Origin of the sequence: Burkholderia sp. IMCC1007 (assembly GCF_027257875.1) — a bacterium.
Taxonomy (GTDB): domain Bacteria; phylum Pseudomonadota; class Gammaproteobacteria; order Burkholderiales; family Burkholderiaceae; genus Burkholderia.
Genome location: NZ_JAPVQY010000003.1, coordinates 170358 through 227590 on the forward strand (window position 1 = coordinate 170358; position 57233 = coordinate 227590).

Here is a 57233-nt window from a genome sequence, read left to right on the forward strand (position 1 = left end):
CGCTGAAGCTGTCCGACGTGCTCGAGCAGAACGCCGGCGCCGATTCGCCGTACATCGCGGTGTTCATTCCCGGTGGCCACGGCGTGCTCGCCGGCATTCCGCACAGCAAGGACGTCAAGCGAACCCTCAAGTGGGCGCTCGACAACGATCGGTACATCGTCACGCTGTGTCACGGCCCCGCGTGCCTGTTGTCCGCGGCGATCGACGAGGCGCCGCAGGACTACCCGTTCAAGGACTACGAGATGTGCGTGTTTCCCGACGCGCTCGACACCGGTCCGAACCTCGACATCGGCTACATGCCGGGCCCGCTGCCGTGGCTCGTGGCCGATCGCCTGGAGAAACTCGGCGCCAAGGTGCTGAACAAGGACATGACCGGCCGCTGCCATCAGGACCGCAAGCTGATCACGGGCGATAGCCCGCTCGCGTCCAACGGTGTCGGCAAGCTTGCCGCCGCCGCGTTGCTGAAGGAAGTGGGGAACTGATGCCACATGCGCCGCGCGCCGGGGCGACGCTCTGCCCCGGCGCGCGGCGGGCCGCCCGACCGCGCGCGCCCGGTTCTCGCGCGGCCACCCGCTCTGGTAAAACACGCCGGCCAGCACGCCGAGACGCGACGCGAGGACGTAGTTCTCGCCATCCTCGATCAGCGCCGAACGCACGTCGCGGAACAGCTTCTCGATCGGAAACTCGCGCGTGGTGCCGTTGCCGCCGAACAGCTGAAACGCCTCGTGCGTCACCTTCATCGCTTCCTCGGTCACGCTCACCTTCGCCTGCGCGGTCGCGTACGGATGGCTCTGCGGCGACATCCGCGAGAACGCGAGGCTGCGCCGCGCGATCGCGCGCGCCATCTCGAGCCGCCGCAGCATCTCGCCGATGCGCAGGTGCGTCATCTGGTGATCCATCAGCAGCGCGCCGCCCTGCTTGCGCTCGTGGCAATACGCAAGCGCGAGTTCGAACGCCGCGCGCGCGACGCCGACGAACACCTGGCACATGTGCGTGCCCGCGTACGACCACGTTGACGCGAGATTGCCGAGATAGTCGTCCTTCAGCGCGATCGCGAAGCGCTTCGGCACCTTCACGTTGTCGAAATAGATCTCGCCCTGCGGCAGCGAGCGCTGGCCGATCTTGTCGAGCGGCTTGCCGCGCGATACGCCCGGCAGGTCGAGCGGCAGGATCATCGCAATGCCGTTGGTGAACTGGCTGCGTTCGCCTTCGCCGTAGAAGCCGTCGCCGTAATCGGCCGCCATGTATGCAAGCGCGACCTGCGCGACCGAGCCGTTCGAAATCCATGCGGAGCTTTGCCCGTTGATCACGATCTCGTCGGCGCCGACCTTCGCGGTCACGTTGCCGACCGGCTGCCGGCCGTTCGCGCCGAGTTCCTGCCGATACAGGATCGCCGCATCGGAGCCGCGATCGGGCTGCGTGTTCATCCAGCAGCCGACCTTGCCCGCGCACATCTCGACCAGCTCCGGATTGCCGACCGAATGCGCCATCATCAGCGGCATCGTCGCAGCGCCGATCGATACGGCAAGGCCCGAATCGCCCCAGCCGAGCTCCTCGCCGATCAGCGACTCGATACGCACTGCGGTGTCCGGCGGAAACTGCGCGATCAGTTGCGGATCGAGACCGAGCTTCGCGCTCTCGACGATCGCGGCCCAGTACGGCGAGCCGGGCGCGATCACGTCCTCCGGCGTCATGCGGTCGAGCTCGCGCCCGATCGGCCGCAGCACGTCGCGCGCGAAGCGGTGCACCGTGTGCTGAATCGCGTTTTCCTCTTCGCTCAGCGGCGTCTCGAAGCCGGTCAAGCCGACCAGCGGCAGCGCCGCGGACTTGTTCAGACGAATCATTTCCGTTCTCCTCCTGGACTCCAGTCATGTCGACCAGGCAGCAGATGCACCCGGCCGTCCCACATCTAGTAACACATACCAAACATAGGTCATTATGACAAACACAGGAAGCAAAAAAAGACAGGGTATTCCCCTGTCTGTGCGTGCATCGGTGCTGCGCGCCGCTATTTGCCGGCCGGCGCCGCGAACGTGCCGTATGCGATCGCGCGCGACGTCGCGGCGAAATACGCATCGAGCGCCTGCGTGTGTCGCCCGGTGCCGTACTGCATCGCGAGGCCGTCCGCCAGTGCGATCAGCATCGTCGCCGCATGCCGGCTGTCGGCCGCGCCGAACGCCGGATTGACCGCGCGCAGCAGTTGCGCGAGGTCGCGCGTGAGCGACGCGTACCACTCGTCGTACAGCTTGAAGCACTCGTCATCCGTGGCCGCGAACGACAGGAAATGCCGAAACAGTGCGTTGTACTTGACATCCTTCGCATCGCCGATCGAGCGCTGGATGATCTCGTCGAACACGTCGCGCGGCGACGCGTCGCTGCTGAGCGCGCGCTTCATGTCCTCGAGATAGGTGTCGATGACCGGCTCGATGACGGCCCGCAACACGGCGATCCGGGTCGGGAAGTAGTACTGCAGATTGCTGACGCTGATCCCGGCGGCGGCAGCGACCGCGCGCTGCGAGAATTCCAGCGGGCCGCCCTCGAGCAGCAGCTTGCGCGCGACGCGAATGATCGTGTTGCGCGTGCGCAGGCCTTGCGCCCGCAAACCATCGGGGTTGCTCGCTGCTGCGGGGGCAGTCGAAGTGCGCCGCTTTCGGGGGCTGCGCTGCTCGTTGGACACTGTCATCGTGTTCGTCGTGAAGATGGCGTTTCGGCTTCGTCGAATGGGCTCCGTACCTTACGGAGCGCAAACGACTATACCCGATGCGAGCCTCATTTTCCATCGAGCCGCCCCTACGCCGGGCGGTCCGGCCGGATCCGCGTGCGCGCGTGGCAACGAGCGCGCGCGGCTACACCGATTTCACCTTGCGGTTCACCCGTTCGTCGAGCAGGTTCGCGACACCGAGCATCGCGGTCATCGCGCACCAGCGCAGCGGCTCGGGCGGCACCCCGGGCGTCTTGTGCGCGAGCGCGTCGAGCAGCGGCGACTGCCCGTCGTGGATGCGTTCGGCCAGCACGCGCCCGATCAGCGACTGCGTGCCGACGCCGTGCCCCGAGCAGCCGGCCGTGTAGAACACGTTGCGGTGCGCGCCGGTCGCGCCGACCACCGGCAACGCGTCGCCGGCGAACGAGATGTAGCCGCTCCAGCATGCGCGCACCGGCACGTTGCCCAGTTGCGGAAAGCGCGCGTGCAGCGTCTTCGCGAGCGCGCGATACGCGTCGTCGTCCGGCACGTTCGGCGTCTGCGAACCGTACACGTAGTGCAGCCGCTTGGTCGTCAGCAGCAGCGTGTTGCGCGCGGTGAGACGATGGCTTTCCATCGTCAGGTGCGACGTCACGATGCCTTCGCGGTTCGGCCAGCCGAGCGCGTCGAGCTGCGCATCGGACAGCGGCTCGGTTTCCAGCGCCGACACGCGCAACGGCATCACCTTGTCGCCGAGCAGGCCGAGCTGCGGCGTATACGCGTTGGTCGCGAGCACCAGCGCCGGCGCGCTCGCGCTGCCGCGCGCGGTGCGCACGCGTACGGTCGGGCCGTCGTCGAAACCGAGCAGCGCGGTGTGCTCGTAGAGCTTCACGCCGGCCGCCAGCGCCGCGCGCCGCAGCCCCGTCACGTACTTGCCGGGATCGAGCGTGCCGCCGCCCGGCACGTATGCGCCGAACAGGAACGCGGGCGGAATGCCGCGCGCGCGCATCGCCGCGCCGTCGAGAAACTGCGCGGGCGAGCCGAGTTCGATGCCGGTTTCCATGCTCTCGCGCAGCCGCTTCTCCTGCGACGGATGCACGCCCGCGCGGATGATGCCGGACGCGCGGTAGTCGCAATCGATCGCGTGTTCGGCGAGCTTGCGTTCGACGTACGCGACGCCTTCGTCGTAGAAGCCGACGATCCGCTTCGCCTGCTCGTGCCCGACGCGCTTGACGAACAGTTCGTATTCGAGACCCTGGCCGCCGGCCAGATAGCCGGCGTTGCGCCCGCTCGCGCCGTAGCCCGCGAATTCGCGTTCGAGCACGACGACGCTCGCGCCGCGCGCGGCGAGCTCCAGCGCCGTCGACAGGCCGGCAAAGCCGGCGCCGACCACGACCACGTCCGCCTGCACGTCACCGTCGAGCGGCGGCTGCGCATGCTCGGGCGACTCGATCCAGCCGCCGATCGGCCGGTACTTCCGCAACGCGGCGTCAGCGCGGATTTCGTCGCCCCATCGAGCAAGCGGGCCGGCCGCATCCGTCCCGGCCGCCTGCATCCATGCCGCAGCCCCCACACCGCCCTCTGCGTGCGCTGTCGTCTGCCCTGCCCGTCCTGCCGCCATCGCGGCGTGTGCGTCGCTCATGTCCGCCTCCGTCAATCGCTGCTCAGTATGTGAATCGCCAGCGCCGCTTCCTCGATGCCCTGCAGGCCGCCGCCGTTCTCCTGGATCGCATGGCGCGCGCCGCGCACCTGGCGCGCACCGGCCTCGCCGCGCAATTGCGTGACCAGTTCGTAAAGCTGCCCGATGCCGGTCGCGCCGAGCGGATGCCCCTTCGATTCGAGCCCGCCCGACGTGTTGATCGGAATCCGGCCGCCGAGCGTGAAGTCGCCGCGCTCGGCCGCCGGGCCGCCTTCGCCCAGCGGCACGAAGCCGAGGTTCTCGGCCTGGATGATCTCGCCCATCGCCGACGCGTCGTGCACTTCGGCGACGTCCATGTCCTCCGGCCCGACGCCCGCCTGCTCGTAAGCCTGCAACGCGGCAAGCCGGCCGATGTGCTTGTGCGGCTCGTCGATCCGGCGACGCGAGAAGCTGCGGATCACGCTCGCGGCAATCCGGATGCAGCGGCTGCGATCGGCGCCGATGCGTTCGAGCCCTGCGTCGGTACAGATGATCGCGGCCGCCGCGCCGTCCGACAGCGGCGCGCACATCGGCAGCGTGATCGGGTACGTGATCGGCGGCGCCGCCAGCACCTCGTCGATCGTGAACGGCTGGCGAAACTGCGAGTACGGGTTGTGCACCGAATGCGCGTGATTCTTCGCGGACACGGCCGCGATCTGCCGTTGCGTCGTGCCGTACGTGCGCATGTGATGCCGGCACATCGCCGCGTAGATCTTCATGAAGCGGCTGTACGGCCGCTCGGATTCGGAGCCGGGCGGCGGCTCGATCCCTTCGCCGAGCCGCGCGAGCGTCGCGAAATTCTCGTCGACGCGCGCGACGTCCCAGCCGGCCTCGAACAGCGCGAACGCCTTCGCCTTGTCGGCGACGTTCATCTTCTCCGCGCCGAGCGCGAGCGCGACGTCGCACGCGCCCGCCTGCAGTTCGCGCACGGCCAGATGCACGGCCGTGCTGCCCGACGCGCACGCATTCTCGACGTTGAACATCGGAATGCCGTCGAGGCCGATCTTGCTGAACACGACCTGGCCGGGGATCGACAGCTGCCCCTGCAGCGCGCCGTTGGTGATGCCGGAGTAGAACGCCGTGCGGATCGCATCGGCATGGCAGCCGGCATCGCGCAACGCGCGCTGCAGTGCCTCGCGTGCGAGGTCGTCGATGCTGCGATCGGGATGCTTGCCGAACACGGTCATCGCAATGCCGGCGATATAGATGTTGCTCATCAGAATTTGCTCCAAGAAACCCCGCCATCGGCGGCGGGAAGGAAAGGCGTGCTGTTGACAGGCAGCTTCTTCCACGGGGTAGGATCACCGGCATGATCCTTGTCTACCGCTACCGGGTGAAGTCGCTCAACGGACTGCTCAACAAGCAGAGCCGTGCGGTGAACTACGTCTGGAACTTCTGCAATGACACACAGAAGCACGCGCTCAAGTGGAATAAGAAATGGCCGACGGGCTTTGATCTGAACGTGCTGACCACCGGTAGCAGCAAAGAACTCGGTATCCACTCCGGCACGATCAACGCGACGTGCGAGCAATACGCGAAGTCGCGCAGTCAGCGCCGGCGGCCCTACCTGCGCTATCGCGGCAGGAAATCGCTGGGCTGGGTGCCGCTGAAGGGCCGTGACCTGAAACGCGAGGGGGATGCATTCCGCTTCGCCGGTAATACCTTCCGTGTGTTCAGCAGCCGGCCGCTTCCCGAAGGCAAGATCAAGGACGGAACCAATTTCGCGCAGGATGCGCTGGGCAACTGGTTTCTCAACATCGTGATCGAGATGCCCGATGTTCAGGCGCGCCCGATCCGTTCCGGTGTCGGCATCGATCTCGGCCTGAAAGACTTCGCCACACTTTCGACGGGCGAGAAACTGCCTAACGATCGGTTCGGTCGATGCGCGGCCGAGAAGCTCGCGAAAGCGCAGCGAGCGCGAAAGCACAAGCGACATATCGCGAAGTTGCATGCCAAGGTCGCGAATGCCCGTGCCGATTTCCAACACAAGCTCGCGCTCGATCTGGTGCGGCGTTTTGATTACATCGCGGTCGGCAACGTGTCGCCCGCCAAACTTGCCAAAACCAGGATGGCGAAGAGCGTCTACGACGCATCCTGGTCGTCCTTCCGAAACAAGCTCCGTTACAAGGCGATGGCGCACGGGGCCACGTTCGAGGAAGTCGACGAAAGCGGTTCCACCCAGTCCTGTTCGGCGTGCGGGTCGAAAGACAGCACGACGCGGCCGAAAGGTATCGCGGGACTGCGAATAAGGGAATGGAAGTGCCGTAGCTGTGGTGTCGTGCATGATCGTGATACCAATGCTGCGCTAAACATTCTCCGATGCGGACGTGCATCGCCAGCTGTGGGAATCCTCCGCCTTTAGGCGCGGAGGAGGACGTCAACGTCTGGAATCCATATCGATCGGGTTCAGATCCTGCGTTGCTGGCCTTGCCAGTATTGTTCGCGCAGGTCCTTCTTCAATACCTTGCCGGCCGTGCTGCGCGGCAGCGCTGCGACGAAGTCCACGCTCTTCGGCGCCTTCACCGAGCCGAGCTGCGCCTTGCACAGCGCGATGAGTTCGTCGGCGCTCACGTGCTGGCCCGCATTGAGCTCGACCACGGCCTTCACGGCCTCGCCCCACTTGTCGTCCGGCACGCCGATCACCGCGCAGTCCTGCACCGCCGGGTGCGCCCAGATCACCTGCTCGACTTCGCTCGGATACACGTTGAAGCCGCCGCTGATGATCATGTCCTTCTTGCGGTCGGTGATGTGCAGATAGCCGTCGCGGTCGAGATGGCCGATGTCACCGGTGTGCAGCCAGCCGTCGACGATCGTCTCGGCCGTCTTGTCCGGCGCGCGGTAGTAGCCCTTCATCACGAGGTCGCCGCGCACGCAGATCTCGCCGGTCTCGCCCTGCTTCAGCACCTCGCCGCGCTCGCCGACGATCTCGACGCGCACCAGCGGGTTCGGACGGCCGACCGACGCGAGCCGTTCGTCCGGCGCCAGCGCGCCGTCGACGAAGTGCTCGGCCGGCGTCAGGTACGCGATCGACGCGGGTGCTTCGGTCTGCCCGTAGCCGCCCGTCATCACCGGGCCGAACACGTCGATCGCGCGCTTGAGCTTCTCGACCGACATCGGCGCGGCGCCGTACAGGAAGTAGCGCAGCGACGAGAAGTCGACCTGGTCGATGCCGGGGATGTCGAGCAGCCGGTAGATCACGGTCGGCGGCAGGAAGAACTCGGTCACGCGATGCTTGACGATCGCGCCGAGCAGCAGCGCGGGGTCGGGCTTCGGCAGCACGACCACCGTGCCGCCGCGCGCGGTGCACGGCAGCGACATCATCCCGGCCGTATGCGTCATCGGCGCCGCGGCGAGGTTCACCGGCCGCTCGTCGCCGTACGTCATCGCGATCATGAATTGCGCGAAGTACGTCTGCAGCGAACGGTGCGTATTCATCACGCCCTTCGGCGCGCCCGTCGTGCCGCCCGTGGCCGACAGCGCGACGACGTCGTCCGGCGCGTAATCGACGACCGGCGGCGTCGCCGGCTGGCGCTCGCTCCACGCGGCGAGCGACGGCGCCCACGGCAGGTCGGCGTCGAGGCACACCCACAGCCGGATCTTCGGCAGGCTCGGGCGCAGCGCGTCGATCGCGTCGGCGAATGCATGGTGGAAGAACAGCACCTCGCAGTCGAACGCGTCGAGCACGTACTGGTTTTCGGCCGGCGCGTTGCGGCCGTTCACCGGGATATACGCGAGCCCGGCGCGCCACATCCCGAGCGCGCAGCTCCAGCCGATCACGTCGTTGTCGGCCCACACCGCCGCCTTCGCCTCCTTCGCGAAGCCGGCAGCGAGCAACCCGTTCGCGATGCGGCACGACAGCTCGCCGATCTCCTGGAACGTGTAGCTGCGCTCGCCCTGGATATACGCGATCCCGTCGGGATTGATGCGCCACCCGCGGTCGTAGAAATCGATAATGGCCATGTCAGGTGTTCCGTTGAATGGGGTTCGGTGCGACGGCGGCCGTCACAGCTGCGTGACCGTCGCGCGTGCGAGCCCGCGCTGTTCGAGAAAGCCGAGCAAGTAGCGATGGCCGAACGCCTTCGAGCCCGACGCGAAGCCCGTGCGTGCGACGTCGCCGTCGAGCAGCTTGAGCACGCCCGCCGCGTGGATCGCGCCGGTCGAGATGTACGGCGTGATGCCGTGCACGGTGGCGCGCACCGACGCGAGCTGGCCGCGGCCGATCGCGAAGTCGACGCTGCGCTGGATCGTCGTGCGTTCGCGCGGCGGCATCGTCGGCGTGGTCGAATCGACGACCTGCTTGAGGATCGCGTCCTGCTGCTCGCGCGGCAGGTGCTTGTACTCGGCCTCCCACTTCTGGCCGAACTGATGCACCAGCTTCATCACGTTGTTGTCGTAGAAGCCGACGCACGAGATGCAGCTGCGCACACGCGCATCGCGCTCGAAGTAGACCGGCAGCGACGTGCCGCCCCACGGCAGGCAGAACACCGGCTGCATGAGCTCCGGCGTCGCGACGGTGAACGACGCGTCCGCCGCGTGCGGCACGAGCGCCTTCTCCCACAGGTAGCAGGATTCGTGGCGTGCGCCGTCGAAGATCGTCGCGGTCGAGCCGATGCTGACGCCGGCCGCGCCGCGCGGGCCGCGCGTCAGCGTGGCCGTTTCCAGCGCGTCGATCCCCGGCGTTTCGAGCGCGAGCTCGGCGGCGATTTCGGCGAACGTGTACATGTACGCGTTCGACGACGACACCAGCAGGCCGGCCTGGCGGTACAGCTCGCCGAACTGGTCGCGCACGTCGCGGATGTACGACTGCTCGCCGGTCGTATCGAGGTGGTGGCAGCCGGCCTTCAGCGCGGCCTCGACGCCGACGAGCCCGAAGCTCGAGAACGGCCCGACGGTATTGCAGACCACCTTCGCGCCGCGAAACGCCTTCACGAGCGAATCGACGTCGTGCCCGGCCTCGATGATTTCGTATTCCGCCGATTCGAGGCGCACGACGCGCTGCGCCATCATTTCCTTCGCGCGGCCCGCATTGCGCGCGACCGCGGTGAACGGGATGTTCTGGTCGATCAGCCAGTCCATGATCAACATGCCGGTGTAACCGCTTGCGCCATAAACGACGACGGGGTGCTTAGCCATGGTTGTCTCCTGAAACGTGAGGTGTTGAAAATCGCTGCGGTCGAAGGTCCGCTACTGCTGCTTCGCATTCGGGTGCTTTTTTGTAGAACACATTACCAGTCTTAGGTCACTGCGACAAAGTTAACGTCGAAGAAAAAGGCAGGGTATTCCCGGCCCTGACGTGCCGTCCGCATCATTGGGCCGTACCGCTTGCGCCGCCGGCGCCGCCCACACCGTCCGGCGACAGGCCGGCCAGATAGTGCGCGATGGCGCGCGTGTCGTCACCGGACAGGGTCGCGGAAACGCCGTTCATCGCGCCGGTCGGGTCGTGCCGCTGGCCCGACCGGAACGACTCGAGTTGCGTTTCCAGATAAAGCCGCCCCTGCCCCGCGAGGCGCGGCACCTGATCCTTGCCCGTCAATGCCGCGCCGTGGCACGCCTGGCAGCTTCGCGCCGCGACCAGCGTCATCCCGCGGTGCGCGAGCGCCGCATCGGCCGGCACGGCCTCGTTGCGCGCCGGCGCCTGTCGCGCGAAATAGGTCGCCAGCGCGTCGATCTTCGCGCCGTCGAGTTCGCGCGACAGCGGGCCCATGTATGCATTGCGGCGCTGGTCGCTCGCGAATGCGCGCAGCTGTGCGGCGAGGTAGCCCGCGGGCTGGCCCGACAGCGACGGATACCACGCGTTCTGCGACTGCCCGTGCGTGCCGTGGCAGAAGAGGCAGGTCTCCTGCAGCTGCGGCCACGCGCCGCCGTTCGCCTTGTCCGCGTCGCCGAGCGCGGTCATCGCCTTCTCGTAGCGCATGCCGTCGAGCAGGTCGGGGCCGTACAGCGTGCCGGCTGCCGCGACGCCCGCGATCAGGAGTGCGGCACCGATCATCCAGGTTCGTTTCATTCACGCCTCCTTGCCGCGGCCGGCCAGCTTGCCGAGCGCCTGCAGCGCCGCGCGGTGGCCGGAGCGCACCGCGCCGTCCATCGCGCCGGGCCACAGGTCGGCCGTCTCGGTGCCCGACCAGATCAGGCGGCCGGCCTCCGGGCGCAGGTACTTGCCCCATTTCGTCCAGAAGCCGGGCGGCAGCGGGTGGATGCACTGCAGCGTCCACGGATCGACGCGGCCCCAGTCGTAGTCGTGGAACTGGGTCGGATGCAGCGCGCGGTCGCCGAGCGCGCGCGCGAATACAGCCGATAGCGTGCGTTCGGCGGCCTTCGGCTCGGACGGCAGCGCGCCCGGCGCGACGAACGCGGCGAGCACGCCGACCGAGCCGTCCGGCGGCGAGTTGTCGTACGCCATGAAGACCGGGCCGCCGACCTCGAAGATCTGCCCGTTGTAACCGTCGTCGCGCCAGAACGGCCGGTCGTACACGTGTACCGTCTTGCGCATCGGCGCGTTCGCGGGCCAGTTGCGCTGCAGTTGCGCGCGGCCGGCCGGCAGCGGCGGATCGAACACGATCTGCTCGCACAGCGCCGGATTCAGCGCGACGATCACGCGCCGCGCGCGCAGCACGCCGCGATCCGTCTGCACGTCGACGACGTCGCGATCCCAGCCCGAAATCCTGCGCACCGGGCAGGACAGCCGCACCTTCGCGCCGAGCTCGCTCGCCATCCGCACGCTCAGCACCTGCGAACCGCCGACGAAGCGCGTTTCCTGTGCACCGCCCTTGGTCGATTCGAGCTTCGCATAGTCGCAGTCGGCGCTGTTGATCATCGACAGGTAGTGCAGCAGCCCGAGCTGCGCCGGCGCGCCGCCGAGCGACAGCTTCGCCGCGAGGCCGAGGAAATAGCCGTCCTCGTAGGTCACGCCCTGCCTGAGCAACCAGTCGCCGTAGGTGAGCTTGTCGAGCTCTGCCGCGTGCTGCGCGGTCCACGGCTCGCGCGACGGCACGCCGCGCGCCAGTTCGCCGAGCTTCGCACCGATCGCGCCATCGCCGCCCGAGCCGCCGTGGAAATCCTGTGCAACGCGCGCGTCGCCGGCGAGCACGACCGTCTTGCCCGCGTAGAAAGTCGGGAACGTGTCGACCCCGAGTTCGCGCGCCAGATCGGCGATCGCCGTCTGGCCCGGCCCGATCCACTGGCCGCCGGCTTCGGACACGACGCCGTGTCCGAGGTCGTGGTTGTAGGTGCGCCCGCCGACGCGGTCGCGCGCTTCGACAACGACGAACGCGTCGCATCCGGCGCGCTTCAGGTCGCGTGCGGCGGTGAGCCCGGCGAGCCCCGCGCCGATGATCACGACGTCGAAGATCCCGTTCGCGGCCGATGCCGGCGCGATATCCGCCGCGAACGACACCGGGCCCGCCGCGAGCGACGCGGCCCCCGCTGCCGCGACACGCAGAATCTGGCGCCGGGCCTGCGTATCCGGCTTGTGCTTGCACTTCATGTCGAGTACTCCATCTTTCCTTGCTGGTCAGTCTGCGAATTCATGTCACGGCGCGGCCAGCACGCCGTCCTGCGAAAACAGGATCGGCTTGCCGCGCGCATCGATCAGCGCGGCGGTGAGCGTCGCGCGATCCGCGCGCTGCGCGACGTCGAACGGGCCATCCGCGACGCGCTGCGCGAGCGTGAGCCCGTCGAGCCCGACGCCGACGAGCCCGCCGCCGCTCGCCACGAGATCGGTGATCGAGCTGCGCGTGCCTGTCTTCAATGCGGTCCACGTCGTGCCGCCGTCGCGGCTTTCGAACAGGCTGCCGAGCAACCCGCCGACCACGAGCCGGCCGTCGGGCATCGCGACGCCCGACCACAACGTGCCTTTGCCGCCGGTCGGCAGGTACGCCCAGTTCGCGCCGGCATCGGTCGACTTGAGCACCATCCCCTGCTCCGACACGATGTAGAGCGCATGTGCGGCATCGGCAAACACGCGGTACAGGTTGCGGTCGGCCTTGCCGCCGCCGGGCGGCTTCGGCAGCGTCGTGCGGGTCCAGGTTCTGCCGCCGTCGTGCGTCTGCAGCATCAGCGACCACAGGCCGACGGCGATGCCGTCCTGCTCGCTGGTGAACAGCACGGAGAACAGCGGCTGGTCGACCGACGTGTCGAGCCGTTGCGTGACCCACGTGTCGCCGCCGTCCTGGGTCGCGAGAATCGCGCCCCACTGGCCGACCGCCCAGCCGTGCTTCGCATCGGCGAACGACACGGCCGACAGCGTCGCCGACACCGGCACGCGCCGCGCCTGCCGCCAGGTCTTGCCATCGTCGTCCGACAGCAGCACGATCCCGTGCTCGCCGACCGCGACGATGCGCGAGCCCGCGCGTGTCGCATCCGTCAGCATCATGTGGGTCGGCGCGGCCCACGCGTGTGCGGGCTTCGCGGCCCAGGCCGCGACGGTTCCGTCCTGCGGTTGCGCGAAGGCCATCGCGGCGGCGGAGAGTGCGGTACAGGCAATGAGCGTCTTGATCATGGTGAGTCTCGGAAGTGGTGTGCTCATGCATCAGTGATTGAACAGACGCGACCAGCCGGCAGTCGCTGCGTCGAGCGCAACGATCGATGGCTTGTCGGCACCCTGCGCGGCCGCCGCCTGCGGCCCGGCGTTGCCGTCGCTCGACGATGGAGCGAGTCCCGGTACGGCGTCTGGTTCGGCGACCGTGGCGTGACGCGCACCGACGCGCCCGGCGTCGGTCGCGAGCGCATGGGCCGGCGCGGGCCGGTCTGCGGCCGCTTGATGAAATCGCGCGAGCGCAACCGCCGCGATGCAAAGTGCGGCGCAGGCAGCGAGAGTCTTGACCATGGCTGAATCTCCGTCAGGATGTTCGTGCGAGTCAGTGGCTGAACAGGCCCGGTGCGCGCGCGGGCTTGCGGCGCGGGAACCAGCGTTCGAGCAACGATGCGAGCGCGGGCAAGGCGGTCATCGCCATCACAAGGTTCACGATGAACATGAACGCGAGCAGCTTGCCCATGTCGGCCTGGAACTTCAGTGCGGAGAAGCTCCACGTCGCAACGCCAATCGCCAGCGTGATCGCGGTGAAGATCGTCGCGACGCCGACTTCGAGCATCGCGTGCTGCACGGCCTTCACGATGTCCTGCCCGCCCGCGAGATGCACCTGCAGCCGGTTGTAGATGTAGAACGCATAGTCGACGCCGATGCCGACCGCCAGCACCATCACCGGCAACGTCGCGACCGTCAGCCCGATCTGCAGCTCCTTCATGAACCAGTAGCCGATGAAGGTCGCGACCGACAGCGGCACGCAACACGCGAGCATCGCGCGCCAATCGCGGTAGGCAAGGAACACGAGCACCAGGATCGCCGCATACACGTAGAGCATCATCGGCAGCTCGCTCTTCTCGACTTCGTCGTTCGTCGCGGCGAGCACGCCGGCGTTGCCCGCGGCCAGCCGCACCGTGATGCCGGGGAATGGATGCGACGCGCGGTATTGCTTCACGTCGTCGAGGATGCGGTTGATCGTCGTCGCCTTGTGATCGGTCAGGAACAGGTGCACGGCCGTCATCCCGCAGTCGCGGCTCATGAAGCCCTTCACGCGCGATACGTCCACCGACACCGCGCCGTAGTTCTCGCCAGCGATCGGCACGACGTTCATCTTCGGGTAATCCTCGTTGTAGCCCTGGTTGTAGGTACGCAGCATCGCCGAGTACGACTGCACCGACACCACGCCCGGCTCGGTCTTCATCGCGGCCGAGAAGTCGTCCTCATACAGCCCGACTGCCGGGTTGTCGCAGGCCTTGCCGTTCGATTCGATCGCCACCGTCAGCCAGTCGAGGCCCATGTCGTAGTTGCCGGCGATCGACGTCGCGTCGCGGTTGAAGCGCGCGTCGGCACGCAGCTCCGGCGCGCCGGGCTGCAGCGTGCCGATCACGCGATCGCGGCTTTGCCACGCGGCGAGCGCGAAAATCGCGATCGTCAGCGCGACGGTGAGGCCCGCATACTTCGGCTCCGCCACACGTGCGAGCAGACGCAGCGGCTTCGCACGCTGCTGCGCGCGCTTCAGCGAGTTGTCGGCGTAGGTTTTGGTGAAGTTGAAGCACGATGCCGCCACCGGCAGCAGGATCAGGTTCGTGACGATCTTGTAGGCCACGCCGAGCGACGCGGTAATCGCCAGCTCGCGCACCATCGGAATCGGAATCAGCAACAGCGTGATGAACGACACGAACGCGGTGATCAGCGCGAGCACGCCGGGGATCAACAGGCCGCTGAAGCTGTGGCGCGCCGCATCGAACGAACTCTGCCCATGCGCGATCTCGCGCACGATGAAGTTCACCTGCTGCACGCCGTGCGACACGCCGATCGCGAACACGAGGAACGGCACCAGCACCGCGAGCGGATCGAGGCCGAAGCCGAGCAGCTTCAGCGTGCCGAACTGCCACACGAGCGATGTCAGCGAACACGCGACCAGCAGCACGGTGAAGCGCACCGAATGGCAATACCAGTACACCGCGAGCGTGGTCAGCAGCAGCGCGACCGCGCAGAAGCCGAGCACGGCCGTCGCGCCATCGGCGATGTCGCCGATCTGCTTCGCGAAGCCGATGATCTGGATCTCGTAGCCGGCGTCCTCGAACGGCTTGCGCACCTTCTGTTCGAGCAGATGGTTGAACGCGACGTAATCGAGCACCTTGCCGGCGCTGTCGCGCTCGTTCAGCTCGGCCGTGATCATTGCGCTGTCCTCGTTGTGCGATACGAGCGTGCCGACGTAACCGCCGAGCGTCGTCGCGCGGCGAATGCTCTGCACGCTCGCCGGCGTCAACCGGTCGGGCGTGACCGTGCCGGGAATGATCGGCTCCGCGCGAAAGCCTTCGTCGGTCACTTCGTTGACGAAGGCGTTTGGCGTCCACAGCGAACGCACGCCGATGCGGTCGACGCTCGGCAAATACGTGACGGCTTGCGTCACGTCGTACAGCCGCGTGAGTCCCTGCTTCGACCAGATCGATCCATGCTTTGCCCGCACCACCACCGTGATCCGGTTCGCGCCGAGCAGGTCGTTGCGATACTGCTGGAACGTGCGGATGTACTCGTGCCCGATCGGCATCTGCTTTTCGAAGCCGGCATCCATGCGCAGCTGCACGGCGAACACGGCCATCGCGACGGTGAACAACGCGATCGCCGCGAGCACGATCGCGCGATGACCGAAGAAGAGCCTCTCGAGGCGGCTGACCAGACGATTGAGCACGACATTACCCCTTCATGATTGGCGGCGGCGCTCCGCACACACCGCCCGTAAGCACATCGGCGTCAGAAATTGCGCGTGACGAACAGACCGACGAAATTCCGGTCCGCATACGGCTGGCCCACCGTGTTGTGGCCGCCGAAGAACGCGGTGAAATTGATGCCGGCCTGCCAGTTCGGCGGGTTCTGGTTGAACAGCACGTAGACGTTCACCGACTTCGCGCCCTGCATGTAGTTCGCGGTGAAGGTCGGCGTGTAGCCGTACAGGCCGTCCGAGAACGTCACGCCCGGCGTGACCTGCCAGCCCGGAATCAGCGTGCCGTCGTAGGTCCAGTTGAAATCGATCGTCGCGCCGACCGAGCTCGAAGTGCCCTGGCTCATCCCGATCGGATAGCCGGCCGCCGAGCCGTTGTTCAGCCACGGCAGGTAACCGGCCTGCGGCACTTGCGTGACGGTCTGCCCGTCGACCGTGCGCGTCACGCCGCTCGACCTCAGCCCCGGGAAGTAGATCCACGTCAGTTCCCAGGTCAGCGCGGCCGAATCGGCGCCGAGCAGTTTCAGGAACGGGTATTCGCTGCGCGTGAGCGCCAGCAGGCCGTTGATGTCGTACTGGAATTTCTTCTTGTCGACCCATTGCGAGCAATTGACGCCCGCCACGCCGTTCGTGTTCAGGTCGAGCGGCCCGCCCGCGCCGTAGCAGCTCGACAGTGCGACCGCATCGCGCGGCCGGTACGACAGTTCGGTGCCGATCGCCCACGGGCCGACGCCGAAGTTCGCGCTGACGCCGAACAGCTGGCGCCGGCCGAGATACGACCATTGCTCGGTGCCGTTCGCGAGCGACGCGAGCACCGGCGACTTGTCCGTGTAGTTCAGGTAGTAGAACGCGAAGTTCGCGTCGAACGAGCGCGGCGAGTAGTTGAACTTCACGCCGAACTGCGGCCGATATTTCGCCGGCAGGTTCGTGACGGACGGCAGGCCGATGTCGTTGAACGGCGGCCCTGCATAGTCGCCGTTCACGAGCCCGTTCTTGATCGCGTTCAACGTGCCCTGGTTGCCGGCCGCGGCGCCGCCGCCGATCGCGTTCGCGATCGAGCCCGCGCTCGGGCCGGTCACGTTCAGGTTGTTCGTGTTGATCGTGAACGGCTCCGCACCGCGGCCGAAGCCGTTCGTCACCGACCAGTAGGAGCCGACCGGCGGATAGCGGTTGCCGTTCCACTGGAACTGGTAGTACGCCTCGGTGCTGAACCCGTGCGACAGGTCGGCCGCCAGGCTCACCATCGGCGCCGGCAGCAGCGCCTGCTTGAGCTGCGACCCGGGAATCAGCAGCTTCTGCGTGTCGATCGAGTTGGTCGCGTTGATCCCGCTCTGCGCGAACATGCTCTCGCCCCAGTTGATCACCTGGTTGCCGACCCGCACGTGCGCGTTGCGCCCGCCGATCGTGAAATCCTTCTGCGCCCACAGGTCGAGCAGCTGTGCGTTGTAGACGACCTGCGCGGACGCGGTGCTCGACAGCGGCGTCCGCGCCGTATTCCCGGCGAGGAAGTCGTACATGCCGGTGCCGCGCACCATGAACTTCAGCCCTTCGCTCGGCATCTTCAGCAACAACTCGCTCGTCGCGCTGATGTAGGTGCTGAACGGCTGGCCCTTGCGGTAGTTCAGGTCGCCGTTGTCCGCATAGCCCCATTGATTGGTGTTCGCGGCCGCGCCGCAGCCGTAGGCGTTCGGGTCGCCGGTCAGCGAGCAGCTCGGGCTCTTGGTCCGGATCCCGGCGCCGGCCGTCAGGTTCGTGACCCACGAGCCCTGCAGGTCGTTGATGCCCGTCGTGAAGTCGTAAGCGTATGCGCTCGACGTCGCGACACCCGCGAGCGCGATCGATACCGTAGTATTCCTGATCAACCTTGCCGATTCCATGATCCGTCTCCCACCCCTTTGCAATGCCGGCGCGCGGTCGTTGCGCGCGCCGGTCCCTTGTGGTCCGTCAGTCGACGGCGATCAACGTTCGCTGACCGAGCGCAGCGATTCCGCCGTGTAAAAATCCGACTTGAAGCGCGGATCGTCGGCCTGCTCGAGCCAGCGCACGTCCTTGCCCTGCCCGATCGACGTCGCATCGAGCACGTAGCGGCCGTTGTTCATGTCGTACTGCGCGAGCGGCTCGTTGTCGCAGGTGCCGCCGAGCTCCCAGGCCGGAATCGGATAGCTCTCCCGCACCTTCCACAACTTGCCCTGCGCGTCGTAGTCCTCGCCGACGAGCGCGAGCCAGCTGTCCTCGTCGAGATAGAACACCTTCTTCGACGCGACGTGCCGCGCGCTCGGCTTCAGCGCCGCCTCGACGACCCACACGCGGTGCGTCTCGTAGCGGCGGTTCGCGGCCGCGACGCCGTCCGGCGTCGCGACGTCGTGCAGCTTGCTCTTGAACTTGTACATGCCGAACGCGTTGTACGGGACGAGCATTTCCTTCTTGCCGATCAGCTTCCAGTTGAAGCGGTCGAGCGAGCCGTTGATCATGTTGCCTTCGTCGATCAGGTACTGGTTCTCGAAGCCGATCAGCGGCGCGTCGTGCGTATAGGCCGGCATGCGTCGCACGCGGCGCTGGCCGGGGAAGTAGTAGTACGTCTCCGATGCCTTGTCGAAGTACTGGCGCTGCACGAACGCCTGGCCGGCGAGCGCGGCCGGCGAATTCATCTGGAAGTACACGGCCGCGCTGAGCTGGTCGACGTCCTGCGGCGAAAACTTGCCGAGCTTCGCGGACGGGAAGTACAAGGTCTGCGGGCCGACCGCGTCGATCCATTCGCTGCTGCCCGGACGCGGCGATACGGTCGTCACCATCTGCGCCCAGTCGACGCCTTCGCCGCGATAGCGCATTTCGTAGTTGAGGATGGCTTCGGCGCCGCTCTTCGGTTGCGGGAACGGCACGCCCGGCAGCGCGGCCGACGCGAGCGTGTCGCCGGCCGACCCGAGCTTCGCGGCCGCCAGGTTCGCCTTCGAGTTCTGCTCGGCGACGTCGGGCAACTGGCATTCGCGGTGGGACGGATAGACGTCCATCCGGTAGCCCTTCTTCTGCTTGATCAGCGCGACCTGCCCCGGCGACAGCTTGTCGGCGTACTTGTCGACGTTCGCCGCATCGATGGAATACAGCGGCTTCTCGTTGCGGTGCTTCCAGAAATCGGCACGCACCTTGCCCCACTCCCAGCCCGCGTCGGGCGACTGCTTGCCGGCGTAGGCCGGCACCGCGCCATCCTTGCTCGCCGAGCGATCGGCGCCCGCCGGCGTCAGGTCGTCCGCCGCGACGGCCGTGCCGATCGCGAGACATGCAGCGGCCGCGACTGCGGATACGGCCCGGATTCGATGCTTGATCATCATGGTTCTCCTTCCTACCGCGCGTTCGCTCGCCCGTCAGGGCCCCGCGCATTCACGCCGCTTGCGCCGTCACCCGACGATCGCGCCGCTTCCTGATGACGGTCGTCCGCGATGACGGACGGCCGCCTGCCTGTATCGATACGCTTTCGTCATTTCCTCAGGACTGCGATTCATGAAGCACGCTCGCCGGGAAGAAATGACGCACCGCTGCCCGCTTTACGCCTTGCCCGATCCGGCCACCGCCACCGCACGCACTTCGACGCACAGCCCCGGCAGCGCCAGTTGCGACACGCCGACGGCCGTCCACGACGGGTAACGGTTCGGGAAATACACGTCCTTGACCGCCGCGAAACCCTGGGTCTCCTGCTGCAGGTCGGTATGGAAGGTCGTCAGTTCGACGACGTCGGCGAGGCTCGCGCCGGCCGCTTCGAGGATCATCTTCAGGCTCTCGAACGCGATCCGGGCCTGAGCCTCGACGCCGTCGGCCGGCTGCATCTGCGCGTCGAGACCGACCTGGCCCGAGACCCAGATCGTGTCGCCGACGCGCGTGGCCGGCGAGAAGTGGTACGCGTCGTACCACGGCTGGAACGCAGGCGGAACGATCGATTGCCGCTTGGGGGTGGCTGACATGATGAAAGACTCCTTGCTCAGACGAGTTGACGGAAACACGGCGCGCGGAACGGGTCGCCGGCCTTCAGCGCGGCGAGCTCCTCGACGAACAGCACGCCGGCCGGCGTGAAGCCCGAGCGGCTTTCATCGGGGAGCGGGCTGAACACCGCGTCGTCGCCGAAGAAGCGCAGCACGAGCGTGTGGCGATCGGGGAAATCGGCATCGACCGCACCGCCGCCGTGCAGCACGCCCGGATGCAGCAGCAGCACGTCGCCCGGCTTCGTTTCCCACGACAGGATGTCGTACGCATCCGGCTTCGCGCGGCGCTCCGCTTCGATGTTCGGCAGCCGCGGCCACACGTCGCCGCCGTGCAGCGGATCGGTCGGATCCTCGGCGTTCTGGAACGTGGTGCCGTCGTGGCGCACGCCGCGATGCGAGCCGCGCACGATCTCCAGCGCGTTGCGCTTCGGCACGTGCTCGAAGCTGATCCACGCATTGCCGAAGTGCATGCCTTGCCACGGCAGGTACGACGTGTCCTGGTGCCACGGCGAGCGTGCGCTCTTGCCGCCGGCCTTCATGAACAGCTCCTCGGCGAAGTACCACACGTGCTTCGAGCCCCACAGGTCGGCGAACAGCTCGCCGAACGGCAGCGTGGCGACCAGTTCGTCGAGCCGCGCCTTCGCATACGGGTTCGCGTTGTCGTTGTGCGACTTGTATTCGGTGCCGTCGAGCAGCGTCGTCGCCATCGGGCCCGGGTTCTCCATCCCCCAGTCGAACACCGCGCGGCATTGTGCGAGCTGCGCCGCGTCGAGTACGCCTTCGACGAGGACCGCACCGTCCTCGAAGAAAGCCTTGCGCTTGAGTGCATCCATCGTAGATCTCCTGATTCGTCCAACCACTGCCGGTCGCGATCGCTCACTGCCGGCGCCTTCAGTAGAACATGGTGACAATGTTAGGTCATCATGACGAAAATACGGAAAAGAAAAAGACGGGGTATTCCCTGTTTCGTCTGCCTGTTCGAACGTCCATCGCGACGGTTCGCCGCCCGCCATGACAACCTGCTTTCAGCCTTCATACCAACGGGCGACGAAAGCGGGCCGCGGGTTCGCCGTCACGTCAGCCGCGCGCGCCGCCGAACACCGTATGCGTAACGAAGCCGACCAGCACCGCATCGGCCAGCGCGTCGGCGGTGCTGCACGCGTCGGCCGCACAACACGACTGCACGCCGTCGCACAGCGCGGTGAGGCCGAGCGCCAGCACCTGTGCGGGCAACGGCAGCGCCACGCCGGCGTCGTCGTGATCGCGCGTCAGCAGTTCGAACAGCATCTCCGTCTTGCTGCGGAAGTTCGAATAGAACGCGCCGCGCGTATGCCCGGCCGCCGCCGCAATGTCCTCGACGCTCGCGGCCGCGTAGCCCTTCTCCGCGAAAATCGCGCGCGCGGCGCCGATCAGGCGTTCGCGCGTCGCATCGCGCCGCTGCGCATGGGTCGGGCGGCCCGGGTCCAGCGGTGCGCTCCGTGATCGCCGCGGCCTGCCCGTCCCAACGGCACGGCCCTTCGCCATGTCATCAGTACAGCTACTCATTTCGGATACGACAAGACGTTCGCCGTCACCTTGCCGCGTCCGGCGTCGCGCTCCAGTGCGCCATACGCGTAATAGAGCGTGACGGTCAGGTACGACCAGGTCAAGAGCGCAAGCACGTAGAAATTGAACACCACGCTGGTGTCCTCGCCCGGGATCTTGTAGAAGTCGTAGATGCACGCGATCGCCTGCGCAGCGATGAGCGCGATCGTCGTCGTCAGCGCATGGAGCGCGTGACCGGCTCGCACGAGCCGCAGCACGAAACCGGCGAGATAGATCGACATCAGCGTCCACATCGCCACGTAGAAGTACGGCAGCGCGTGCTGCAGCACGCCGGCCACGAGCGCGAAGGTCCCGAGCGTCGCGAGCACGAACAGCGTCACGTCCTGCCGCATCGAGGGCCGGTAGCCGTGCGTGACGGCCATCAGCCCCGCGACCGCGATCACCGGCATCCCGAACCCGCGCGAGAACGCGTCGAGGAAGTGCGAAATGGCGTACGACACCGGCGATTCGGTCGCGAAGAAGATCACGGCATTGGATGCGGAAATCGTCACGATCCACCATTCGAAGCCGAGCAGGAAGTTGCGCTTGCGGACGAACCTGAAGCCGTACAGGCCTGTCGTCGCGGCAAGCGTCGCGCTGGAAAGACAAAGTGCAAGTGATCTGTGATCCATGGTTCGAACTCCCGAGGTCGAGTGCTGCCGTTGATTCACTGCTTGACCGGGCTGAGGCTCGCGAGATAAGTCGCGACCGCCGCGCGCTCGTTAGCCGACATCGCCTGCGCGACGCGCTGCATCGTGCCGGTCGCCTCCGCGCGGGCACCGTTCGCGAATGCATCGAGTTGCGTACGCAGGTAGTCGTAGCCCTGCCCGGCGAGCCGCGGAAACTGCGCCTGGCCCGTCAGCCGCGCACCGTGGCAAGCGACGCACGCACCGCCCGTCACCAGCTGCTCGCCCTTCGCTCGCAGTTGCGCATCCGGCTTGAAATAGCGGTTGTCCTGCGGCGCCTGCTTCGCGTAGTAGTCGGCCGCGCGTGCGATTTCGGCTTCGCTCATCGTCATCGCGAGCGGGCCCATCGTCGGGTTCGCGCGCTGTCCGCTCGCGAACGCGCGAAGCTGTGCGGCCACGTAGGACGACGGCTGGCCGGCGAGGCTCGGATACGCGCCGCTCAGCGACGTGCCCTTCACGCCGTGACAACCCATGCACACGTCGGTCATGCGCGGCCACGGGCCGCCGTCGGCGTCGTCGGCCTGCGCCGTCGTATCGATATGGCGCTGCAGGCGATAGAAGCCGAGCAGCGTGGGGCCGTAGACGGCCAGGAGTGCGCCGGCGATCACGACCGCGGCAAGCAGCAACATGCGTTTCTTCATCTCCGGTCTCCTACGCGCGACGCAGTGCATTGAGCGCCTGAAGCGCGGCCTGGTGGCCCGAGCGAACGGCGCCGTCCATGTAGCCGGCCCAGATGTTCGCGGTCTCGGTACCCGACCAGATCAGGTTGCCGCACGGCGCGCGCAACGCGTCGCCGTGCGCGGTCCAGAAGCCCGGCGGAATCGCCGATACGCACGTGATCGTCCACGGGTCGGCCAGCCCCCAGTCGCGATCGTGGTACGACACCGGCGCGCGCGCGTCGTCGCCCCACGCCCGCGCATAGAGGTCCATGTGCATCTGCTTCGCGGCCTCCGGGTCCGACGGCACGAGCGCGTTGCGCACGAACGCGTTGATCACGCCGATCTCGCCGCCCGGCGGCGAATTGTCGTAAGCCCAGAAGATCGGCCCGTCGGTCTGGAAGATGTGGCCGTTCAGCCCCTTGTCGCGCCAGAACGGGCGGCGATAGACCATCGCCGTCTTGCGCGCCGGCGAATGCGTGGGCCACGCGCGCTGCAGCGCATGGCGCTTGTCGGGCAGCGGCGGATCGAACTGCACCTGCTGACACAGCGCCGGATGCAGCGCCATCACGACCTTGCGCACGCGCACCGTGCCGCGCTCCGTCTGCAGCGTGACGACGTCGCGATCCCAGCCGACGATCCGGCGCACCGGCGACGCGAGCCGCACCTTGTCGCCGAGCTGTTGCGCGATCCGGATGCTGAGAAGCTGCGAGCCGCCGACGACGCGGGTTTCCTGCGCGCTGTGCTTGATCGAGTCGAGCTGCGCGTAATCGCAATCGGCGGAGTTGATCATCGACAGGAAGTGCAGCAGCCCCATCTTCGCGGGCGCCGAGCCGCCCGACAGCGAGATCGACGCGTTCCAGCCCATCCGGTCCTCGGGCTTGATGCCCTGCTTTGCGAGCCAGTCGCCGACCGACAGCCGGTCGAGTTCGGCCGCCTTCGGCGACGTCCACGGTGCGCCCGACGGCACGTCGCGCGACATCCGGCTCAGCTTCGCGGCAACGGCCTCGTCGGTGCCGAACGTGCCGTCCAGGTCGATCTCGGCGCGGCCGTCGCCGCCGAGGATGACCGTCTTGCCCGCGTAGTAGCTCGGGAACGTGCCGATTTCCAGTTCGCGCGCGAGATCCGCGACGGCCGTCTGGCCCGGGCCGATCCACTGGCCGCCGACTTCGGACACATAGCCGCCGCCGACGTCGAAGTTGAGCGTGCGGCCGCCGACCCGATCGCGCGCCTCGAGCACGACGAACGATTCGCAGCCCGCGTAGCGCAGGTCGCGCGCGGTCGTGAGCCCGGCGAGCCCGGCGCCGACGATCGCGACGTCGAGCACGTCGCCGTCGTGGCCGGCGACCGGTGCGCTATCGGCACTGGCGCGCGCCGCGCCGAGCGCGAGGCCGCCGGCCGCGACGGACGCGCCGGCGATCTTGAGCCACTGCCTGCGCGGCAGGTCGGCCGACCCGCGGGAGGATGACTTGCTGGACATGATGGTTGGGTTCCTGCGTGCAAAGAACGCGAGCGACGGCGTGCCCGGCGGCACGCGACTGTCGTTCGCGCGAGATCAGACGACTGAATACGCGGCGAGGCCGCTTCCTCCGCCGGCCTCGCCGCCTGCCGATAGTCCGCGTCACGCGATGGATCTATCGGCCCCTGAATTAGTACATGCTGCAAAAGATAGGTCATGATACATAAAATAGATTCGAGAAAAAAAGACAGGGTATTCCCCTGTCGGAAGATCGACGGCTGCACTGAAAGGCATCGGAAAGCCGGCATCGCGTGCCCGAGCCCTCCGCCTGCTTCGCGTCTCCGATCGACGGTCGGAGCGGTACGGTAGTATTGCGATTCGATGGAACCCCGATGGATCGGACCAAGCGGCCATGCCCGATATTTCCTTCTCTCCCGGCGCCAGCCAGGCGCTCGTCCTGATCGCCGAGGACGATCCCGAGATCGCCGAGATCCTCACCGCGTATCTCGCGCGCAGCGGCCTGCGCACCGTGCATGCGGCCGACGGCCGCCGCGCGCTCGAGCTGCACCTGTCGCTGAAGCCCGACCTCGTCTTGCTCGACGTGCAGATGCCGCAGGTCGACGGCTGGAAAGTCCTCGCCGAGATCCGGCATCGCGGCGACACGCCGGTCATCATGCTGACCGCGCTCGACCAGGACATCGACAAGCTCACCGGCCTGCGCATCGGCGCGGACGACTACGTGGTCAAGCCGTTCAATCCCGCCGAAGTCGTCGCGCGTGCGCTGGCCGTGCTGCGCCGTTCGATGGCAGGTGCCCGTCACGAAGAACAGCGCGTGCTGCGCGCCGCCCCGTTCGAGATCGATCTCGAGCATCACGAAGCGACCGTCGAAGTCGACGGCACACGCCACACGCTCGTGCTGACGCTCACCGAATTCAAGCTGCTCGCGCAGCTCGCGCGCGCGCCGCGCCGCGTGTTCAGCCGCGCCGAGCTGATGGCCACCTGTCTGCCGGAAGGCGACACGCTCGAACGCACGGTGGACAGCCACGTCAGCAAGCTGCGCAAGAAGCTCGACGATCTCGGCATCGCCGGCGTACCCGTCAGCGTGCGCGGCGTCGGCTACAAACTGTGGAGCGGCGAGTGAAGCTCGAAGGACTGAGCCGGCAGATCGCGCTGACGATGGGCGCGATCGCATTCGGCACCACGGTGCTGATCGTCGCGACGGCCTATGTGTTCTACTACCTGCTGTACCTGTACTCGCCCGAGTATCTGAAGCCGACGAGCTGGTTCCCGAGCGGGCCGGAGTGGCTCTGGATCACCTCGACCACGCTGGTCGGCCTGCTGATCTCGATCGTCGTCGCGATGAACCTGTCGCGCCGCATCCTCGTGCCGCTGAACTCGGTCACCGACAGCATCCGCCGCGTCGCGCGCGGCGATCTCGGTGCGCGCGCGGTCGTCGGCGATCGTTCGCTGCACGAAGCAGCGCGGCTCGCCGACAATTTCAACGCGCTCGCGAGCGAGCTGCAGCGCGTGACCGACGAACAGGCGTTCTGGAATGCCGCGATCGCGCACGAGCTGCGCACGCCGGTCACGGTGCTGCGCGGTCGCCTGCAGGGGCTCGCCGAAGGCGTGTTCACGCCGAGCGAAGCGCAGTTCCGCAGCCTGCTCGCGCAAGTGGAAGGACTGACGCGGCTGATCGAGGATCTGCGCGTGGTCAGTCTCGCCGACAGCGGCCACCTGAGCATCGAGATCCGCGACACCGATCTCGCGGCGGACATCCGCGCCGTGGTCGACGTGTTCGCGCACGCGCTGCAGGCCGCGGGTCAGCACCCGGTGTTCGATCTCGACGCACGGCCGATGCGCTGCGACCCCGTGCGGATCCGTCAGGCGCTGCTCGCGCTGCTGGAGAATGCGCGCCGCCATGCGGTGCCCGGTGCGATCCGGATCCAGACGCGCATCGAGAACGGACGCTGCCGGTTGCGCGTCGAGGACGACGGCCCCGGCATTCCGGCCGACTTCGCGCCGCACGTGTTCAAGGCGTTCCGGCGCGTCGACGATACGCAGCCGGGCGGCAGCGGCCTCGGGCTCGCGGTCGTCGCGGCGATCGCGCATGCGCATCGCGGCGAAGCCGTCTGCATGCCGGCGCCGGGCGGCGGCACTCGGTTCGACGTGTACTGGCCCGACGATCTCGAGCCGACGCCGGACGCGCGACGCTTCCCCGCTTGATCGGCGATGCCGACGAATCCGCGCCCCGGCATGCGGGGCTGACCCGGTCCGCGCCCGCGTGGCGCGCCATCGCACCGAACCGCAGCGGGTGCGCGTGGCCGGCCATCGCATCGAATCACCGCGCCTGCGCGCGGCGCGCCATCGCACCGAACCGCCGCGCCTGCGCGCAGCCTTCGCCACGTGGTCACGCGCCGGTCTCGCGCCCCACGCGTTCGAGCGGCGGCTCGAAACCGAGCACCGCGTATTCCGCGACCGACACGGTCGCTTTCCCCTCCGGCCCGTGCACGACGACTGCCCGCACCGCGCCGGCCCGATCGAGCTTCAGCCGCGTGCCGACCGTCGCCTGACGCAGCGCCTCCAGCTCCTCGATGCGCGCGATCGCCAGCTTGCGCACCGCGCCGGACACGTACACCGGCAGGAACACCAGCGCGATGAAGATCGACACCGTGTCCTTCGACACGCAGTCCAGCATCGGCTGGCCCGACAGCACGAGCGACAGCGACGTCGCGCTGACGAAGATCGCGAGCACCGTCGCGGCCATGCCCCTGGATCCACCATTTCACCGGCGACAGTTGCCAGAAACGGCTGTCCCGGTGGCGTGAAAGTTGTTGTTCCATATCCGTCCATTCCCGACGGTGCGATACCGCTGCGTCACTGCATCATCGCAGCACGGCGGCGCCCGTAGCCTCGGCGGCGATGCGCGCGCGCCGCGCGGCCCTTGCGCATCATGCCGCAAGCGCTCGTGAAAACCCGCAGCCCGTCCGCGCCGGTGCGCCGGCGCGGCGAAACCGAATGCCTCAGGTTATCAACTGATCCAAAAGATTCATTAGACGATGCGTCGTCCAGCGCGCGATGCTGGCTCCGCCCGTGAACGCGGCGTCATTGCAACGCCGCGCACGACCTTGGAGCGAGACACATGACTACCGATCATCGTCAACGGCGCCACACGCTGTGGCTGCTGTGCGCGCTTTCGTTCATCCTCTACGTCGACCGCGTGAACCTCGCGACCGCGGCCGGTGCGATCAAGTCCGAACTCGGACTATCGAATACCGAACTCGGCGTCGCGTTCTCCGCGTTCGCGTACTCGTACGCCGTCTGCCAGGTGTTCGGCGGCTGGATCGCCGACCGCTTCGGCGCGCGCATCACGCTGATCGGCTGCGGGCTGATCTGGGTCGCGTCGACCTTCATGACGGGCCTCGTGCACAGCCTCGCGCTGCTGTTCGCCGCGCGCCTGCTGCTCGGCATCGGCGAAGGCGCGACGCTGCCCGCGCAGGCCCGCGCGGTCACGCACTGGTTCTCGCGCGAACGGCGCGGCGTCGTGCAGGGCTTCACGCATTCGTTCTCGCGGCTCGGCAACGCGGTCACGCCGCCGATCGTCGCCGCGCTGATGACGTGGCTGTCGTGGCGCGCGGCGTTCTTCGTGATCGGCGCGGTGACGCTGGTGTGGCTCGTGTGGTGGATCGTCGGGTTCCGCGAACACCCGCTCGGCGACGACGACGGTCACGCGCGCGCCGTCGCGCGGCCCGCGCCGCCGTCCGGCCCGACCCCGTGGGGGCCGCTGTTCCGCCGGATGGCGCCGACGATCTTCGTGTACTTCTGCTACGGCTGGACCGCGTGGCTGTTCTTCACGTGGCTGCCGACGTTCTTCCTGAACGGACGGGGCCTCGACCTGAAGTCGACCGCGCTGTTCGCGTCGGGCGTGTTCTTCGCGGGCGTGGTCGGCGACACGATCGGCGGCTGGCTGTGCGATCGCATCTACCGCAAGACCGGCGACCTCGCGCTGTCGCGCCAGAGCGTGATCGTCGCGAGCTTCGCCGGCGCGCTCACGTGCCTGCTGCCGCTCGCGTTCGTGCATTCGACGGCCGGCGTCGCGCTGTGCCTGTCCGGGTCGTTCCTGTGTCTCGAACTGACGATCGGGCCGATCTGGGCGGTGCCGAGCGACATCGCGCCGCAACACGCGGGCATCGCGAGCGGGATGATGAATGCCGGTTCGGCCGTCGCCGGAATCCTGTCGCCGATCCTGTTCGGCTATCTCGTCGACCACACCGGCAGCTGGACGGTGCCGTTCATCGGGTCGGTCGCGATGCTGCTGATCGGGATCGTCGCCGCGCTGCGGATTCGTCCCGATCGCGCGCTGTCCGAATCGATGCCGGCGCTCGCCGACGCGCCTGCTGCGCCGTCGGTGCGCTGAAGCGGTTCGCTTCGGGGTCCGCCTGCCCTCGGCCGCCTCGCCGGCGTCGCCATCACGCTTCGCCGCGTACCGCGATGGTGGGGGCTTGGCCGGTTCGGCGGATTCGGCGGATTCGGCGGATTCGGCTGGTTCGGCTGGTTCGGCTTGATCGGCTGGTTCGGCTTGGTCGGCCTGATCGGCTTGGTCGGCCAGCGCGGTTGGCGCGGCTGGCTCGGCCGCCTCGGCTGGCAAACTGCGCCATTACGCACGGCCGTCATCCCCCGCACCATCCCCGTGGAACAACGCGAGAAACTGCTGCGCGGGAATGCTCAGCGGCCGGTCGCGCCGCACGAGGCTGCCGTACGACGGCAGCTTCTGGTCGAGCACGTAATCGAGGATCGCCACCAGCCCGTGCTCGGCATTGCGCTGCGCGACCGTCAGCGGAATCACGCCGAGCATGTGCGAGCGGTCGACGAGGTTCATCGTCGTCAGGATCGAGCCCGTTTCGACGAGCCCGCGCGGCATCGGCTGATGACGCGCGCGAAACTCGCGTTCGACGACTTCGCGCGCCGGGCTGCCGGCCGGCTGCAGGATCCACGTGTAATCGAGCAGCGCGTCGAATTCGACCGGCCCCGCGCCCGCAAGCGGATGGTCGCGGCCCGCGATGATCGCGAGCGCCTCGTCGTCCACCACGCGGAAATCGCAGTCGGTGCCGACGTTGCGGCCGATCACCACTTCCAGCACGCCTTCGCGAAGCTGCGGCATCAGCCGGTCGCTCGTATCCACTGCGATGTCGATTGCGAGCAGCGGATAACGCGCCTTCAACTGCACCAGCGCCTCGGTCAGCCGCCCCGGCGACGCCGCCATGATGCTGCCGATCGCGAGCCGCCCCGCACTGCCGAGCTGCAGCTCGCCAAGCTCGCGGTTCAGCGCCTCCATGCTGCCGCGAATGCCGCGGAAATAGCCGAGCACGCGCTCGCCGGCCGGGTTCAGTACGAGCCCGCGCCCGACGCGATCGAACAGCCGCTGGCCGAGCGCGCTTTCCAGTTCGGCCAGCATTTTCGTCGCGGCCGGTTGCGTGAGGCCCATCTGGTCGGCAGCCGCGCGCAGCGTCGAGCATTCGTCCACGGCCAGCAGCAGCGCGATCTGCCGCATCCGCAGCCGGTTCAGCAATTGGGGAGTCGAGTCTCGTCGATCGATCGAGCCCATTTTCGATTACTCCAGGTTATCGATTCATCAAGAGTTTTCAATTTACCGACTCATTCCGTCTACCTAGCATGAACCCCATATACGAACGGCCACGCGCCGCCACAGGAGACACGTTAATGACCACCCCAACGCCCGCCGCCCCCCTGCCCGTCGTCGCGCTGACGCTCGGCGACCCCGCCGGCATCGGCGCCGAACTGATCGCGAAACTGCTCGCGCGGCCCGATGCGACCGCGCGCGCGAACCTCGTGCTGATCGGCGACCGGTGGCTGTGGGAAGCCGGCCAGCGCGTGGCCGGCGTGACGGTCGACGTCGAACCCGTCGCGTCGCTCGCCACGGTGCGCAGCCGGCCGTCCACCGCGCGCGTCGCATTCGTCGCGGTCGATACGATCGATCCCGCGCAGGTTACCGTCGGCCAGGCGGGCGCGGCCGGCGGCCGCTCGACGCTGACCGTGCTCGACCAGTGCCTCGACGCCGCGCTCGCCGGCGACATCGACGCGATCTGCTTCGCGCCGCTGAACAAGTACGCGATGAAGCTCGGCGGCCTCCAGCACGACGACGAGCTGCACCACTTCGCCGCCGCGCTCGGCGTGACCGGCTACTTCTGCGAATTCAACACGCTCGGCGAGCTGTGGACCGCGCGCATCTCGTCGCATATTCCGCTGAAGGATGCGGCGGCCCAGCTGAGCGTCGACCGGATCGAACAGGCGTCCGAACTGATCTATCGGTCGCTGCTCGCGAACGGCGTCGCCGCGCCGAAGGTCGCAATCGCCGCGTTCAACCCGCACGGCGGCGACGGCGGCAGCTGCGGCCGCGAGGAAGTCGAGATCATCGAGCCGGCCGTGCGCAAGCTGCAGGCGCGCGACTGGCCGACCGACGCGCCGTTCCACGGCCCGTTTCCGGCCGACACGATCTTCCTGAAGGCGCAGGCCGGCGACTACCAGGCGATCGTCACGATGTACCACGACCAGGGGCAGATCGCGATCAAGCTGCTCGGCTTCTCGCGCGGCGTGACCGTGCAGGGCGGGCTGCCCGTGCCGATCACGACGCCCGCGCACGGCACCGCGTACGACATCGCGGGCCGCGGCAGCGCCGACGTGGGCGCGACCTGGCAGGCGCTGCAGATCGCGTGCCGGATGGGCGCCGCGCGCCGCACGTCCCCCGTTTCCGCGTGATCCTCGCACGCGTTCCACACACGACAACATCGATTCAGGAGACACCCTCATGAAGATCCGTTCCGTACGCGCCCGCGTATTCCAGTGGAAAGGCAAGACCGTCCCGCCACAGGGCAACTTCTGCTCGAACGCGATGGACCTGCTGTACGCGCCGCAGGAAACCATGAGCACGTTCCGCTTCCATGCGTGGACGGTCGTCGAAGTCGAGACCGACGACGGCATCGTCGGCCTCGGCAACGTCGCGCTCGCGCCGCACGTCGCGAAGGCGATCATCGACCAGTACCTCGCGCCGCTCGTGATCGGTCAGGATCCGTGGGACTACGAATATCTGAACCAGCGGATGTACCGCGCGACTCACGCATGGGGCCGCAAGGGCATCGGCATGGCCGCGATCTCGGCGGTCGACATCGCGATCTGGGACATCCTCGGCAAGAGCGTCGGCAAGCCCGTGTTCAAGCTGCTCGGCGGCCGCACCAAGGAAAAGATCCCCTGCTACTACTCGAAGCTGTATCGCACCGACCTGAAGGCGATGCAGGACGAAGCGCAGAAGTACCTGAAGGAAGGCTTCCGCGCGTTCAAGATGCGCTTCGGCTACGGGCCCGCGCACGGGCAACAGGGCGTGATGGAAAACCTGAAATCGGTCGCGGCGATCCGCGAGGTGATCGGCTACGACAACGACCTGATGCTCGAGTGCTACATGGGCTGGAACCTCGAGTATGCGAAGCGCATCCTGCCGAAGCTCGAGAAATACCAGCCGCGCTGGCTCGAGGAGCCGGTGATCGCCGACGACATCGACGGCTACGCCGAACTGAACCAGCTCACGAGCATCCCGATCTCCGGCGGCGAACACGAGTTCTCGCTGTACGGCTTCAAGCAGCTGCTCGACCGCAAGGCCGTGTCGGTCGTGCAGTACGACACGAACCGCGTCGGCGGCATCACGATGGCGCACAAGATCAACGCGCTGTGCGAGGCGTACAGCGTGCCGGTGATTCCGCATGCGGGCCAGATGCACAACTATCACCTGACGATGAGCACGCTCGCGTCGCCGATGAGCGAGTACTTCCCGATGTTCGACGTGGAAGTCGGCAACGAGCTGTTCTATTACATCTTCGACGGCGAGCCGGTGGCCGAGAACGGCTTCCTGCAACTGCGCGACGACGTGCCCGGTCTCGGCCTCTCGCTGAAGACCGAATTCCTCGACCAGTTCGACATCGTCGAGTGAGGCCCGCCATGAACGCACGCTACCACGGCGTCTTTCCGGTCGCGCCGACGATCTTCGACGCGCACGGCGCGCTCGATCTCGACGGCCAGCGCCGCTGCCTCGACTTCATGATCGACGCCGGCTCGCAAGGCATCTGCATCCACGCGAACTACTCGGAGCAGTTCGCGCTCGGCGACGATGAACGCGATCTCATCACGCGCACCACGCTCGAGCACGTCGCCGGCCGCGTGCCCGTGATCGTCACGACGTCGCACTTCAGCGCGCGGATCTGCGCGCAACGCAACCGCCATGCGCAGGCGCTCGGCGCCGCGATGGTGATGGTGATGCCGCCGTATCACGGCGCGACCTTCCGCGTGCCGGAAGCGCAGGTGCGCGCATTCTTCCGCGACGTCACCGACGGCCTCGACATTCCGCTGATGATTCAGGACGCGCCCGCGAGCGGCGTCGCGCTGCCGGCGTCGTTGCTCGCGACGCTCGCACGCGAGCTCGACGCGGTGTCGTACTTCAAGATCGAGACGCCCGGCGCGGCGTCGAAGCTGCGCGAGCTGATCGCGCTCGGCGGCGACGCGATCGAAGGGCCGTGGGACGGCGAGGAAGGCATCACGCTGCTCGCCGATCTCGATGCGGGCGCAACCGGCGCGATGACGGGCGGCGGCTATCCGGACGGCATTCGCCGGATCACCGACGCGTATTTCGCCGGACGCCGCGACGAAGCGTGCGAGCAATACGCGCGCTGGCTGCCGCTGATCAACTACGAGAACCGCCAGTCCGGCTTCCTGACCGCGAAGGCGCTGATGCAGGAAGGCGGCGTGATCGCGTGCGACCGGCCGCGCGCGCCGTGGCCCGACATGCACCCGCAGGTGCGCGCGGGCCTGCTCGATGCGGCGCGGCGGCTCGATCCGCTCGTGCTGCGCTGGGGGCGCTGACCGGATCGCTGACCGGATATTTGCTTGCACCGCAACGCGCGTGCGTTGCGCATCGGCGTGACGGCGGTCCGACAGAAGGCCGCCGCCGCTCATCACATGGATTGGAGACACCATGAACCTGCTGAACCCCGCCAACCCGGCCTACGACGCCGGCGAAGCCATCCCGCGCCGCCGCTGGCTGCGCGTGATTCCGCCGCTGCTGCTCGCCTGCATCATTTCGTACATGGACCGCGTGAACATCGCGTTCGCGATGCCCGGCGGGATGAACGCCGATCTCGGCATGGACGCGAGCATGGCCGGCCTCGCCGGCGGCATCTTCTTCTTCGGCTACCTGTTCCTGCAGATTCCGGGCGGCCGGCGCGCCGCGCTCGGCAGCGGCAAGAAGTTCATCGCGTGGTCGCTCGTGAGCTGGGCCGTGCTGTCGGTGCTGACCGGGCTCGTCACCCATACGTGGCAACTTCTGGCGCTGCGCTTCCTGCTCGGCGTGGCCGAAGGCGGGATGCTGCCCGTCGTGCTGACGATGGTCAGCCACTGGTTTCCCGACCGCGAACGCGGGCGCGCCAACGCGATGGTCATCATGTTCGTGCCGCTCGCCGGGATGATCACCGCGCCGCTGTCCGGCTTCATCCTCGCCGCGTACGACTGGCATCACCTGTTCTTCAGCGCCGGCGCGCTGTCGCTGCTGTGCCTGGTCGCGTGGATGATGTTCGCCGACGACGGCCCGGAAACCGCACGCTGGCTGTCGCCGCGCGAAAAGGCGTACATCCTCGACGCGCTGCGCGACGAGCAGGCGCGCAAGCAGGCCGCCGGCACGCCGGCCGCCGCGTCGTTCGGCGCGATGCTGCGCAACCCGACGATCTGGCTGCTGATCGCGATCAACTTCTGCTATCAGGTCGGCATCTACGGCTATACGATGTGGTTGCCGACGCTGCTCAAGAACCTCACGCACGGCGGGATGGGGAAGGTCGGCCTGCTCGCGATGCTGCCGTATGTCGCGATGATGATCGGGATGTTCGGCACGTCGTATTTGTCTGACCGGACCGGCAAGCGCCGCCTGTTCGTGCTGCTGCCGCTGGTCGGCTTCGCCGCGTGCCTCGCGCTGTCGGTGCTCACCCACGCGTCGATGGTCGTATCGTTCGGTTTCCTGATCGGTTGCGGCTTCTTCCTGCAGGCCGCAGCCGGCGTGTTCTGGGCGATTCCGCCGAAGCTGTGCAGCGTCGAGACGGCCGGCAGCGCACGCGGGCTGATCAACGCGCTCGGCAACCTCGGCGGCTTCTGCGGCCCGTATGCGGTCGGCGTGCTGACCCAGCGCGTGAGCGCCGCGGCCGGCGTGTACAGCCTCGCGGTCACGCTCGCGGTGGCCGGCCTGCTCGCGCTGACGCTGCCCAAGCGCTGCGAAGACTGATCCGCGTGCCGGGAAGCCGGCACGCGCACGAAACAACGGAGACTCACCATGAACGACATCCTGCTGCTGGTGCAGAAATGCGCCCATACCTTCAGCTTCTACGATCTCGAAACGAAAGCCGCGCTCAAGCATGTCGTGCTGCCGAACTTCCCGCACGAATTCACCGTCGACGTGAACAACCGCTTCGCGTACGTCGGCATCTTCGGGATCGAGACCGCATGGTCGCGCGGCCATGAAGGCGATCACCGGATCGCCGAGATCGATCTCGTCGAGCGCACGCACACGCGCATGCTCGACCTGTGGCCGTACTACCGGCCGCACGGGATGGCGAGCGACCGCGACGGCCGCCTGTACGCGATGAGCGAGGCGCACGACATGCTGCTCGTGTTCGACGAGCCGACCCGGCAGCCGGTGCCGAACATGGCCGTGCCGTCCGGCGGCGTGAAGACGCACCTCGTGACGCTCACGCGCGACGCGAGCCGCGCGTACGGCGTGCATCTGCTGTCGAACACGGTCACGCAGTTTCATCCGCGCGACGCGACCGTCGCGCCGCGCGCGGTGATGCCCGGCCCGCGCCCCGAAGGCAATGCCCTGTCGAGCGACGAGCGCACGCTGTTCGTCGCGAACCGCGGCGACGACACGCTCGTCGAGATCGACACCGACACGATGACCTGCGGCCGCCGCGTGAAGACGCGCAGCGATCCGAACCGCATCTACCGCACCACCGCGCCGGACGGCCGCGATCTGCTGCTGCTGACCAATTCAGGCGAGCGGTCGATTTCGGTGTTCGACGCGCGGCAGCTCGAGGAGATCGAACGCGTCGCGCTGCCCGCGAATCCGACCGCGCTGTCGTTCCATCCGTCGCGGCGCGTCGCGTACGTGTCGTTCCAGGACGACTACGTGCGCGAACTCGATCTCGATGCATGGCGCTTCGTCGGTGCGCTGCCGACGCTGCGCGAACCGGACGCGTCGTATGTGCTCGCAGGCACGCGCTGAGCGGCACGGCAGCGCGCCGCCGCGAGACGCGCTGCCGGCGGCCCTCGTCGATGCGCATCATCACCTGTGGCAGCTCGGTGCGGGTGCGCACTATCCGTGGCTGCAGGCGCAGTACGATCCGGCGCGCTTCATGTTCGGCGACTACGCGGCGCTGTGCCGCGACTTCGGCGTGGATGACTACCGACAGGCCGCGCAAGGGGCGCCGATCGTCGCGAGCGTGCACGTCGAGGCCGAACGCGCGCACGACGAAGCGCTCGCGGAGACGCGCTGGCTGCATGAGGTCGCGGCCGCGCACGGGCTGCCTTCGGCGGTCGTCGCATGGGTCGACCTGCTGGCGGACGATGCGCACGAGCGGCTCGCCGAACAGGCCGCTTGGCCGCGCGTGCGCGGCGTGCGCTTCAAGCCGCGCACCGCGGCGTCGGCGGATGCGGTCGTTGACGACGGGCCCGGCACGCTGCGCGATCCGCGCTGGCCGGCCGCGCTCGAACGGCTCGCCGCGCACGGCCTGAGCTGGGATCTGCGCGTGCCGTTCTGGCATCTCGGCGAAGCGGCCGCGCTGCTGACCGATGCGCCCGGTGTCGACGTCGTGCTCGAACACGCGGGGCTGCCGTGGGATCGCTCGGAAGCCGGGCTCGCGCGCTGGCGCGGCGGGATGGAAGCGCTCGCGGCATCGCCGCGCGTGAGCGTGAAGATCTCCGAACTCGGGTTGCGCGACGCCGTATGGAACGACGCGGACAACGCGCGGATCATCCGCGACACGATCGCGATCTTCGGCTGGGAGCGCTGCCTGTTCGCGAGCAATTTCCCGGTCGCGGGGTTGCGCGTGTCGTATCCGGCGCTGCTGCGTACGTTCGCGCGCGCGATGGCCGGCCTCGACGAAGTCGCGCGCAATGCGGTCTGGCACGACAACGCGATGCGCGTGTACCGGATTGCGTGAACGGGCTTGACCCGGCCCTTGGGGTCGCCTTTATGCTACGCGTAACGAATCGACAGCAGACGGGGGTGACGAATGGGCACGTCCACGCTTCGCCTGAGTGCGTCGGCCGCCGCCGCACGGCCGCTGTTCGTGATGACGCGTTCGTCGAAACGGTCAGCCGGGACGAAATCGACTGGTTCCGCGTGCCGGAACAAGCCGACGTCCTGATCCTCGACGAGCATCGCAAGATGGCGTTTTCGATCGTGTCGCTGGCATTCAAGGACGACAACAAGTGGCGCCTGTACGACGGTGCCGCCACGATCCATGCCGCGATCACCGATGCGAACCTCCTGAAACGGGTCGACAACAATCGGATCAGCTTCAGCAAGGGCGACGTACTCGTCTGCAGCGTGCGCGTCCAGCAGTGGCAGACCGCCGACGGAGCCAAAACCGAATACGAGGTCACGCACGTGCTCGAGCACCGTCCCGCCGCGCGTCAAATCCAGTTGCCCGGCCTTTGACCGGATCGCCGCGCTCGTGAATCATTCGCTACAGTGCGTTGATTGCGCCCACGAACACGCCCCGACCATGCCCGCCGCCATCCGCCTGCGCCCTGCATCCACCGCCGACCTGCCGTTTCTGCTGACGCTGCGCCAACTGACGATGACCGAGCATCTGCAACGCGTCGGCATCCCTGCCGACGATGAATCGCATCGCCGCCGCCTCGCCGCGAACTTCGAAGACGCGATGGTCGTATGTGAAGGCGCGGGCGCGGAGCCGATCGGCTTGCTGAAGGTCACGCGCGCCGCCGACGAATGGCACGTTCACCAGATCCAGATCCTCCCGTCGCGACAGGGCCAGGGCATCGGCGAAGCCGTGCTGCGCGAGCTGATGACCGAAGCCGCACGCGAGCACGTACCCGTATCGCTTGGCGTACTGCACGGCAATCCCGCACGGCGGCTCTACGAACGCCTCGGCTTCACCGTCGCATCGGAAACGGACACGAGCGCGAGCCTGATCTGGCGCGCATGAGCCGGGGCGCGTCCCGCATCGATCGTCAAGGCGTCCACCGATAAACGGTGATGCTGTTCCCCTTCACGTTGTTCTTCGTGACCACGTACTCGCCGTTCGCGCGGCGATACGCGCGCACGCTGTACATCGCGTCGATCGCGCTGCTGGTGTCGACCGTCGCGGGGCTCGCGTTGACGAGCGTCGTGTCGAGGTTGCCGGTGTCGAGGTTGAATGCGTCGATGTTCGGCCACAGCGGCCCGCTGCTGCTGAACCAGTAGCCGACGAACAGACGATTGCCGGCCGCGTCGATCGACTTCGCGCCGCTGTGCGGCAGCGTGATCACCGGGTTCGGCTTCGTCGTGTTGCCGGCGCGCCAGCCGTGATACACCTCGATGCGCGTGCCGATCGACGTCCAGTCGGTGCTCCCGACGACGCCCTGCGCGAGCACCATCGTGTCGGTGTCGGCGAGATAGACGATGCGCGTGAGCGGCTGGATGCTGGCCGGCACCGGCGTCGGCACGCCCGGCCCCCACGACGGCTTGCCGCTCGCGTCGAAGCCCGTCAGCGGGTAGTGATAGATCGCGCCGGTCCTGTCGAGCCCGGCCCATACGCCGCCTTTGCTGTCGACGCTGAAACCGGCCGACACGCGCCGCGTCGTGCCGAACGCGGGGCCCGGGATCGAGCCGTCCGGAATCGCGACGTAGCCGTTCGCCGCGTTGAAGTGGAAAAAGGAATAGACCGGAGGATTCTGGCCCGCCGCGACGAGGATCCGGTTCGCGCCGACCGACGTCAGCAGCCCGAAGTGCTCGTCGCGCTGCGTATCGTTCATGTCGATGCGCGGGTCCGACGGATACGCGAACGGATCGACGGTGTTCGCGACGAAGGTGCCGCCCGCGGTGCCGCTGTACACGTGCGTGGCGCTGTAGAACAGCGCGCCGTCCGTCACCGGATCAGGCGCGGCGATCCCTTCGAAGTTCAGCGACTGCAGCGTCCACCGCAGGCTGCCCGCGCTGCTGTACGCATGAAGGTCGGTCGCGCCGTTGCGGCCGAGATCCCAGCTGCCGCCCCACGGGTTGTTGAGCACGTACAGGTTGCCGGCGGTGTCCTTGCCGATGCCGACGACACGCGTGAAGCGCTTCGCGCCGACCTGCCCCTTGATGCCCGTCGTCGTGTCGAGATAGCCGCCGCGCACGCCGAACGTGTCGACCAGCGCAGGGCGGCCCGATACGGCATAGCGCTTGATGTTCATGTCGGGGCCTTCGTCGCCGACCAGCAACTGCCCCGTCGCCGCATCGAAGCAGAGCGCCGAAGGCTGCGAGCCGGCCGCCATCCGGATCGTGTTCAGCAGCGCACCGGTCGCGCCGAACTCGACGATAGACCCCGCGCCCTTCTGCGCGACCCACACGTTGCCTGCGCCGTCCGCCGCGAGCGCGCCGGGCGCGGTCACGCCGATGTCGCGCTGCCAGACGCCGCCGGTCGTGAACACCCGCACGCGATTGCCGTAGAAATCGCTCGCAAAGAGCAGCGAGCCGGCCGTCGCGAGCCCGGTGACGACGTCGATGCGCGGCTGGTTCGTCGCCGCGGTGACCTGAATCAGCTTGTCGCGGAACCGCGTCGCGCGGTTGTAGCGCCCGACCGCGCCGCTGCCGTAGCCGCTGCCGGGCTGCAGCGCGACGAACAGCGACGTCGCGTTGCCCGTGATCGCGCTGCCCTGGAATTCGGCATGCGTGCCGATCGAGCCTGCGCTCTTGCCGTTCTGGTAGATCGCGACGCCGCCTTCATCCTCGTCCCACATCGACGCCGTGTAGATCACCCCTTCCGGCGCGACCCACATCGAGCGCGCGACGTTGCCGACGTGCGCCGCGAGGGTGCCGTAGGTGTTCGCCAGCCAATCGGTGGAGTTGTGCGCGTATCCGGCCGGCGCAATCGCAACGATCGCGGCGGCGAGCAGCACGGCCTGAATCGGTTTTCCGGCGACCATGGCTGGTGCTCTCCTGAATGGGGGAATCATTCACATGACGGACGGCCGGATGGTTTGAAATCCGCAACACATCAGTCAATCGTTTCGCTGAATCATCCGGCGCGGTCGGTATGACAGCGGGCGTGCATTCGATAATCGGCACCGCCGAGAATAGCGTTATATAAATCGAAAAAAATTGCGGGCCGGGCGCGCGGACGGCGCACGCGACTGCGCGAGAGTGAATGGTCACTCACGCGGGCAACACGCTCGATATAAGGAGAATCGGCTTTCGCCGGCACGCATATCGCCGCGGGGTCGAATGCGGCGTATTGAAATGGCGGAAGGGTTTTCGGCGAATCGGGAAAATCGCCGGATGCGGGGTAAAGAAATGACCGATCGCGAATATCGCACCGGCCTGAATTCATGTCGAATCCAGGCCGGCAAGCATTACGACAACGGGAACATCACGCGGACGTCGCGGCTTCCCGCGTTTGTACCTGCTTGAGCTCGCCGCCGCCTTCCGAATCCGAATCCGAATCCACGTCGTCGCGCGGCTCGCCGAGCTGGCCTTCCCACTTCGCGACCACGGCCGCCGCGATCGAGTTGCCGACCGCGTTGGTGGCCGAGCGGCCCATGTCGAGGAACATGTCGACGCCCATGATCAGCAGCAGCCCCGCTTCCGGCAGGTGGAACTGGTTGAGCGTCGCGGCGATCACGACGAGCGACGCGCGCGGCACGCCGGCCATCCCCTTCGACGTGACCATCAGCATCAGCAGCATCGTGATCTGCGTCGCGAACGGCAGATGGATCCCGTACACCTGCGAGATGAACAGCACGGCGAACGTGCAGTACATCATCGAACCGTCGAGATTGAACGAGTAGCCGATCGGCAGCACGAAGCTCGAGATCCTGCGATTCACGCCGAAGCGGTCGAGCGCGTCGAGCAGCTTCGGATAGGCGGCTTCCGAGCTCGCCGTCGCGAACGACAGCAGGAACGGCTCGCGAATCAGGCGGATCAGCGAGAACGCGCGCTTGCCGAGGAACACCACGCCGGCGAGCGTCAGCACGCCCCACAGCAGCGCCAGTGCCAGGTAGAAGCTCGCCATGAACTTCGCGAACGTGAGCAGGATGCCGAGCCCTTCCGTCGTGATCGTCGATGCCAGCGCGGCGAACACGGCCACCGGCGCGAACCACATCACCGCACCCGTCACCTTCAGCATGACCTGCGCGAGATCGTCGATCACGCCGGTCAGGCGCTTGCCCGCGTCGCCGAGCGCGGACAGTGCGGTGCCGAAGAAGATCGAGAACACGACGATCTGCAGGATCTCGTTGTTCGCCATCGCCTCGGCGATCGACTTCGGCACCAGGTGGACGACGAAGTCCTTCAGCGTGAACGCGCCCGTCTTCAGGCCCAGCGCCGCATCGGCGGCCGGCAGCGGCAGGCTCAGATGGCTGCCGGGCTTCAGGATCGTCGCGGTCACGAGGCCGAGCACCAGCGACGTGAACGACGCGATGAAGAACCAGCCGAACGCCTTCACGCCCACGCGGCCGACCGACCCGCTGTCGCCCATCTGCGCGATGCCGACCGTGAGCGTCGCGAACACCAGCGGCGCGATGATCATCTTGATCAGGCGCAGGAACACGTCGGACAGCAGCGACACGTAGCCGGCGACTTCCTTCGCCATGTTCGGGTCGGGAAACGCGCTGTGACACGCATAGCCCACGGCGATACCCAGCGCCATCGCGATGACGATGTACCGGGTGATGTTGTGCTTCTTGTTCATTAGCAATCCAGATTACAGAACATGTGTTTCCAACGGCTGGCAGATCGTCGGCGGGAATCGGAGACGCGGAGCCGCGAGTGCGGCGCACGCCCGCTTCGGGGTGCCGAAGCCCGTCCGTGGGCACCGCCACGGCGAACAGGGGGGGCATTCTATCGCAAACGTCGGACGATCTTTCAATTTTGAAAGCAAGGGCGGCGAGATTGACCGCGCAATGAAGCCGGATCGGCTTGCGCACGCCGGGGGACCTTCAGGCCGGGGGCTTGGCGCGGGCCGTCGAGCCACGCATGCGGATGCGCAGTTCCGGTATCGTCGTGGCCGCCTCGTCAGTTCGTCCGGACGACGCGTGTCGGCGAAACCGGCATGCGCTGCGTCAAGCCGTCGACGCGCCGGGGCGCGGCATGAACCGGCACAGGCACAGCGGCACCACGACCAGCGCGGCGCCGGCGACGAACGTGGCCGACGCGCCGAAGCGCACCCACAGTGCGCCGGCGATGCTGCTCGCGAACAGCATGCAGATGCCGCTCACCAGATTGAATACGCCGTACGCGGTCCCGCGCAGCGTGGGCGGCGAGGTTTCCGACACCATCGCGGCGAGGATGCCCTGCGTGAAGCCCATGTGCAGCCCCCACACGGCCACGCCCGCGAACATCGAGCGCGTCGACGTGCCGATGCCGAGCAGCAGGTCGGCCACGATCAGCAACCCCATGCCGGCCGCGAGCAGCACGCGGCGATCCAGCCGGTCCGACAGGATGCCGACCGGCCACGCGGACAGCGAATACGCGATGCTCATCGCGACCATCACCGCCGGGATCCATGCGGGATCGAGCCCCGTCTGCTGCGCGCGCAGCACCAGGAACGCCTCGCTGAAGCGCGCGAGCGTAAACGTCGCGCCGGCCGCGACGACGAACCAGTAGCTGCGCGGAAACTCGCGCAATGCACGCCAGCGCAATGGCGACCGAAAGCTGCCGGACGGTTGCGCGCGATCAGGCTCGCGTACGCCGAAGACGATCAGCGCGATCGCGACGAAGGCCGGCACCACGGCGAACCACAGCACGGTCCGGATACGATCGCCGAACCACAACATCAGCGCGATCGCGAGCAGCGGGCCCAGAAACGCGCCGACGGTATCCATCGACTGACGCAGGCCGAAGCACGCGCCACGGATTTCAGGCGGCGCGACGTCGGCGACCAGCGCGTCGCGCGGTGCGCCGCGGATTCCCTTGCCGACGCGGTCGAGCAGTCGGGCCGTCACGACGACGGCCGGCGTGGACGCCAGCGGAAACAGCGGCTTGGTCAACGCCGCGAGCCCGTAGCCGACCAGCAGCAACCCCTTGCGGCGCCCGAGCCAGTCGCTGATCGCGCCGGAGAACACCTTGACGATCATCGCGGTCGCCTCGGCCGCTCCTTCGAGGATGCCGAGCGCGACGACGCTCATGCCCATCGTCGACACCAGATAGATTGGCAACAGCGCATGGATCAGCTCGGACGACAGGTCCATGAACAGGCTCACGAGACCCAGGGCCCAGACGGTCCGTGGAATCGCGGGCTTTCCGGCAATCGGTGATGGCGCTGTCATGGTGTGATCAGTCGGTCGTTTCCCGCGTCAGCTTCGCATGCCGACGCGCGCGGTCGTTCACGATCTGATGACGTTTGTGATCCGTCATCTTCTTCCAGCCGCGCGCTTCCTCGCGCGTGCGCAGGCACGCGACGCAGTAGCCGGTGCGGCCGTCGAACGAACAGACGTCGACGCAAGGAGACTTGACCGCCATGCTCAATGCCCCCGCGCCGCCGGCACGACTTCGACGGTGACGTGCGACAGGTTCCTGAACCGCTGCAGCACGCCGTGATAAAAGCGCGCATCGCGCTGCGGATCGTCCGTCACCACCGACACGACCGCGCTCATGTGTCCCGGCCCGAGCCGCCACACGTGCAGGTCGCCGACCCGGTCGCCATTGCCTTCGATCGCGCCGCGCACGTTGTCCGTGAGGCGCCGATCGGAGTTCATGTCGAGCAGGATCCCGCCGGTATCACGCATCAGCCCGTACGACCAGTTCGCGATCACCAGCGCGCCGATGATGCCGGCCAGCGGATCCATCCACAGCCAGCCGAACGCACGCGCGAGCAGCAGCCCGACGATCGTCAGCACGGACACGGCCGCATCGGCGATCACGTGGATGTAGGCCGAGCGGATGTTGTGATCGCGCGCGGCGGCAGCGGACGCGCCGTGGTCGTGGTCGTGTTCCTCGAATGCCAGCTCATGCTCGCGGCCGTTCAACCGGACGATCGCCTTGAATTCATGCGGTTCGGGAATGTCTTCGGTCGATTCGAGGTAGCTGCCGCGATCCTGCATCGCGAACGTCTGCCGCGTGCCGTCCGGACGGATGGTCGTCACCGACACGGTGCTCGCATCGACGCGCTGCGTGTCGTTCGTCGCGGGCGCGACGCGGAACACCGGCGGCACGCCATCCTCGAACACCGACACGACGAATACGCCCCGGTGATCGAAGATCCGGTGCGCTTCCTCTTCATGGTCGTGATCGTGGTGATCGTGGTGATCGTCGTGAGCGCCATGCCCATGCCCGTGATGATGGCCGTGGCTGTGACCGTGCGCATGGCTATGGCCATGATGATCGCCGCTCAGCAGCCACACGCTCGCGACGTTGACGAGCAGCCCGGCAACCGCGATCGGAATCGCCTCGCCGAAATGGATCGGCACCGGCGCGAGCAGGCGCGCGATCGCTTCGTACCCGATCAGCAGCGCGATCATCGCGAGCACGATCGCGCTCGTGAAGCCGGCCAGATCGCCGAGCTTGCCCGTGCCGAACACGAAGCGCGGGTCGTTCGCATGATTGCGTGCATAGGTGTACGCCATCGCGGCGATCAGCATCGCGCCCGCATGGGTCGACATGTGCAGGCCATCGGCGATCAGCGCCAGCGAGCCGAAAATCGACCCGCCGACGATCTCGGCCACCATCATCGCCGCGCACAGCGCGATCACCATCCAGGTCCTGCGTTCGTTCTGCTCGTGCGCGGCGCCGAGGAAGATGTGGTCGTGCCCTGCGCCGAAGGCGTCGTCGCTGAAATTGCTCATTCCGCCCTCGATCACTTGAAGTAACTGTGAACGACTTCGATCAGCTGCTCGGTCGCGCTGCCTTCGTCTTCGTGGTGTTCGGCATCGACCAGATGGCTGCGGATGTGATCCTCGAGCACGACCGCGAGCAGGCCGTTCATCGCGCCGCGGCCGCTCGTGATCAGACGGAGGATTTCGTTGCAACCGCGCTCGTCCTCCAGCGCGCGTTCGATCGCTTCGACCTGTCCCTTGATGCGGCGGACACGGTTCAGCAGCTTCTGCTTTTCCTTGATGGTGTGGCTCATGGTGATCCCTTCGTATAGTGGGGGGGACTATACACCGATTTGCGTTCCATATAGGAGGGAGGGGTATATGCAAGGCTAACGAAAGGAGAGCAACGGCACCGGCAGTACGAATCTCGGCGACGTTCCCTGCCCAGCACGCGGAAGTGCCAGTGGGCGCCGGCATGGCTGCTGGAATAAGTGTCCCGATGCGTACGTTTACCGTGCGTATCGCGCGCTGCAGATAACGTTCATGCCGTCACACAGGCACGGGCGTTCGTGTGCTCGATGAATGGCGCACGGCAGACGCGATGCTTCGATGCACATGGAGGCAACCATGCAGGCTATTTGCAGAATCGTCGTCGCCGCGACCGCGCTGGGGATCGCATCGCATGCCAGCTGGGCGCAGCAAACAGTCGACGCGACATTGCTTTCGAACACGATCCTGCTCAACACGCACAACGTGAAGTCGGGTCGCGTCACATTTGACGTGAAGAATGCCGCGGACGACATGGAGCACGAACTCGTCGTGATCAAGACGGATCTCGCTGACGATGCGCTCCCTGTCGGAGAAGGGCTGGTCATGGAGCAAAAACTGAGAAAAATCGGGGAAGTCGAAGATATCGCGCCCGGCCAGAGCAAACGCGTGTCGTTCAAGCTGCCGCCCGGCCACTACGTGCTGATTTGCAACAAGCCGGGTCACTATGCAGCGGGCATGCACACGGCGCTTGTCGTGGCGCCGTGAATCGCGAGGCGCGGCTGCTCGAACAATGGCCGTCAACGTGTCGAGATGAGGAGGCTGACGCGCATCGGCGTTCGGCTCCAGCCTCGAACTGCGGATCGACATCGAGCGCAGCGAGTTCGCTGGGAGTGAGTTCGCTCGCTTCGACGACCATGCGGCGAGAATTCATGCTGCGCGCCGAGACGGGCGGAATAACCGAGGTTGCCTATCCGTTTACTAACGGCTCTTCCACGTTCGGAGTTCCATCATGAAACAGGTCCATACGGCGTTGGGTGCTGCGTTGTCGGCGATCGTACTGGCGAGCGTCGTGGCGTGCGGCGGTTCGTCTCACGAGAGAGAGTACGTGGTCAGTGCGTTGGTCTCCGACGGCGCTGTTCCAGCGGCTCACGTTGATGCCAACCTGAAGAATCCGTGGGGCATTGCGTTCAATCCCAAGGGCTTCGTATGGGTCGCCGATAACGGCACGCAGCGCGCGACGCTCTACGATGGCAACGGCGTGCCGCAATCGCTCGTCGTGACGATCCCGCCCGGCACGAGCGGCGACCCCGACCCGACCGGCATCGTGTTCAATGGTACGAATGACTTCATGGTGGCCCAGGGCGCCAAATCGGGGCCTGCAGCGTTCATTTTCGTCGGCGAGGGCGGGACCATGACCGCATGGTCGCCTGCGGTCAACCCGACGTCGGCAATCACGGTGTTCGACAGCGGCGGCGCCGCCGTTTACAAGGGGCTCGCGATGGCGAGCAACAACGGCGCGAGCTTCCTGTACGCGACGGACTTCCACAACAACCGGATCGACGTGTTCGACCGGACCTTCGCCAAAGTCACGACCGACGGCGCGTTTCAGGATCCCGCGTTGCCTGCGGGATATGCGCCGTTCGGCATCCAGGCGATCGGCTCGAAACTGTTCGTCTCCTACGCGAAACAGGACGCGGCAGCACATGATGACGTCAAGGGCGCAGGCCTGGGCGTGATCGACGTGTTCAGCCCGTCGGGACAATTCCTGCAGCGCTTTGTCACCGGCGGGCCGCTGAATGCGCCGTGGGGCATGGCCCAGGCGCCCGGGAATTTCGGGCGCTTCAACAACGCCGTCCTGGTCGGCAACTTTGGCGACGGCATGATTCACGCGTTCGATGCGACTACCGGGGCCCTGCTCGGAACCCTCGAGCGAGGCGACGGCAACGCGATCGTCGAGCCGGGACTGTGGGGCATCGCATTCGGGAATGGGCTCAACAGCCAGCCTACCAATACGCTGTTCTTCACGGCCGGCCCGAACGACGAAGCGGATGGCCTCTATGGCCGCATCGACGTCGAGCCGTGATCGCGATTGCCGGGATGACCGCAGGCTGGACGCAGGGCACGGAATCAACCAGCCTGCCAGCCCGAACATCACGATCTGACCCGTCGTCACCGCGCGGTTCGCAAACCGCCGACGAATGTCGTCGGCGTGCGCGCGTTCGTGTGCATCCTGATAGCCGGTGTCCGAGACGTCGGGTCCGCTTCGGTTAGCGCCTGCGCGGCGATGGCGATCGCGCTCAACGACACCATGCCCGCGTATCGAGCGGCTTGAACAGCCACGCGCCGGACGGGCCCCGCTGGAGGCTCAAGCCGACTCGGCGCGACGGGCGGCCGTCGCCGCCGGGATCAGAACGGGGGCGCCGTCAAAGTTAACTTGTAGAACTGATAACGTGTAAGTAGCATTCGCTACATGAACACGTTATCGATCTGGTCGATCCTCGTTCTTACGCTCCCGACGGAAAACGCCACGGCCCGCATGCGGTTCTGGCGCGCCCTCAAGGCGAAGGGCTGTGCCGTGCTGCGCGACGGCGTCTACCTGCTGCCCTACACCGAACAGCATGAAGAAACGCTGCGCGAGCTCGCGGACGCAATTGGCGACAGCGGTGGCGCGGCCCACCTGTTGCGCGCGCCGAGCCTGACGCCGCCACAGGAACAGGAGTTTCGGACGCTGTTCGACCGAACCGACGATTACGCGGCCTTCGCGCGCACGCTTGCGGACGCGCGCAAGACCCTCGCCGGGCAGTCCGCGGCGGAACTGGCGCGCCTGCTTCGCCGTGTGCGCAAGGATTTCGACACGATCCGCGCAATCGACTACTTCCCGGACGATGCGGCCACCCGCGCCGAAGTCGCGCTCCAGGACTTCATCGCGCTGGTCGACACCGTGCTGTCGCCGGGCGAGCCGCACGCCGCCGAGCGCGCCATCCGCCCGCTCGCGATCAGCGAGTACCAGGCCCGCACCTGGGCGACGCGCGAGCGCATGTGGGTCGATCGCGTCGCCAGCGCGTGGCTGATCCGCCGCTTCATCGACACCCGGGCGCGGTTCGTCTGGCTCGCATCGCCGGAGGATTGCCCGGACGGCGCACTGGGCTTCGACTTCGACGGCGCCGCGTTCACCCATGTCGGCGAACGCGTGACCTTCGAGGTCTTGCTCGCAAGTTTCGGGCTCGACCAGGATCCGGCACTGCTGCGGCTCGGGGCACTCGTGCATTCGCTCGACGTAGGCGGCCCGGCCGTGCCCGAAGCGATCGGCTTCGAGGCCGTGATGGCCGGCACGCGCCACCGCGCGGAAAACGACGATCAGCTGCTCGACCAGATGAGCGCGGTGCTCGACTCGCTTCATGCGCACTTCGCGTCCAACGCAACGAGCGAAACCGGAGGACGATCATGACCACGACGGTGACGGCGAACGCGCCGGGTTATTCGCTGGGCCAGCTGGTCGGCTACATGTTGCGGCTCGGGGCGCTGGGCTTCGGCGGCCCCGTGGCACTGGCCGGCTACATGCGCCGGGATCTCGTCGAGCGGCGCGGGTGGATCACCGAGGCGGACTACAAGGAAGGCCTCACGCTCGCGCAGCTCGCGCCCGGGCCGATGGCCGCCCAACTCGCGATCTACCTGGGGTTCGTCCACTATCGGGTGCTCGGGGCGACGCTGGTCGGTGTCGCGTTCGTGCTGCCGTCGTTCCTGATGGTGCTCGCGCTCGGGTTCGCGTACTCGCACTTCGGCGGGCTGTCGTGGATGCAGGCCGTCTTCTATGGTGTCGGGGCCGCGGTCGTCGGGATCATCGCGATGAGCGCGTACAAGCTCACGACGAAAACCGTCGGCAGCGACAAGCTACTGTGGGCCATCTTCCTGACGCTGGCCGCCGTGACCTTCGTGACGGAATCGGAAATCGCGTGGCTCTTCATCGCCGCCGGGCTGGTCGGCTGGCTGTGGCGCGCGCCGCCCAAATGGCTGAACAGGGGCGGGCTTAGCGCGCTGGCCGGCGCGAATCTGCCGGCCGCCAGCGGCCTGCTGAGCGGCATCGACGTGCCGCAGCTCGTGCAGATCGGCGCGTTCTTCATGAAGGCGGGGGCGTTCGTGTTCGGCTCGGGGCTCGCCATCGTGCCGTTCCTGTACGGCGGCGTCGTGACCGAGCATCACTGGCTCAACGACAAGCAATTCGTCGATGCGGTCGCGGTCGCGATGATCACGCCGGGGCCGGTCGTGATCACCGTCGGCTTCATCGGCTATCTGGTCGCGGGCCTGCCCGGCGCGATCGTGTCGGCGCTCGGCACGTTCCTGCCGTGCTACCTGTTTACCGTGATTCCCGCGCCGTACGTGAAGAAGTACGGTCACCTGCCGGCCGTCAAGGCGTTCGTCGACGGCATCACCGCGGCGGCCGTCGGCGCGATCACGGGCTCCGTGCTCGTCATCGCGAAACGCTCGATCGTCGACGTTCCGACCGCGGTCCTGGCGATTGCAACCGTGTTGCTGCTGTGGCGCTTCAAGAAGCTGCAGGAGCCGGTCATCGTCACCGCGGCCGCGCTGTTCGGGCTGGTCGCGTATCCGTTGCTGCACCATTGATCCGCAGCGACGGCGATGAACGCGCGCGCCGGTGCCGGACGGCATTCCGTCGGCCGTGAGCGCGGACAGCGGCTACCGGCCGCTCGCGGTATCGCCCGAAAGGAGGCAGGTCATGAAGTGGATTACGCGTGAACGGCCGAAGATCGATCGCATCGCATGTCCGTGGCTCATCGCCAGGTTTATCGACGCGGCGCCCGAATTTCTCTACGTCCCGCGCGCGGACGTCCGTCGATTGGCAGACGAAACCGGCGCGATTCCCTACGACGTGCCGGACGTCGAGCTTGGCCACCACGGCGAGCGCTGCAGCTTCGATGCGTTCCTCGACAAGTACCGGCTGGATGACCCGGCGTTGCTCAAACTCGCCGCGATCGTGCGCGGCGCGGATACCGGCCGCCTCGATCTGGCGCCGGAAGCCGCCGGCCTGTACGCCATCTCGATCGGTCTTTCCCGTCACTTCGCCGACGATCACGCGCAATTGCGACACGGCATGGTGATGTACGACGCGCTCTACGCGTGGTGCCAGCATGATGCACGCGCGTAGCAGCGGGCCCGCGTCGCCACACGCCAACGCGATGTTGCCGGCGGGCGCCGACCGGACCGCGTGGCTCATCCTCGCAAGCCGCGGCATGCGCGGTTTCTGCGATGGTTTCGTGGCCGTGCTGCTGCCCGCGTATCTGCTGTCGCTCGGATTCTCGCAACTGGACGTCGGCCTGATCGGCACGACGACGCTGGCCGGTTCGGCCGTCGCGACGATCGCGGCCGGCATGCTGGCGACCCGCTTCACGCAGCGGCGCATGCTGACGCTCGCGGCCGCGCTGATGGCGGCGACCGGGATCGGCTTCGCGAGCTTCACCACGTGGTGGCCGCTGCTCGTCATCGCGTTCGCCGGCACGCTCAATCCGAGTTCGGGCGATGTGAGCCTGTTTCTGCCTCTCGAACAGTCGCATCTGGCGCAGGCCGCGGGAGGCAACGCCCGCACCGCACTGTTTGCACGATACAGCGTCGTCGGCGCCGTATCGGCAGCCGTCGGCTCTCTCGCGGCAGGCTTGCCGATCTGGCTTGCAGCACATGCGGGCATCACGGCGGCCGCCGCAATGCGCGGCATGTTCGTCGTCTACGCGGTGACGGGCGCCATCGTCTGCGCGCTGTATCGGCGCTTGCCGCGCACCGACACCCAAGCGGCGAAGGCGCCGCCGCCGCTCGGCCCGTCGCGCCCGATCGTCATGCGGCTCGCGTTGCTGTTCAGCGTCGACGCGTTCGCGGGAGGACTCGTCGTCAATTCGTTGTTGTCGCTGTGGCTGATGCAGCGATTCGGGCTGTCGATCGCCGCTGCCGGCCAGTTCTTTTTCTGCGCGGGCCTGCTGTCGGCGGGCTCGCAGCTTGCGGCAGCGCCACTGTCGCGCAGGATCGGACTGCTGAACACGATGGTGTTCACGCACATCCCGTCGAGCGTGTGCCTGATCGGCGCCGCTTTCGCGACGTCATTGCCGGTGGCACTGACGCTGCTCCTGATACGAAGCGCGCTTTCGCAAATGGATGTGCCGACGCGAACCGCGTACGTGATGGCCGTCGTCACGCCGGCGGAACGGCCGGCGGCGGCCAGCTTTACGTCGGTCCCGCGCAGCCTCGCGGCCGCGGTCGGGCCGACGTTGGCCGGCGCGCTGTTCGGTCTCGGCTGGCTCGGTGCGCCGCTGGTCGCATGCGGCGCGCTGAAGATCGCGTACGACCTGTCGTTGCTGGCGGCTTTTCGGCACGTTGGCCCGGACGACGATCGGGCCCGGTAAAGGAACCACGGCAGAACACCGCGGAAACGAGGCGCGGTTGGCCTTCGTGCGTTGGAGGTTACGTCATGAAACTCTGGCATCACCGGCGCGTGCCGCCCGGCGTGCGGAATTACCTGCTGATCCTCGTGCTATCCGCCATCGCAGGCGCATTCGTGCCCGGCGCTGCGCAGCCTGCCCCGCATGAACGCGTGCATCGCCTGCCGCTGACCCACGTCGCCGATATCCCGCTGCCCGGGCGACCGACCCGGCTCGACTACGAAAGCTACGATCCCGGCCGCCACCTGCTGTTCATTGCGCATCTCGGCGATGACGAGGTAATCGTCGTCGACGTGAATGCATCGCGCGTGGTCGCACGCATTTCCGGCATCTCGTCGGTTCATGGCGTGCTCGCCGTTCCGGCGCTGCAGCGTGTCTATGCGTCCGCGACGGGAACGAACGAGATCGTCGCCATCGACGAAGCGACGCTGAAGATCGTCGCGAGGATGCCCGGCGGACGGTATCCGGACGGCATCGCCTATGCACCCGACGTGCATAAGCTCTACGTGTCGGACGAGACCGGCGAGACCGAGACCGTCGTCGACGTTCGAAGCAACCGGCGTATCGCGACGATCGCGCTCGGCGGCGAGGTCGGCAACACGCAATACGATAGCGAGTCGCGGCACATCTTCGTCAACGTGCAGACGCGCAACGAACTCGTCGAGATCGATCCGGCGGCCGACCGGATCGTCGGACGGTTTGCGTTGGCGGGCGCCGCCCACAATCACGGGCTCCTGATCGATTCGAGAGACCGGCTCGCGTTCGTCGCGTGTCAGGACAACAACACGCTCCTCGTGTTCGATATGGCTGCACGGCACGTCGTCCAGTCGTTCGAGATCGGCAGGGATCCGGATGTCCTCGCGTTCGACCCGAGGCCGGGCACGCTCTATGTGGCCGGTGAAGCAGGCATCGTGTCGCTCTTCAGCGTCAACGGCTCGAAGGTCGACAGGATCGGCGAGGGCTACCTTGGACCGAACGCTCACGTCGTCGCGATCGACCCTGATGCGCACCGTTCGTACTTTCCGCTGAAGAATCTCCACGGGCGCCCCGTGCTGCGCGTCATGGCGCCGCGCTGACGGTCCGCGAATCGTCGCCTGGCGCCGGCACGCATGGTCCGGCGACGTACGCGAACGAATCTTGCTCCGTCACCGCGGCGGACGGTTTCGGGTTTCGGCGAGCGATATCGCCCGCCGCATGCGTCCGCGATGACTGCGCCTTCGCGCGAAAGGGGCCAATTTGAAGCCACTGGGCCATCTTGCACAGGTGAGGCCGGCACTCCCGGTCGTCCTCGTTCATTTCCGCGACGACGCGACGGACCATGTCGGCCACGTTGCCGACACGCTGCGGCAACTCGGCGCGCAGATCGCCGAACTCAAGGGCACGCGGCTTGCGGGCGAGTTCCGTCCGACGCAACGTTACCCTGCGCACCGATACCTGATCCCGGACGATACGCTCACGCTGTCGCAGGCGCACAAGCTGCGGGTCCGAACGGTCCGCGACCTGTTCGGCGGCGTCGTCCCGTTTCCGTTTGTCGCCACCAAGGTGATCGCCCATGGTCTCGTCGAAGGCGCCCGCGCGAAGCCGCCAGGCTGGTCGGCCGCATTCGCCGCAAGCGCCGCGCCGCTGACGCTGCCCGGCTATTCGGCGTTTTCGCGCGACGATGCGCGCAGCGCCGCGCAGCTGCTGTTGAAGGACGGCGGTGTGCGGATCAAACGGCCCGACGGAATCGGCGGAACAGGCCAGGCGCTCGTGACCGACATGTCTGAAGTGGAAACGGAGCTTGCCGCGCTCGACGACGACTCATTGCGCGCGAACGGCGTCGTCGTCGAGCGCAATCTCGATGCGATCGAGACGCTGAGCGTCGGACAGGTCACGCTGGACGATCTGGTGGCGAGCTATTGGGGTGTGCAGCACCTGACCGTGAACAATCACGGGCATCACGTATATGGCGGTACCGATCTCGTCGTCGTGCGCGGCGGCTTCGACGTGCTGTCGCAACTCGACGTGACGCCCGACGTGCGTGGCGCGATCGCGAAGGCATGCGCGTTCGACACCGCGGTGCACCGCGATTACGCAGGATTTTTCGCGTCGCGGCGCAACTACGATGTCGCGTTCGGCACCGATGCACATGGCGTGCGCCATTGCGGCGTGCTCGAGCAGTCGTGGCGGATCGGCGGCGCAACCGGCGCTGAAATCGGTGCGTTGCGCATGTTCAGGGCAGACCCGCAGGTGGACGCGGTGGCTGCGTCGACGCGCGAGCTCTACGGCGACGACCCGGCGATACCGGCTGACGCGCATGTCGTCTATCGAGGCGTCGATCCCCGGGCGGGCGCCATCACCAAGTACTACACGGTCGATCGCCATCCCTTGCGAAGGAGCAGCGAGACATGACAGCGGAGCATTATCGTGTGCAGATCAAGGTCGAGAACGGCTACCTCGACGGTACCGTGCTCGCGCCGAAGACCACCGTCGCCGGCGTGCTGTTCGTGCACGGCTGGGGCGGCAGCCAGGAGCAGTATCTCGAGCGGGCGCGGCAGGCGGCGGCGCTCGGTTGCATCTGTCTGACGTTTGATTTGACCGGACATGGGCGCACGTTCGAGCAACAGCAAAACGTGACGCGCGAGACCCATCTTCGCGATCTGCTCGCTGCTTACGACACGCTCGTCGACCATCCGTTGGTCGATCGCGATGCCGTCGCCGTAGTCGGCAGCAGCTACGGCGGCTACCTCGCGACCATCCTGACGGAGCTGCGGCCCGTACGCTGGCTGGGGCTGCGCGTACCGGCGCTCTATCTCGACGATGGCTGGAATACGCCGAAGCGGGCGCTGCACGTGGAACACGATCTCGTCGCGTATCGCAAACGCATCGTGCCGGCGTCCGACAACCGCGCGCTGCGTGCGTTGGCCCGGTTTGGCGGCGACGTGTTGCTCGTCGAATCCGAGCACGACCAGATCGTGCCGCACACGGCGATTGCGAGCTATCTACAGGCGTGCGTGGCTGCACGCTCGATGACGTATCGGATCCTCGAAGGCGCCGATCATGGGCTGTCGGATACCGCCAGCCAGCAAGCGTATACGGCGCTCGTCGAGAAGTGGCTGGCAGAGATGATCGGGGGGCTGCGCGCGGGGGTCCGCGGTGCTGCCGAGACTGGGCCGCCTGATTTGTAGAAGGATTGCGCCAGCCGGCGCAGCCCGATTCGGGCTGGCGTGGCGGTTTCGTGCACGACCAGCGGGTGGATCCCCGGGGCGGTGAAGTGCTGTGTGGGATCGTTGAATACACCGCGAATGTTCGGCAATCGAGGTCGACACCGGCGTATTCGGTAAGCTCGCGATAGAGACACCGCGTGCCCCTTGACATTCCACCGGAACAGCGTGAATGTATTAACAATCCAGTCCATTCCTTCATTTTATTTACAACCAAACCGATCAGATTTATTTAACCCATTTGTCAAAAACGGTCGCCCTCACTCGCACCAGCGGGCGACTACGAAAGTGTTTCTCCATCTCACAAGTCGGACCGGCGCACGACGAAAGCCAGGCCTCATGTTTTCCGACATCCGTCGATAGAATTTTTCGTGATCGAACATTAAATGGAGAACACACCGATGATTACAGAAGCGATCAATGACATCAAAAACATAGAGGACACCAAATACAATAACAAGCCCGTTTCCGACCCGCGGGCTGTTTTGTCCACCATCTCCCTGCCGGCGTGCATCATCGATGGTCAAGGCTACGTTGTTTCGCTGAATGATCCGTGGCGCAAATTGATAAATCCGTCCGTCGATCCACAAAAATACAACCCGTGGGCCGAGCTGATCAATCCTTCGGATAGATATCGCGCAGTGTCCAATTTCTGCGCCGCGCTGGTGAAAGGGAATTTCATCTCGTTCGAATGCAGATTAAACGGGAGCGACATCGACAGCAAACGTTGGTATATCGCGACCCTTCAGCCAACCAAAAATCTGGAGTGGCTGTGCATTTTCACCGATATCGACGAAATAAAGACCCGGGAGATTTCGCTGGAGCGACGCGCATCCATCCAGAGCGACATGCTGGACATCAGTGTCGACTGCATCAAGCTGCTCGCCACCGATGGCATGTTGCTGCATATGAATAAAGCGGGCTGCCAGGCATTGGGTATCCCGGAAAATTCTGCTTTCGGCATGCCCTGGCTGGATTTGCTGCCTGCGGATGTTCAACCTGCCGGCAGGATTGCATTGAACGAGGCAAAAGATGGAAAGTCCGCCAGATTTCCAGGGCGCAGCGTCGATTCAAATGGCCGGGTACAGCATTGGGACAATATGTTGACCCCTGTAGTCGGCCCTGCCGGCCGCGCAACAACGATTCTGTGCATTTCACGGGAAGTGACCAGGGAAATCGAGTCACGAGATGCAAACCAGCAACTTCAGGACCGGCTGAATATCGTCGCGCGGTTTGGTGATATTGGCTTGTTTGAATGCGACGCCCAGGCAAAGCGGATCACGCTTGACGACCGTTGTCATCAAATCCTGTCTCTCGATCCGGCGAACGGCTCCCGGTCAATTGATGAACTCGGCGCGCTCGTGCACCCTGAAGATATGCAGCGGGTGGTGTGCGTGACATCGATCGACCAAGGATCTTCGGCTTCCAGGCTGGAGTACTTTGGCGAGTTCAGAATCATCAGGCGCAGCGGCGAGATTCGAGAAATACGCGTGGCCGCGTACCGCGCACGTACCCCGCAGGAGTCGGAACGGGTCTTTGGAATGATCTCCGACATCACGGATAAGCGCCACGACTCAGTCGGCGAGAATGCAAATCCCGCGCCCAAATCCGGTACATACACGAGAAGCTACCGTAATTTGAGCGAGTTTTTGCAGCTCAAAGTGCCGAGCAACTGACTGTCAAAAAACAACATTGCAGCGAGGCATCGTAAGTCAGCGCTCGCTCGCCACTTCGGCATGCATCACTCCGTCCTCGCATAGGGCCGTGGCCGAATCCGATGAGAAGTCGGCGGAACTCGGTGTGCTTGTCAAGCGTTCGGCGCTATACGATGGACGCGCTATCTCCTCGCTCCATGCAGTTCGCATGGCTCGTTGGTCCCGGCAAGTCTCACGGCCTTTTGTCGGGACCCTTTTTATTTCAGTCTCCGTCCCGTGCGCTCGCCGATGCGATGCGGGGCCGGTGATCACCGTGGAGTGCGAACACGAACAGGAGCGCCAGCGCGGCTTCACGCAATGGTTCAAAGCGCATTGAAATCAGCCTGAAGCCGGCATGTCCCGAGGCTTCCTGTATTCGTACGACTACGCGCGTTTGATTTGCTTGACCAGAAAATCGACCATATCTCGCTGTGCGTCGCCGAGAATATCGCCGGTGCCGACGAGCGCAAGCTCTGACGGCGGCAATGGAGGCAAATTGGTGCAGACTCGATGCTCCGGCAAGATGGCGGACTTCGGTAGCACCGAAATGGCGAGACCTGCAGCGACCGCGGCCTGTATCCCGGTAAGGCTTTGGCTGCCGAACGCTATTCGCCACGCGCGCTGCGCCTTGTCGAGACTGCCGATCGCCCGCTGACGGTAAATACATCCGTGGGGGAAAAGCGCAAGCGCGATCGGCTCTTGCGAATCCGGTTTCGGCGGGTCGGCATCTCGCCCCCGCACCCAAGCAAGCGACTCCGGCCACGCTCCGAAGCAGTCGCCTGCGCCAGGTTCGCGCTTGACGAGTGCGAGGTCTATTTCCCTCGCGGCAAGCTTGCTTTGCAAATCCGCGCTCATCCCTGCCGACGTTTCGAGCCTCACGTCGGGTCGGACTTTCAGAAAGCCCGACAGTATTGCCGACATGCGCCGCGCATCGAAGTCCTCCGGCACCCCGATTCGAACCGGCGCAAGCCTGACGTCGCGCTCGAGCACCTCCCGGGCTTCCTGCGACAACGCCAGCAGCCTCCGCGCGTACTGCGCGAGCAAGACGCCGTGTTCGGTGGCAACGACATTACCCGAACGGTCCCTCAGCAGCAGCGGACGTCCTACCGACTCTTCCAGCTTTCGCACCTGTTGGCTGACAGTCGACTGCGTGCGATGAACGCGTTCGCCTGCACGGGTGAAGCTGCCTTCATCGACGACGCAAATCAGCGTCTTCAGTAGCTCGAGATCAAACATGGCCAGTCATTTGAAGCTCAAATAAGGACGATTTTATTATCTAATTTCCAAATATCAAACCTTCTGCCTATGATGCGAACTCCTTCCAGCCAAACAGGAACGATGATGTCACTGAAAGATACGAACCGGCCGCAATGGCTGACATTTGACTGCTATGGCACGCTCATTCAATGGGACGAAGGTTTGCTGGCAGCGGTACGCGAGATTCTTGGAAATCGGCAGGCAACGGCGGTCGACGCATCACGGTTCATCGAGGTTTACGATCGGTATGAACATAGGCTTGAGCAGCAATCGCCCCACCGCACCTTCCGTCAAGTTGCTGGTCAGGGCCTTCGACTCGCACTGGAAGAATTCGGCCTCGCCGGCAGCGAA

The 57233-nt window shown here is 66.5% G+C and carries 51 protein-coding genes and 3 pseudogenes (2 of these 54 cut by a window edge); 24 read left to right on the forward strand and 30 right to left on the reverse strand.

Going from position 1 to position 57233, the window contains the following annotated elements:
- Positions 1-482 carry the 3' portion of a glyoxalase III HchA gene (hchA, locus tag O1Q03_RS04880; protein ID WP_269502063.1) on the forward strand. 400 nt of this gene lie to the left of the window's left edge, so only the last 482 of its 882 coding nucleotides appear in the window; its start codon lies off the left edge, out of view; its stop codon occupies positions 480-482.
- Positions 483-557: 75 nt separating this feature from the next.
- Here the strand turns inward: hchA and O1Q03_RS39950 are convergent.
- The 4 genes and pseudogenes from O1Q03_RS39950 to O1Q03_RS04900 all read right to left on the reverse strand — a co-directional run.
- Positions 558-1844, reverse strand: a pseudogene (locus tag O1Q03_RS39950) (acyl-CoA dehydrogenase family protein); the annotation flags it as partial.
- A gap of 164 nt (positions 1845-2008) precedes the next feature.
- Entirely contained in the window at positions 2009-2683 is a 675-nt protein-coding gene (locus tag O1Q03_RS04890; protein WP_269501911.1) for a TetR/AcrR family transcriptional regulator, read from the reverse strand.
- A gap of 163 nt (positions 2684-2846) precedes the next feature.
- The gene (locus tag O1Q03_RS04895; RefSeq protein ID WP_269501912.1) at positions 2847-4322 is read right to left on the reverse strand and encodes an NAD(P)/FAD-dependent oxidoreductase; all 1476 of its coding nucleotides are present in this window, start codon (positions 4320-4322) and stop codon (positions 2847-2849) included.
- Between the two features lie 11 nt (positions 4323-4333).
- Entirely contained in the window at positions 4334-5575 is a 1242-nt protein-coding gene (locus O1Q03_RS04900; RefSeq protein ID WP_269501913.1) for a thiolase family protein, read from the reverse strand.
- 92 nt (positions 5576-5667) lie between these two features.
- Here O1Q03_RS04900 and O1Q03_RS04905 point away from each other — a divergent pair, with 92 nt between their 5' ends.
- Positions 5668-6720, forward strand: coding sequence for an RNA-guided endonuclease InsQ/TnpB family protein (locus O1Q03_RS04905; RefSeq protein ID WP_269501914.1), 1053 nt, complete (start codon positions 5668-5670; stop codon positions 6718-6720).
- A gap of 44 nt (positions 6721-6764) precedes the next feature.
- On the opposite strand, the gene O1Q03_RS04910 is transcribed toward O1Q03_RS04905, so the two are convergent.
- From O1Q03_RS04910 to O1Q03_RS04980, 15 genes are all read right to left on the reverse strand, one after another.
- The gene (locus O1Q03_RS04910; RefSeq protein ID WP_269501915.1) at positions 6765-8318 is read right to left on the reverse strand and encodes an AMP-binding protein; all 1554 of its coding nucleotides are present in this window, start codon (positions 8316-8318) and stop codon (positions 6765-6767) included.
- A gap of 42 nt (positions 8319-8360) precedes the next feature.
- Positions 8361-9491: a saccharopine dehydrogenase family protein gene (locus O1Q03_RS04915; protein WP_269501916.1), complete on the reverse strand. Its 1131-nt coding sequence runs from the start codon at positions 9489-9491 to the stop codon at positions 8361-8363.
- Positions 9492-9663: 172 nt separating this feature from the next.
- A complete protein-coding gene (locus tag O1Q03_RS04920) occupies positions 9664-10362 on the reverse strand; it encodes a c-type cytochrome (protein WP_269501917.1) in 699 nt (232 codons plus the stop codon).
- Entirely contained in the window at positions 10363-11841 is a 1479-nt protein-coding gene (locus O1Q03_RS04925) for a flavin monoamine oxidase family protein (protein ID WP_269501918.1), read from the reverse strand.
- 45 nt (positions 11842-11886) lie between these two features.
- Positions 11887-12855, reverse strand: a complete 969-nt coding sequence (locus tag O1Q03_RS04930; protein WP_269501919.1) for a WD40/YVTN/BNR-like repeat-containing protein — start codon at positions 12853-12855, stop codon at positions 11887-11889.
- Between the two features lie 30 nt (positions 12856-12885).
- Positions 12886-13182 carry a hypothetical protein gene (locus O1Q03_RS04935; protein ID WP_269501920.1) on the reverse strand — a complete coding sequence of 99 codons (297 nt, stop codon included), beginning with the start codon at positions 13180-13182 and terminating at the stop codon, positions 12886-12888.
- A gap of 31 nt (positions 13183-13213) precedes the next feature.
- On the reverse strand, positions 13214-15574 hold the full coding sequence (locus tag O1Q03_RS04940; protein WP_269501921.1) for an efflux RND transporter permease subunit: 2361 nt from the start codon (positions 15572-15574) through the stop codon (positions 13214-13216).
- 62 nt (positions 15575-15636) lie between these two features.
- Positions 15637-17481, reverse strand: a complete 1845-nt coding sequence (locus O1Q03_RS04945; protein ID WP_269501922.1) for a DUF1302 domain-containing protein — start codon at positions 17479-17481, stop codon at positions 15637-15639.
- Between the two features lie 81 nt (positions 17482-17562).
- The gene (locus tag O1Q03_RS04950) at positions 17563-18930 is read right to left on the reverse strand and encodes a DUF1329 domain-containing protein (RefSeq protein WP_269501923.1); all 1368 of its coding nucleotides are present in this window, start codon (positions 18928-18930) and stop codon (positions 17563-17565) included.
- Between the two features lie 213 nt (positions 18931-19143).
- Complete coding sequence (locus O1Q03_RS04955; RefSeq protein WP_269501924.1) at positions 19144-19557, reverse strand: RidA family protein; 414 nt, start codon at positions 19555-19557, stop codon at positions 19144-19146.
- A gap of 17 nt (positions 19558-19574) precedes the next feature.
- Positions 19575-20408 (reverse strand): phytanoyl-CoA dioxygenase family protein, encoded by an 834-nt coding sequence (locus tag O1Q03_RS04960; protein WP_269501925.1) that lies wholly within the window; start codon positions 20406-20408, stop codon positions 19575-19577.
- 244 nt (positions 20409-20652) lie between these two features.
- Positions 20653-21042: a TetR/AcrR family transcriptional regulator gene (locus O1Q03_RS04965; protein WP_269502066.1), complete on the reverse strand. Its 390-nt coding sequence runs from the start codon at positions 21040-21042 to the stop codon at positions 20653-20655.
- A 74-nt stretch (positions 21043-21116) separates the two neighbouring features.
- Positions 21117-21791 (reverse strand): hypothetical protein, encoded by a 675-nt coding sequence (locus tag O1Q03_RS04970; RefSeq protein ID WP_269501926.1) that lies wholly within the window; start codon positions 21789-21791, stop codon positions 21117-21119.
- Positions 21792-21826: 35 nt separating this feature from the next.
- On the reverse strand, positions 21827-22486 hold the full coding sequence (locus O1Q03_RS04975) for a c-type cytochrome (RefSeq protein ID WP_269501927.1): 660 nt from the start codon (positions 22484-22486) through the stop codon (positions 21827-21829).
- A 10-nt stretch (positions 22487-22496) separates the two neighbouring features.
- Complete coding sequence (locus O1Q03_RS04980; RefSeq protein ID WP_269501928.1) at positions 22497-23981, reverse strand: flavin monoamine oxidase family protein; 1485 nt, start codon at positions 23979-23981, stop codon at positions 22497-22499.
- A 391-nt stretch (positions 23982-24372) separates the two neighbouring features.
- Between O1Q03_RS04980 and O1Q03_RS04985 the strand changes: the two genes are divergently transcribed.
- Both O1Q03_RS04985 and O1Q03_RS04990 read left to right on the forward strand, forming a co-directional pair.
- Positions 24373-25101: a response regulator gene (locus O1Q03_RS04985; RefSeq protein WP_269501929.1), complete on the forward strand. Its 729-nt coding sequence runs from the start codon at positions 24373-24375 to the stop codon at positions 25099-25101.
- Positions 25098-26183, forward strand: a complete 1086-nt coding sequence (locus O1Q03_RS04990; RefSeq protein WP_269501930.1) for an ATP-binding protein — start codon at positions 25098-25100, stop codon at positions 26181-26183. Before O1Q03_RS04985 ends, O1Q03_RS04990 begins: the two co-directional genes overlap by 4 nt.
- A gap of 184 nt (positions 26184-26367) precedes the next feature.
- Here the strand turns inward: O1Q03_RS04990 and O1Q03_RS04995 are convergent.
- A pseudogene (locus O1Q03_RS04995) lies at positions 26368-26733 on the reverse strand (hypothetical protein); the annotation flags it as partial.
- A gap of 366 nt (positions 26734-27099) precedes the next feature.
- Between O1Q03_RS04995 and O1Q03_RS05000 the strand changes: the two are divergent.
- Positions 27100-28374, forward strand: a complete 1275-nt coding sequence (locus O1Q03_RS05000; RefSeq protein ID WP_269501932.1) for an MFS transporter — start codon at positions 27100-27102, stop codon at positions 28372-28374.
- Positions 28375-28614: 240 nt separating this feature from the next.
- Here the strand turns inward: O1Q03_RS05000 and O1Q03_RS05005 are convergent, their stop codons facing one another.
- Entirely contained in the window at positions 28615-29562 is a 948-nt protein-coding gene (locus tag O1Q03_RS05005; protein ID WP_269501933.1) for a LysR family transcriptional regulator, read from the reverse strand.
- Between the two features lie 116 nt (positions 29563-29678).
- Between O1Q03_RS05005 and O1Q03_RS05010 the strand changes: the two genes are divergently transcribed.
- The 8 genes from O1Q03_RS05010 to O1Q03_RS05045 all read left to right on the forward strand — a co-directional run bounded on the left by O1Q03_RS05010 (position 29679) and on the right by O1Q03_RS05045 (position 37231).
- Entirely contained in the window at positions 29679-30734 is a 1056-nt protein-coding gene (locus tag O1Q03_RS05010) for a 4-hydroxythreonine-4-phosphate dehydrogenase PdxA (RefSeq protein ID WP_269501934.1), read from the forward strand.
- Between the two features lie 49 nt (positions 30735-30783).
- A complete protein-coding gene (locus tag O1Q03_RS05015; RefSeq protein ID WP_269501935.1) occupies positions 30784-31956 on the forward strand; it encodes an L-rhamnonate dehydratase in 1173 nt (390 codons plus the stop codon).
- Positions 31957-31964: 8 nt separating this feature from the next.
- Complete coding sequence (locus O1Q03_RS05020; RefSeq protein ID WP_269501936.1) at positions 31965-32882, forward strand: dihydrodipicolinate synthase family protein; 918 nt, start codon at positions 31965-31967, stop codon at positions 32880-32882.
- 112 nt (positions 32883-32994) lie between these two features.
- Positions 32995-34287: an MFS transporter gene (locus tag O1Q03_RS05025; protein ID WP_269501937.1), complete on the forward strand. Its 1293-nt coding sequence runs from the start codon at positions 32995-32997 to the stop codon at positions 34285-34287.
- Between the two features lie 48 nt (positions 34288-34335).
- Positions 34336-35283, forward strand: a complete 948-nt coding sequence (locus tag O1Q03_RS05030; RefSeq protein ID WP_269501938.1) for a YncE family protein — start codon at positions 34336-34338, stop codon at positions 35281-35283.
- Complete coding sequence (locus O1Q03_RS05035; protein ID WP_269501939.1) at positions 35261-36220, forward strand: amidohydrolase family protein; 960 nt, start codon at positions 35261-35263, stop codon at positions 36218-36220. Before O1Q03_RS05030 ends, O1Q03_RS05035 begins: the two co-directional genes overlap by 23 nt.
- Positions 36217-36720 (forward strand): hypothetical protein, encoded by a 504-nt coding sequence (locus tag O1Q03_RS05040; protein ID WP_269501940.1) that lies wholly within the window; start codon positions 36217-36219, stop codon positions 36718-36720. Before O1Q03_RS05035 ends, O1Q03_RS05040 begins: the two co-directional genes overlap by 4 nt.
- A 67-nt stretch (positions 36721-36787) precedes the next feature.
- Complete coding sequence (locus tag O1Q03_RS05045) at positions 36788-37231, forward strand: GNAT family N-acetyltransferase (RefSeq protein ID WP_269501941.1); 444 nt, start codon at positions 36788-36790, stop codon at positions 37229-37231.
- Positions 37232-37256: 25 nt separating this feature from the next.
- Here O1Q03_RS05045 and O1Q03_RS05050 read toward each other — a convergent pair whose 3' ends face one another.
- The 7 genes from O1Q03_RS05050 to O1Q03_RS05080 form a co-directional block, all read right to left on the reverse strand.
- Positions 37257-39191 carry an SMP-30/gluconolaconase/LRE-like region family protein gene (locus tag O1Q03_RS05050; protein WP_269501942.1) on the reverse strand — a complete coding sequence of 645 codons (1935 nt, stop codon included), beginning with the start codon at positions 39189-39191 and terminating at the stop codon, positions 37257-37259.
- Between the two features lie 92 nt (positions 39192-39283).
- On the reverse strand, positions 39284-39595 hold the full coding sequence (locus tag O1Q03_RS05055; RefSeq protein ID WP_269501943.1) for a hypothetical protein: 312 nt from the start codon (positions 39593-39595) through the stop codon (positions 39284-39286).
- Between the two features lie 39 nt (positions 39596-39634).
- Positions 39635-40954, reverse strand: a complete 1320-nt coding sequence (locus O1Q03_RS05060; protein ID WP_269501944.1) for a dicarboxylate/amino acid:cation symporter — start codon at positions 40952-40954, stop codon at positions 39635-39637.
- A 370-nt stretch (positions 40955-41324) separates the two neighbouring features.
- Positions 41325-42530 (reverse strand): MFS transporter, encoded by a 1206-nt coding sequence (locus tag O1Q03_RS05065; protein WP_269501945.1) that lies wholly within the window; start codon positions 42528-42530, stop codon positions 41325-41327.
- 7 nt (positions 42531-42537) lie between these two features.
- Entirely contained in the window at positions 42538-42723 is a 186-nt protein-coding gene (locus tag O1Q03_RS05070) for a DUF1289 domain-containing protein (protein ID WP_269501946.1), read from the reverse strand.
- 2 nt (positions 42724-42725) lie between these two features.
- Complete coding sequence (dmeF, locus tag O1Q03_RS05075) at positions 42726-44045, reverse strand: CDF family Co(II)/Ni(II) efflux transporter DmeF (RefSeq protein ID WP_269501947.1); 1320 nt, start codon at positions 44043-44045, stop codon at positions 42726-42728.
- An 11-nt stretch (positions 44046-44056) separates the two neighbouring features.
- Positions 44057-44329: a metal/formaldehyde-sensitive transcriptional repressor gene (locus O1Q03_RS05080; RefSeq protein WP_069242515.1), complete on the reverse strand. Its 273-nt coding sequence runs from the start codon at positions 44327-44329 to the stop codon at positions 44057-44059.
- Positions 44330-44642: 313 nt separating this feature from the next.
- On the opposite strand from O1Q03_RS05080, the gene O1Q03_RS05085 reads away from it, so the two are divergent.
- Positions 44643-45050: a plastocyanin/azurin family copper-binding protein gene (locus O1Q03_RS05085; protein WP_269502068.1), complete on the forward strand. Its 408-nt coding sequence runs from the start codon at positions 44643-44645 to the stop codon at positions 45048-45050.
- 244 nt (positions 45051-45294) lie between these two features.
- A complete protein-coding gene (locus tag O1Q03_RS05090; protein ID WP_269501948.1) occupies positions 45295-46368 on the forward strand; it encodes a TIGR03118 family protein in 1074 nt (357 codons plus the stop codon).
- Positions 46369-46395: 27 nt separating this feature from the next.
- Here O1Q03_RS05090 and O1Q03_RS05095 read toward each other — a convergent pair.
- A pseudogene (locus O1Q03_RS05095) lies at positions 46396-46545 on the reverse strand (nickel/cobalt efflux protein RcnA); the annotation flags it as partial.
- A 210-nt stretch (positions 46546-46755) separates the two neighbouring features.
- Here O1Q03_RS05095 and O1Q03_RS05100 point away from each other — a divergent pair.
- The 8 genes from O1Q03_RS05100 to O1Q03_RS05135 all read left to right on the forward strand — a co-directional run bounded on the left by O1Q03_RS05100 (position 46756) and on the right by O1Q03_RS05135 (position 55607).
- Positions 46756-47733: a chromate resistance protein ChrB domain-containing protein gene (locus O1Q03_RS05100; RefSeq protein ID WP_269501949.1), complete on the forward strand. Its 978-nt coding sequence runs from the start codon at positions 46756-46758 to the stop codon at positions 47731-47733.
- Positions 47730-48908, forward strand: coding sequence for a chromate transporter (locus O1Q03_RS05105; protein ID WP_269501951.1), 1179 nt, complete (start codon positions 47730-47732; stop codon positions 48906-48908). The genes O1Q03_RS05100 and O1Q03_RS05105 overlap by 4 nt, the downstream gene beginning before the upstream one ends.
- Before the next feature lie 112 nt (positions 48909-49020).
- Positions 49021-49449 carry a chromate resistance protein ChrB domain-containing protein gene (locus tag O1Q03_RS05110; RefSeq protein WP_269501952.1) on the forward strand — a complete coding sequence of 143 codons (429 nt, stop codon included), beginning with the start codon at positions 49021-49023 and terminating at the stop codon, positions 49447-49449.
- Entirely contained in the window at positions 49436-50692 is a 1257-nt protein-coding gene (locus tag O1Q03_RS05115) for an MFS transporter (RefSeq protein ID WP_442865747.1), read from the forward strand. Before O1Q03_RS05110 ends, O1Q03_RS05115 begins: the two co-directional genes overlap by 14 nt.
- Before the next feature lie 65 nt (positions 50693-50757).
- Positions 50758-51804: a YncE family protein gene (locus tag O1Q03_RS05120; RefSeq protein WP_269501953.1), complete on the forward strand. Its 1047-nt coding sequence runs from the start codon at positions 50758-50760 to the stop codon at positions 51802-51804.
- A gap of 160 nt (positions 51805-51964) precedes the next feature.
- Positions 51965-53119 (forward strand): DUF3182 family protein, encoded by a 1155-nt coding sequence (locus O1Q03_RS05125; RefSeq protein WP_269501954.1) that lies wholly within the window; start codon positions 51965-51967, stop codon positions 53117-53119.
- A complete protein-coding gene (locus O1Q03_RS05130; RefSeq protein ID WP_269501955.1) occupies positions 53116-53895 on the forward strand; it encodes an alpha/beta hydrolase family protein in 780 nt (259 codons plus the stop codon). The genes O1Q03_RS05125 and O1Q03_RS05130 overlap by 4 nt, the downstream gene beginning before the upstream one ends.
- Positions 53896-54317: 422 nt before the next feature.
- A complete protein-coding gene (locus tag O1Q03_RS05135; protein ID WP_269501957.1) occupies positions 54318-55607 on the forward strand; it encodes a PAS domain-containing protein in 1290 nt (429 codons plus the stop codon).
- A gap of 402 nt (positions 55608-56009) precedes the next feature.
- Here the strand turns inward: O1Q03_RS05135 and O1Q03_RS05140 are convergent, their stop codons facing one another.
- Positions 56010-56861 carry a LysR substrate-binding domain-containing protein gene (locus O1Q03_RS05140; RefSeq protein ID WP_269501959.1) on the reverse strand — a complete coding sequence of 284 codons (852 nt, stop codon included), beginning with the start codon at positions 56859-56861 and terminating at the stop codon, positions 56010-56012.
- Positions 56862-56966: 105 nt separating this feature from the next.
- Here O1Q03_RS05140 and O1Q03_RS05145 point away from each other — a divergent pair, with 105 nt between their 5' ends.
- On the forward strand, positions 56967-57233 hold the 5' portion of the coding sequence (locus O1Q03_RS05145; protein ID WP_269501960.1) for a haloacid dehalogenase type II. The gene runs 438 nt beyond the window's last position; 267 of the gene's 705 nt are visible here — the first part of the coding sequence; its start codon is at positions 56967-56969; the stop codon falls past the right edge of the window.

Coding starts and splice junctions, on each gene's coding strand:
- O1Q03_RS04890 (WP_269501911.1), bottom strand. CDS start 2,683: ATGACAGTGTCCAACGAGCAGCGCAGCCCCCGAAAGCGGCGCACTTCG.
- O1Q03_RS04895 (WP_269501912.1), bottom strand. CDS start 4,322: ATGAGCGACGCACACGCCGCGATGGCGGCAGGACGGGCAGGGCAGACG.
- O1Q03_RS04900 (WP_269501913.1), bottom strand. CDS start 5,575: ATGAGCAACATCTATATCGCCGGCATTGCGATGACCGTGTTCGGCAAG.
- O1Q03_RS04905 (WP_269501914.1), top strand. CDS start 5,668: ATGATCCTTGTCTACCGCTACCGGGTGAAGTCGCTCAACGGACTGCTC.
- O1Q03_RS04910 (WP_269501915.1), bottom strand. CDS start 8,318: ATGGCCATTATCGATTTCTACGACCGCGGGTGGCGCATCAATCCCGAC.
- O1Q03_RS04915 (WP_269501916.1), bottom strand. CDS start 9,491: ATGGCTAAGCACCCCGTCGTCGTTTATGGCGCAAGCGGTTACACCGGC.
- O1Q03_RS04920 (WP_269501917.1), bottom strand. CDS start 10,362: ATGAAACGAACCTGGATGATCGGTGCCGCACTCCTGATCGCGGGCGTC.
- O1Q03_RS04925 (WP_269501918.1), bottom strand. CDS start 11,841: ATGAAGTGCAAGCACAAGCCGGATACGCAGGCCCGGCGCCAGATTCTG.
- O1Q03_RS04930 (WP_269501919.1), bottom strand. CDS start 12,855: ATGATCAAGACGCTCATTGCCTGTACCGCACTCTCCGCCGCCGCGATG.
- O1Q03_RS04935 (WP_269501920.1), bottom strand. CDS start 13,182: ATGGTCAAGACTCTCGCTGCCTGCGCCGCACTTTGCATCGCGGCGGTT.
- O1Q03_RS04945 (WP_269501922.1), bottom strand. CDS start 17,481: ATGGAATCGGCAAGGTTGATCAGGAATACTACGGTATCGATCGCGCTC.
- O1Q03_RS04950 (WP_269501923.1), bottom strand. CDS start 18,930: ATGATGATCAAGCATCGAATCCGGGCCGTATCCGCAGTCGCGGCCGCT.
- O1Q03_RS04955 (WP_269501924.1), bottom strand. CDS start 19,557: ATGTCAGCCACCCCCAAGCGGCAATCGATCGTTCCGCCTGCGTTCCAG.
- O1Q03_RS04960 (WP_269501925.1), bottom strand. CDS start 20,408: ATGGATGCACTCAAGCGCAAGGCTTTCTTCGAGGACGGTGCGGTCCTC.
- O1Q03_RS04970 (WP_269501926.1), bottom strand. CDS start 21,791: ATGGATCACAGATCACTTGCACTTTGTCTTTCCAGCGCGACGCTTGCC.
- O1Q03_RS04975 (WP_269501927.1), bottom strand. CDS start 22,486: ATGAAGAAACGCATGTTGCTGCTTGCCGCGGTCGTGATCGCCGGCGCA.
- O1Q03_RS04980 (WP_269501928.1), bottom strand. CDS start 23,981: ATGTCCAGCAAGTCATCCTCCCGCGGGTCGGCCGACCTGCCGCGCAGG.
- O1Q03_RS04985 (WP_269501929.1), top strand. CDS start 24,373: ATGCCCGATATTTCCTTCTCTCCCGGCGCCAGCCAGGCGCTCGTCCTG.
- O1Q03_RS05000 (WP_269501932.1), top strand. CDS start 27,100: ATGACTACCGATCATCGTCAACGGCGCCACACGCTGTGGCTGCTGTGC.
- O1Q03_RS05005 (WP_269501933.1), bottom strand. CDS start 29,562: ATGGGCTCGATCGATCGACGAGACTCGACTCCCCAATTGCTGAACCGG.
- O1Q03_RS05010 (WP_269501934.1), top strand. CDS start 29,679: ATGACCACCCCAACGCCCGCCGCCCCCCTGCCCGTCGTCGCGCTGACG.
- O1Q03_RS05015 (WP_269501935.1), top strand. CDS start 30,784: ATGAAGATCCGTTCCGTACGCGCCCGCGTATTCCAGTGGAAAGGCAAG.
- O1Q03_RS05020 (WP_269501936.1), top strand. CDS start 31,965: ATGAACGCACGCTACCACGGCGTCTTTCCGGTCGCGCCGACGATCTTC.
- O1Q03_RS05025 (WP_269501937.1), top strand. CDS start 32,995: ATGAACCTGCTGAACCCCGCCAACCCGGCCTACGACGCCGGCGAAGCC.
- O1Q03_RS05030 (WP_269501938.1), top strand. CDS start 34,336: ATGAACGACATCCTGCTGCTGGTGCAGAAATGCGCCCATACCTTCAGC.
- O1Q03_RS05035 (WP_269501939.1), top strand. CDS start 35,261: ATGTGCTCGCAGGCACGCGCTGAGCGGCACGGCAGCGCGCCGCCGCGA.
- O1Q03_RS05045 (WP_269501941.1), top strand. CDS start 36,788: ATGCCCGCCGCCATCCGCCTGCGCCCTGCATCCACCGCCGACCTGCCG.
- O1Q03_RS05050 (WP_269501942.1), bottom strand. CDS start 39,191: ATGGTCGCCGGAAAACCGATTCAGGCCGTGCTGCTCGCCGCCGCGATC.
- O1Q03_RS05055 (WP_269501943.1), bottom strand. CDS start 39,595: ATGAATTCAGGCCGGTGCGATATTCGCGATCGGTCATTTCTTTACCCC.
- O1Q03_RS05060 (WP_269501944.1), bottom strand. CDS start 40,954: ATGAACAAGAAGCACAACATCACCCGGTACATCGTCATCGCGATGGCG.
- O1Q03_RS05065 (WP_269501945.1), bottom strand. CDS start 42,530: ATGACAGCGCCATCACCGATTGCCGGAAAGCCCGCGATTCCACGGACC.
- O1Q03_RS05070 (WP_269501946.1), bottom strand. CDS start 42,723: ATGGCGGTCAAGTCTCCTTGCGTCGACGTCTGTTCGTTCGACGGCCGC.
- dmeF (WP_269501947.1), bottom strand. CDS start 44,045: ATGAGCAATTTCAGCGACGACGCCTTCGGCGCAGGGCACGACCACATC.
- O1Q03_RS05080 (WP_069242515.1), bottom strand. CDS start 44,329: ATGAGCCACACCATCAAGGAAAAGCAGAAGCTGCTGAACCGTGTCCGC.
- O1Q03_RS05085 (WP_269502068.1), top strand. CDS start 44,643: ATGCAGGCTATTTGCAGAATCGTCGTCGCCGCGACCGCGCTGGGGATC.
- O1Q03_RS05090 (WP_269501948.1), top strand. CDS start 45,295: ATGAAACAGGTCCATACGGCGTTGGGTGCTGCGTTGTCGGCGATCGTA.
- O1Q03_RS05100 (WP_269501949.1), top strand. CDS start 46,756: ATGAACACGTTATCGATCTGGTCGATCCTCGTTCTTACGCTCCCGACG.
- O1Q03_RS05105 (WP_269501951.1), top strand. CDS start 47,730: ATGACCACGACGGTGACGGCGAACGCGCCGGGTTATTCGCTGGGCCAG.
- O1Q03_RS05110 (WP_269501952.1), top strand. CDS start 49,021: ATGAAGTGGATTACGCGTGAACGGCCGAAGATCGATCGCATCGCATGT.
- O1Q03_RS05115 (WP_442865747.1), top strand. CDS start 49,436: ATGCACGCGCGTAGCAGCGGGCCCGCGTCGCCACACGCCAACGCGATG.
- O1Q03_RS05120 (WP_269501953.1), top strand. CDS start 50,758: ATGAAACTCTGGCATCACCGGCGCGTGCCGCCCGGCGTGCGGAATTAC.
- O1Q03_RS05130 (WP_269501955.1), top strand. CDS start 53,116: ATGACAGCGGAGCATTATCGTGTGCAGATCAAGGTCGAGAACGGCTAC.
- O1Q03_RS05135 (WP_269501957.1), top strand. CDS start 54,318: ATGGAGAACACACCGATGATTACAGAAGCGATCAATGACATCAAAAAC.
- O1Q03_RS05140 (WP_269501959.1), bottom strand. CDS start 56,861: ATGTTTGATCTCGAGCTACTGAAGACGCTGATTTGCGTCGTCGATGAA.